Source organism: Ruegeria sp. BI12 (genome assembly GCF_056537985.1).
The window spans coordinates 1-55,093 of record NZ_JBQFSL010000001.1; the positions used below are offsets into that span (position 1 = coordinate 1).

Below are 55,093 nucleotides of genomic sequence, written 5' to 3' on the forward strand. Positions count from 1 at the left end.
ACCAGTAAACCGCGTCGACAACGCTTACGGCGACAGAAACCTAATATGCACATGCCCACCAATGGACGCATACGAAGAAGCCGCCGAGTAAAAACCAAAACAACCCCCGCCCACCACTGGGCGGGGGCTTTTCTTACGGGGTAAACCCCTCGGGCACCCCAAATGGCGGAGTTTCCACACTTGTCCCTGTAAGCGATTGCAGAAAGGCGACGAGGCTGTGGATTTCCTCATCGGAAAGTTCTACCAGCGCAATGTCGATTTTGGCGCGCTGACGCTTCATTTCGAACTTGTCATCCCACACCACAAAATCCGCATGCTGAAGCCAGGGCACGTCAGGCAAATCTGCCATGTCCCGGTTCCACTGCGACAGGCTTATTTCGGGGTTGAGGTGATGGCGGATCATGCTTTCCAGATCGGGAAACGCTCCGTTATGGCCGTATGGCGCAGTCAGGGCGATGTTGCGCAGCATCGGCGTGCGAAACCTGTAGGCATCTTCCAACCGGTCACTTTCACCCATACGGCCAACGTCCCGGACGTAAGGGTCCCATTGTCGTGTCCTGCCCGGTCCGAAAGGCGGCAGAGCAAGTGCGTGAAACTTCTGATCCGACATGAGAGTTCCGGAATGGCAGGCAGAGCATTGCGCCTTTCCGTAAAACAGGCTCATGCCGTTCTGTTGGTCCTGTGAGAGGGCGGAATTTTCTCCGGCCAGATACTGGTCAAACGGGCTGTCAGTGCTGCGCCATTCCACCGCCATGAAAGCTGCAAGCGCGTTGGCGATCTGGGTGATCGAGATGTCCTCGGTCGTTTCGATTTCATCAAACGCTGCGACGATGACCGGGCCGTAATCCGGATCGGTGCGCACCCGTTTGGCGAGGATCGGCCAGCCTTTGTCGATCCGGTCATGCACAGCACCTGTGACCTGGTTCTCGGCCACGTTACCCGCCATTTCGAACTGCGAAGTCAGCGGAAAAAGCGCCTGCGCGGCCAGCAGTGAATTCAAACCTTCGGGCAACCATTCCTGTGCAGGCGAGTTGAAGCCATTGCCATAAACGTCCGAAATACTCAGGCGGCCATCGTGGAACAGGGTGTGAATGTCCTTCGCCCCAAGATTCCAGAGGCCCGGAGAATTTCGGGGGATACGTTTTCGGATCTTGTCGGCTCCGGTGCCCGGTGTGCGCTCAGGTCCCAAGCCCTGACCGCCTTCGCCGATGCCCAGCGACAATCCATCGGACGTTCCGAAATCGGGGTGATGGCAATGGGCGCACGCGATGTTCTGATTGCCGGACAGGATCGGGTCGTAAAACAGTTGATGACCGATGGCGGCCTGTTTCATATCAAAGGACAGGAAATCGTCATCTGTCAGCGGTCGTGGAAGTTCTTGCGCGATTGCCGTCCCGGCCCAGAGGAAAGCAGCCACCCCATGCGTCAGTATGTTTTTGCCCTTTGTCTTTTTGCCACCCCGGCGCTGGCCGAGTTGGAACAGGCCCGCGATATGATGGAGTCCGGGGAGTTCGCGGCTGCGCGCGAGGAACTTTGGCCTGCCGCGCGTTCTGGCAACGCCGAGGCCGAGGAACTGATCGGCGTGATGTATGGTCTCGGACTTGGAGTTGAGCAGGACTATGAAAGAGCGTTTGAGTGGTATCTGCGCGCCTCGATGAAGGGTCATCCCGGGGCGCAATCCGGCGTCGGCTGGTATTATGAACTGGGCCTTGGCATGCCCGCGCCTGATTTGGTGCGGGCTTACATGTGGTACACGCTCAGCGCCATTGGCGGCGATCCCGACGCGGCGATCAGCCTTGAGGAGGTGGTCAAGAAAATGTCGCCGGAGCAGATTGAAAGGGCGCATGTTCTGGTCAACGACTACAAGGGGTGGATGTACCCGTTTCGGTGAGGGCCGGGCCTTCAGGCCCGACCCACAATTGATTAGTTCAGGTCCGCATCGCGCGACGCATTGATCTCGCCTTCTGCGATCGAAACGGCTTCGGTCAGCGCGGCAAAAATCTCATCACCGCGAGCCACGTTGGACTGGAACCATTCGTAAACAGGTGTAGCCGCGTCTTTGAACGCGGCTTTCTGATCGGGTGTCGGGACGTAGAGGTCACCGCCGCCCGCAACGAAATCTTCATAAGCCTGGATCGACTTGCGCTTGGGCGAGGCAAAAGTGGCCTGCTGCAGGGCATAGAAACCGTCGACGACCACGCGGCGCAGATCTTCGGGCATCTCCTGGAACTTGGCGTTATTCATCCACCACAGCGCACCCATATAGGCGTGGCCGTCCAATGTGACGTATTGCAGACCCGCATCCGGGAATTTCATGCCCATGATATCGGTGATGCCGTTCTTGGATCCTTCAACAACGCCGGTTTGGAAGCTTGTGAACAGCTCGGGCCACGGGATCGGGGTCGGCGAAGCGCCCAGCGCCTTTACCAGTTCCTGCGGCAGGTCGGCGACCACGGTGCGGATCTTCAACCCTTCCATGTCGGCGGGTTCGGCAATGCGGCGTTGCGTGTTGGCAAAGTTGCGCCAGCCGCCAGTGTTGCCGATGGTCATCAGGCGGATCGCACCGCCGGAATCCTCCAACGCCATCTCGCGCATTGTGCGCGTGAAATCACCAGACAGAACACGCTCGGCCACACGGTCATCGGCCATCAGGTAAGGCAGGTCGAGGACCTGAACGTAAGGGAAGATGCCCGAAGCACCGCCTGAGGTAGAGATGTAAATGTCGATGGTGCCGTCCGCGACGCCCTGAAGGCATTCAGCGCCGTTTGAACACAGCTGTGTCCCGATAAACAGCTCGACTTCTATCGCTCCGTTCGAGGCAGCTTCGACAAAGTTCTTGAAAACGATCAGACCGTCATAGTCTTCATCGTTTTCATTAGAGTTTGCAGTCGCGCGCAGCGTGTAGTCAGCTGCAGTTGCCGCGATGGCGGACGCGGCAACCAGCGATGTCGCTAGGGCTGCTGTTTTGATAAATCTTCCGAGCATGCGTTTCCTCCCTGTGATACTCAGTCAGTTTGCAAATCCCGTTATGCGTGGGATCGTCATGGATAGTGCGGGGACATAGGTGATCAGAAAGATCACTATGATTTCGACGGCCAGGAATGGCAGGATTGCCTTGGCGATGGTTTCAACTTTTTCGCGCGACACGGCGGCGGCCACAAACAGGACCAACCCCATAGGCGGTGTCGCAAGGCCCACGGTCAGGTTGACGCTCATGATGATGGCAAAGTGGATCGGATCGACGCCAAGGCTGGTAAAGATCGGGGCCAGGATTGGGCCAAGGATGATGATCGCGGGACCTGCGTCCAGGAACATGCCCACGATGAACAGCAACAGGTTGATCAGGAACAGAAGGATCAGTGGGTTTTCCGAAAGGCTGAGGATCAATTGCGCCAGTTGTTCCGGCGCGTGGCTGAGGCTGACGACTGTCTTGAACGCCATCGCGGCACCCACCAGCAACAAAACGACGGCCGAGGTCAGACCTGCATTGCTGAGAATTTCAGGCACTTCTTTTATCGTCAGCGTGCGCAGGACAAAGAACCCGATGAGGAATGCGTAGCCGACAGCAACCGCCGCAGCTTCGGTCGGTGTGAAAATACCGCCCAGAATACCGCCCAGAATGATGACCGGTGTCAGCAGGGGGAAGAACGCTTTAAGGCTGGCCTGACGTCGCTCGCCCCAGGTGTATTTTCGGCTGGCGACCGGGAAGTCGTATTTGTCGGCCATGACCTTAATCATCAGCATCAGGCCAACACCCACCATGACGCCCGGCACGATCCCTGCAAGGAATAACGCTGCAACGCTTTCGCCCATAACATAGGCGTAGATGATCATGATCCCCGAAGGTGGGATGATCGGACCGATCACCGAACTGGCGGCTGTGATCGCAGCGGCGAAGCGGCGGGTGTAGCCCTGCTTTTCCATCGCCGGGATTAGCATCGACCCCAGCGCCGATGTATCGGCCACCGCTGAACCTGACAGTCCGGCAAACAGGATCGAACTCAGCACATTCACATGCGCCAAACCGCCCCGAAAGTGGCCCATCAGCGCCTGACTGAATTCAACCAGCCGCAGCGTGATGCCGCCCCGGTTCATCAGCTCTCCGGCCAGCATGAAGAAGGGGATCGCCATCAACGGAAAGCTATCCATGCCGTTATAGACATTGCGATAGAGCAGCGTGATGTCGTTGGTCTGACCGTTCAGCCATAGCAGAATGCCGGGCGCGGCCAGCAACGCGAAGAAGACCGGCAGGCCGATCAGCAGGAACACCAGAAATGTGGGTAGGAACCATATCAACATTTATTCGGCTCCCACGGGTGCATCGGCAATCTCTGGCAGCAGATGTCCGCCGCCCAACAGGGTTACGATGGCGCGCAAGATTAGCTCTATATTGACTGAGATCAGCAGGATGACGCCAACCAGCAGCGATGCCATCATCCAGCTGCGCGGGATGCGATACCACTCGTCAAATCCAAAGGACGTTGGCAGATACAGCGCCGCTGTCGCGAATTTGCCGCCAAACCCGGTCACCTCGGACCAACCGATATTGACGGCGACCAGCAGCACGGCCAGCGAAACCAAAAGAAGCAGGATATTCAGGGTCTGCCCGATCCCACGCGGCAACATAAGGGGCACCATGTCGATGGCGACGAACCCGCCACGCCGAAATGCCGTGGGGGCCATCAGGCCCGTCATCCACAACATACAGAACCGCGCAGCCTCATCCGGCCAAGGCAGCGCGTTGCCCAGAACGTATCTGAAAAACACCTGAATCAGGATCGCGATTACCATAAGCGCAATCGCAACGACACCAACCGCGCGGCCCAATCGCAGCACGGTTTCATTAACAAACGCGATCGGCGCAAGCACCGACGTCAATCCGCCCATGCGGATCCTCCCTTTTCAGCCGCGGGTTTCCACCGCGACAGTTATTCCGCGCTTACTGGTGCGCGAATTGGCCGAGCTTTCCGGCGTAGAAGGTCAATGCGTCTCCGTCCGCCATACTGGCACGCAGGACCTTTCCAATAACAATAACGTGGTCGCCAGCGTCGTGATAAGCGTGTTGCTCACATTCGAAACGGGCCAGGCAATCGGGCAGCAGCGGGGTTCCGTTTTCACAGCGCTCGTGGTCGATATCCTGAAGCGCAAACGCGTCTTTCGAACATCCAAAGCAAAGCTCGGCCTGTTCCGCTGAAAGGACGTGAACACTGAAATGTCGTGCTTCTTGGAAATAACGGAACCGGCGCGAGTTGCGATCGCCTGCCCACATGACAAGTGGTGGGTCCAGCGAAAGGGACGAAAAACTGTTGGCGGTGATGCAGACCGGCCCGTCTGTGCTGTCGCAGGTGACAACGGTGACACCGGTGGCAAAACGACCAAAAGCGTCGCGCAAGGTTCGGGTATCGTCCCGGTGGGGAACGAATGTGCGGGTCATGTCCTTTGAGATTGCATTCATCATGGTACCTCATGCCCCAGTGCCGCCTCATAAAGGCGGTACCAGCTCTCGCGATCCAAATTGACTTTCAGCGCGTCAGAGATGCGCTTGATCCGGTCTAGATTGTTGGTGCCCAAGACCGGAAGAATGCCTGCAGGGTGGGCCAAAAGAAACGCCACCGCTACAGCGGCGCGATCCACGCCGAATTCCTCGGCGATTTCGTCCGCTACAACCCCGACCGGAGGGTTTCCAGCCATCAGCAACCCGCCACCCAAGGGCGACCACGCCATCACCGGCTGGCCATGCTGCTGATGAAACGCCAGATCACCGTTGGTAAAGGGGCCGATTTCGCCCAGAGAAATCTCGATCTGGTTGGTCGCCAATTGGGTTTTCATCGCCGATTGCAGCAGGCTCCAGTCCCATGGACGGAAATTGGACACGCCAACCGCTCCGACCTTGCCGCCGGCGACAACTTCGTCTAGCGCGGCACCTGTTTCGTGATGATCCATGAATGGATCGGGGCGGTGAATCAGCAGCAGATCGATATGATCGATGGCCATTTCGGACAGCGAAGTGTCAACCGATTTCAGTATATGTGCGCGCGACGTGTCATAGTATTTGCACTTGGCGTCCGCATACCGACCCATCGGCGCGACGATGTCACATTTGGTGACGATTTCCATCTGCTGGCGCAGGCCTGGATTTGCGCGCAAGGCGTTGCCGAGAACAGCCTCGGCCGCGTAGCCGCCATAGATATCGGCCTGATCAAAGGTGGTGATGCCCTGATCCAGGCACGCCTGAATCTTGGCTTCGACATGACCCGTCGAAGTGTCGTCGTCGTCGCCCAGCCGCCACATGCCGTAGACAATGCGGCTCATGTCCAGCGAGTCAGATAGTTTCACACGTTGCATCAGCGACGAACTCCGTTGCCCAGCGGCGTGGCCGGGGTATTTGCAGGGACCCTTCCGTAGGCTTCGGGAAGGGAACAGGTTTTCAGATTAGGCATAACACGGCTGCCAAAATGGCGAGCTTCGTCCATGTGCGGGTATCCCGAGAAGATGAAGGCGCGGATGCCCATCTTCTGATACTCTTCGATCTTGGACATGACCTGATCGGTCGATCCGACCAGAGCGGCGCCGCACCCGGACCGCGCGCGGCCAACGCCGGTCCAAAGGCCGGGTTCGACATAGCCATACTCATCCGCAAGATCGCGGTTCTTGGCCTGATGCGCGACGCCCAATGATGTCGAATCCAAAGCACGCTCACGGATGGCGCGACCGTATTCGTCATCCAGTTTCGAGACGATGTAGTCGGCGTATTCCTGCGCTTCGGCCTCGGTATCGCGGACGATCATGTGCACGCGCAGGCCGTAATCGAGTGTGCGATTGTAGTTCTCCGCAACCGCGTGGACGGCTTTCATCCGTTCGGCCAGCTGATCCTTGGTTTCGGGCCACATCAGGTAGACGTCGCAATGCTCGCCACACAGATCCAGAGCGGATGGGGAATAACCACCAAAGTACAGCAGTGGGCCGCCGGTCTGATATGGCTTCGCCGGGTCGGTCGTCAGCCCAGAGAAGTTATACACTTCGCCCGCATGATTGATCTCATCCTGCGTCCATGCCTGTTTCAGTATCTCCACCACTTCGCGCGAGCGCTGATAACGATAGGCGCTGTCGGCTTTCTCTCCGGGGAAATCGGATGAGATGATGTTGACCGTCAAACGCCCCTGCAGCATGTGATCCAGTGTCGCGATGGTGCGGGCCAGCATGATGGGTTGCATCTCACCGCAGCGCACAGCGGCCAGCATGTTGATCTTTTCGGTGATCGGCGCGCATCCCGCGACAAAGCTCAATGTGTCCTGACCCACCTGATAGGACGAAGGGCAGAGGATGTTTCGGAACCCTTGCGCCTCGGCCTCTTTCACGATGCCCGAGCAGTGGTCCCAGCTGGATCGTAGATCGCCATCAGGTATTCCAAGAAACTGGTAATCGTCGGAACACAACGCCGCAAACCACGAAACCTCGGCCGCATTCAGATCGGGTGAGGTGATGGGGACGATGGTCATCTGATTCGCTCTCCACGTGGCTGTGACTTTCCTCTTGCGTAGCAATCACATTGATGTAGATCAATGGTGTATCAATTTTTCCCGCGACCGAGTGAAGCGCCCAAAGATGTCGTCAGCCAACCGAAACCCGAACGCCCTGCCGGTTTATGTTCAGATTGCCGAGCTTTTGATCCGCGACATCGCTGCCGGTCGCCTGATCGATGGCGAGCGCTTGCCGCCCGAACGAGACCTTGCTGCGGAATTGAAAGTTTCAGTCGGTACTCTGCGAAAATCGCTCGCCGAGCTTGAGAAAAAGGGGATGCTGGAGCGTATTCAGGGTTCGGGCAATTATGTACGCGAGACCGGAACGCAAAACAGCGTCTATGCAATGTTCCGACTGGAGCTGCCTGAAGGCGGTGGGTTGCCGCGGGCGGATATCCTGTCAGTTGACCATCTGAAAAAGCCCGCAGATTTGCCGCGATTTGGTGCCTCGGACATGGGCTCGCGGGTGCGTCGAATGCGCTACCTGAATGATACAATTATCGCAGTTGAAGAAATCTGGCTGGATGAGTCCGCTGGTTTGATTGATCGACAGCTGCTGTCTGACTCGCTTTATCGCTACTACCAGCACCAGTTGGGGTTCTGGATTACGCGTGCTGAAGACCGGGTTTCCCTCGGGATGTTGCCGGATTGGACGCCCACTGATTTCACCAGGCCAGCCGGAGAAACGGTTGGCTACATCGAACGGTTCAGCTGGTCGGAAAAACCCGAACCGGTTGAGTTTTCAAAAACATGGTTCGACCCGGATCGGGCCACCTATGTCCAACGACTGAAGTAAAAGGAACTGCGCATGACCCGGACCATTCACTACGGGCTGATCGGATGCGGTATGATGGGGCAGGAACACCTGCACAATATTGCCCTGCTGGACGACACGCGCGTTTCAGCGATTTTTGAACCTGACGCCGAGATGGCAAAGGCTGCGCAGGCGATTGCGCCTGATGCGGTGATGGTGTCTTCAGTCGAAGAATTGCTTGCGGTCGACGATCTGGACTGCGTTGTCATCGTTAGCCCCAACCACCTGCACGTGGATCAGATCGAAGAGATTGCCCGGACGCGCCCGTTGCCGTTGTTGGTAGAGAAACCTCTTTTCACAGATCCGGTGGATGCGTCGCGACTTGAGTCGATTCAGCGTGACTATCCGCACCCAATCTGGGTTGCGATGGAATACCGTTACATGCCGCCCATTGCTGCGCTGATTGCCGAGGCAGAGGTCACGGGCGGCGTAAAGATGCTGTCAATTCGCGAGCATCGGTTTCCGTTTCTGGAAAAGGTCGGGAATTGGAACCGGTTCAACCGGAATACAGGCGGAACATTTGTCGAGAAGTGCTGCCATTTCTTCGACCTGATGCGTCTGATCCTGCAATCCGACCCGGTTCGCGTCACAGCCAGCGGCGGGCAGGCGGTCAACCATCTGGATGAGGACTATGGGGGCGAGACGCCCGATATCCTCGACCATGGTTATGTCATCGTGGATTTCGCCTCGGGCGCGCGCGCGATGCTGGAACTTTGCATGTTCGCGGAAGGGTCCCGATATCAGGAGGAAATCTCGGCAGTGGGGCCGGATGCCAAGATTGAAGCCCTTGTGCCGGGGCCGGGACGGTTCTGGCCAGAACATCTGGGCGCACCGCCGGTGCCGCAGATCATTGTCAGCCCGCGTGATCCGAAAGGGCCAATTCCCAAAGATATCCCCGTCGATCCACGCCTGTTGGCTGCCGGGGATCACAACGGTTCGACCTTCTATCAGCATCAAGGGTTTTTGGCGGTTCTGCGGGGTGAACAGGCCCAGCCAGACGTCACCCTGAACGATGGTCTTTGGGCTGTTCGGATCGGTTTGGCAGCACAACAGGCATTGGAAACCGGAGAAGCTGTGCGCTTCTCATCTTGATGCTGATAGGAAACCCGCGTTCCAAATACGCACAAAGTCGGGTGTCGTTTTTGGCACCCGATGCGTCTTTTCCGCTTGCTGAGCGTCTTTCGAGGCAATAGCTCTGTTTGTGGGACACCCCTCCCCAACGAGGGGCGTGTATCTGGAAGGGTAATACACATGAGCATTGAACAACCGGCGACGCGGCCGGCAAATCCGCGTTTTTCTTCGGGCCCTTGCGCCAAACCCCCCACATTTGATCTGACCAAACTGGCCGATGCCGCGCTGGGTCGTTCGCACCGTGCAGCAGTAGGCAAGGACAAGCTGAAGGCAGCCATTGAAGGCACGCGCGAGGTTCTGGGCATTCCGGCAGATTACAAGATCGGCATCGTTCCCGCTTCGGATACCGGCGCGGTTGAAATGGCCCTGTGGTCGCTATTGGGCGAACGCAAGGTCGAGATGTTGGCCTGGGAAAGCTTTGGGTCCGGTTGGGTGACAGACGTCGTTAAACAACTGAAGATCGACGCAGAGGTTAAGACGGCAGACTACGGACAGTTAGTTGATCTGGCCTCGATTGATTTCAACAATGATGTTGTCTTTACGTGGAACGGCACGACCTCGGGCGTTCGCGTTCCCAATGGCGACTGGATCGCTGATGACCGTCAGGGTTTGACGATTTGTGACGCCACCTCTGCAGCTTTCGCGATGGACCTGCCGTGGGACAAGCTGGATGTGACCACGTTCAGCTGGCAGAAAGTTCTGGGTGGTGAGGCGGCTCACGGCATGCTGATCCTGTCGCCCCGCGCTGTAGAGCGGTTGGAGAGCTACACCCCAGCATGGCCGCTGCCTAAAATTTTCCGCCTGACCAAGGGCGGCAAGCTGATCGATGGCATCTTTACCGGTGCAACGATCAATACGCCGTCCATGTTGGCGGTCGAAGATTACCTTTTCGCGTTGGACTGGGCGCGCTCGGTTGGCGGCCTGCAGGGCCTCATCGCCCGTGCGGATGCCAATGCTGGTACGGTGCACGCCTTCTGCGACCAGAACAACTGGATCGCCAATTTGGCCGAGGATGCGGCGACGCAATCCAACACCTCGGTCTGCCTGAAATTCACGGATCCCCGCATTCAGGATGGTGCAACATTCGCCAAAGCGGTGGCCAAACGGCTGGAGGCCGAGAACATCGCTCTGGATATCGGAGCCTATCGAGACGCGCCTGCGGGCCTGCGCATCTGGTGCGGCGGAACCGTCGAAACCTCGGATATCGAGGCGATGCTGCCCTGGCTGGCATGGGCCTTCGAGGCCGAGATCGCGGCGCAATCTGAGGCCGCCTGATTCATTCCAATCTTCGCCGGGCCACCCCAGGCCCGGACGCCCCATTAGATTCAAGGACCACAAACATGGCCCCCAAAGTACTCGTATCCGACAAACTTAGCGAAACCGCCGTTCAGATTTTCCGCGACCGCGGCATCGACGTGGATTTCTTGCCTGATCTGGGCAAGGACAAAGACAAGTTAGCCGAAGTGATAGGCCAATATGACGGTCTTGCCATCCGCTCGGCCACCAAGGTCACACCGACGCTGCTGGAGAAAGCCGACAATCTGAAAGTCATTGGGCGTGCCGGGATCGGCACTGACAATGTCGACAAAGAAGCCGCGTCGAAAAAGGGTGTGATCGTGATGAACACGCCTTTTGGCAACATGATTACCACCGCCGAGCACGCGATTGCGATGATGTTCGCTGTTGCGCGGCAAATCCCCGAGGCCAGCACATCGACCCATGCGGGCAAATGGGAAAAGTCCAAGTTCATGGGCATCGAACTGACCAACAAGACCCTCGGCGTTATTGGCGCAGGTAACATTGGCGGTATCGTGTGTGAACGCGCGCTGGGTCTGAAAATGAAGGTCGTTGCCTACGATCCCTATCTGAGTGAAGAGAAAGCCGCCAAGATGGGTGTGGAAAAGGTCGAGCTGGACGAGCTGCTGTCTCGTGCCGATTTCATCACACTGCACGTGCCGCTGACCGACCAGACGCGCAACATCCTGAGCCGAGAGAACCTGGCCAAAACCAAGCCCGGCGTGCGCATCGTCAACTGCGCCCGTGGTGGTCTGGTCGACGAAGAGGCACTGTCCGAAATGCTGCAAACCGGTCAAGTTGCCGGTGCCGCCTTTGACGTGTTCAGCGTGGAACCGGCCAAGGACAACCCGCTGTTTAACCTTCCGAACGTGGTCTGCACGCCTCACCTTGGTGCGGCGACGACCGAAGCGCAGGAAAACGTCGCTTTGCAGGTGGCCGAGCAGATCTCGAACTACCTGCTGACCGGTGCGGTGGAAAACGCGTTGAACATGCCCAGCGTCACCGCCGAAGAGGCCAAGGTCATGGGGCCGTGGATCAAGCTGGCAGGCCATCTGGGCAGCTTTATCGGCCAGATGACCGATGAGCCGGTCAAGGCGATTAACATCCTTTACGATGGTGTCGCGGCCGAGATGAATCTGGCGGCCCTGAACTGTGCTGTCGTCGCGGGGATCATGAAAAAGTTCAACCCGGAAGTGAACATGGTTTCGGCCCCGGTTGTTGCCAAGGAACGCGGCATTCAGATCTCGACCACCAATCAGGACAAGTCCGGCGTCTTTGATGGATACATCAAAGTGACTGTGGTGACCGACAAACGGGAACGCTCTATCGGCGGTACCGTGTTCAGTGACGGCAAGCCACGATTCATCCAGATCAAGGGTATCAACATCGACGCTGAAGTCGGGGCACATATGCTTTACACGACCAACGAAGACGTTCCCGGCATCATTGGTGCGTTGGGTCAGACAATGGGTGAGAACGACGTGAATATTGCCAACTTTACGCTGGGCCGTGCCGAGGCCGGTGGTGAGGCAATCGCGCTTCTTTATGTGGATGAACCGGTACCGGCTGAAGCGCGGGCCAAATTGGCGGAAACCGGGTTGTTCACCCAGATCAAGCCGCTGGAGTTTGATGTGGCCTGAGTTTTGGTTCGAAAATTGTGACCTTGGCGATGCCCGTGCAAAAATGTGCGGGCATTGTCTTTTTTCTGCAACCGAGTTGCTGCACATAGTGTCTGACACATTCAAAGAGGCCCCGTTTTGAGCATACCGATCTACGCCGTTGGCGACATTCATGGTCAGTTACACATGCTGCAAACTGCACTTGCCCGGATTGAAGCAGATGGCGGTCCCGATGCGCGGGTCGTGTTTTTAGGCGATTATGTGGATCGCGGCCCGAACAGCCGCCAAGTGCTGGACCTGCTGATTGAAGGACGCCGTGCAGGGCGGAACTGGGTCATGGTCAAAGGGAACCACGATCGCATGATGGCCCGCTTTGTTCAGCATTGCGAGATTGCGGATAGTCGTTTGCCGATCACTTTGAACTGGTTGGACCCCCGTTTGGGCGGTCGGGAAACGCTGGCCTCTTACGGCGTTGAGGTAACCGACAATGATCGGATTTACCAGGTCAATAAATGGGCGCGTGATGCGGTGCCACAGGCCCATTTAGACTTTGTGAACGACCTGCCGTTGTATCATCGGGAGGACGAATTGCTGTTCGTACACGCGGGCGTTCGACCCGGTCTACCGTTAGAGGAGCAGGCTGAAGACGACCTTGTCTGGATACGTCAGGAGTTCCTGCAAGATGCACGTGCGTACCCCTGGCTGGTTGTGCATGGGCATACTCCGGTGAACCGGGCCGAGCACTGCGGAAATCGCGTCAATCTGGACGCCGGGGCAGGCTATGGTCGGCCGCTGGCCACCGCTGTGTTCGAAGGGCGTCAGTGCTGGCTGCTGACAGACGCTGGTCGGATGCTATTAGAGCCTAATCCGCGGTAAACATGTCCTTGTAACGTTCGCGCAGGGCGTTCTTTTGCACTTTTCCCATCGTGTTTCTGGGCAGCTCATCCAGTACGATCAGCCTTCGGGGATGCTTGAACCGCGCCAGTTCGCTTTGAACGTTGGCCAAAATGGCACCTAAGTCCGGTGCTTGGCCCTGCTCTGCAACGAGAATACCCAGAACGGTTTCGCCGAAATCGGGATGAGGCACACCAATCACGGCGCTTTCCAGTACGCCCGGCTGGTCGTCCAGAACCAGCTCAACCTCTTTGGGGTAGATGTTGAACCCGCCAGAGATGATTAGGTCTTTGCCGCGACCCACGATGTGCACGTAGCCGTCCTCGTCTATGCGCCCAAGATCACCGGTGACAAAAAACCCGTCCTCGCGCAATTCCGCGGCGGTTTTTTCCGGCATTTGCCAATAACCTTCGAAAACATTGGGTCCGCGCACTTCGATCATGCCAATCTCGCCCTGCGAGAGGGGTTCGCCGGATTCGGGATCTGTCACCTTCAGTTCGACACCCGGCAGCGGAAATCCGACCGTTCCTGCGCGACGCTCGCCGTCATAGGGGTTCGACGTGTTCATATTGGTTTCCGTCATGCCATAGCGTTCAAGGATACGGTGGCCGGTCCGATCCTGAAACTGTTCATGCGTCTCGGCCAGCAACGGGGCCGAACCCGAGATAAACAGCCGCATGTGTCGCGCCAAGTCGCCGGTAAAACGCTTATCCCTAAGCAGACGTGTATAAAAGGTTGGAACCCCCATCATCGAGGTCGCATCCGGCATCAGCCGTAAGATGTCATCCAGATCAAATTTCGGAAGGAAGATCATCGACCCGCCAGAGGCCAGAATAATGTTGGTGGCCACAAACAGCCCGTGCGTATGAAAGATCGGCAAGGCATGCAGCAGCACGTCCTCTTGCGTAAATCGCCATTCCTGCACGAGTGTCTCGGCATTGGACAACAGGTTGGCCTGCGTCAGCATCGCGCCTTTTGAGCGCCCTGTCGTTCCGGAAGTATACAGGAACGCGGCAAGATCATCCTCGGTCCGCTTGACCGGTTCGAATGCAGGCAGCATACCCAAAGCCCGACGCATAAGGCTACCTGAACCGTCGGCGTTAAGCGTCTCTAACCTTGCGTTTTGGGCTTCGGCGATAGGTGTCAGTTCCACTTCGCTGGCGGCATCGCAAACCACCAGCGCCGCGCCGCTGTTTTCGATGAAATAGCTGAGTTCGCCGGATTTGTAGGCGGTATTCAACGGCAAAAAGATCAGTCCGGTTAGAGCGCAAGCGGCATAGAGCGCCAGCGCTTCTGGCGACTTTTCCACCTGAACGGCAACCCGGTCACCGGGCTCAAGCTCAAATCCGTTCAATGCGTTTGCAATCCGCGAGGCCATGTCCAGAAAAGCCGCGTGGGTAATCGTTTGGCCGCCGGGCAGATGAAGGAATGGCGTATCCTTGCCCGCGTGGATGCCAAACAGTCGATCATAGAGCGGGTTACCCATCGCAATTTCCCTTCGCGCAGGACCAGAATGTGCTGAATCTGGCTTGGATTAGAGACACGGTAAAGCAGAAATCGCGGTCGGGCTTAGAACTGAGTGGTCATGCGATACCCGGCGGCAAAGTACATCTTCGCGAAAGTGACCGGTTGGCCCTCAAGCCACGTGATCCGTTCACCGGTAAACACCGGTTCACCAACAGGAAGGTCCAGGAACCCGGCCACTGATTCATCAGCGCGGCTGGCCAGGAAACTCAGCTCGACATTGGTAAAAGGAACGGTTTGTATCAACCACTCATTCGGACCAATTGAGGCGAAGTCTGCATTCAAGACCTGCGGGACCGAGGCCACGACGATCCATCGATCTTCGAATTGAAACGGAGTATTGCCGTTAAAGTGCATGCAACGCACGTGCATCACGTCCTGGTTTGTTTTCAGGGCAAGCCGCGCGCATAGCCAATCGGGTGCTTGCCCGGAATCAGATGAGACCAACGCATAGCGATAGGTGCCGCCCAGAGCCTCAACCTCATCCCGAACCATTGGAATCGTGAATCGGGCCTGCCTTTGTGGTGAACTTAGAACCCGAGTGCCAGCTTTGCGGCGGCGTTCCAGAAATCCTTCATCGGCCAGTTCCCTCAAGGCACGGTTCACGGTCGTTCTGGTGCAAGAGAATTCGACGGCAAGGTCCTGTTCATTGGGCAGCAGAGAATCCGGCTGCCACTCACCCGACCGAATGCGTGCCAACACGGTTTCCTTGATGTCCCTGTAGCTGGTGGTTTCGTTCGATTGGGTCATGGTGCTTTTCGTTTTCTGAGTAGGTTCGTTTAGACGTCGGCCAACAGATCGGCAATCGCCGACCTGTACGCGGGAACGATCCGATCTCGTTCGATGTGGCGGCCCTGTCGCACCATGTGACGGCCCGCCGACCACAGTTCTGTCACCAGCCCATCAGGTGCTGCAAAACACAGGCCATCCAGCACCTGTTCGTCAGTCAGCGCGCAAATTGTAGGATGAGATCGGTCAATTGCCATTAGATCGGCCCACTTGCCGACGGCAATTTCTCCGGCATTGCGGCCCAGAGCTTGCGCGCCGCCTTGGGCGGCGCCTCTATACAAAGCCTGACCAACCGATCCTTCACCTTTCACCAAAACAGTGCGTGCATGGTCACGCAATCGCTGGGAATATTCCAGCGTCCGTAGTTCTTCAGGCAGAGATATCCTGATGTTAGAGTCTGATCCCACGCCGAAACGGCCACCTGAGTCAATGTAAACCGCACCGTTGAAGATACCGTCGCCCAAGTTCGCTTCGGTAATCGGGCACAGTCCGGCAACGGCACCGGATTGAGCAAGGGCGCGTGTTTCCACATCGGTCATGTGAGTCGCATGAATAAGACACCAGCGGTAATCTACATCGACATTGTCCAATAGCCAGGCGACCGGCCGCTGCCCCAGCGCAGCCTCGACATCGGCCACTTCCTTAAGCTGTTCCGCAATATGAATGTGGACGGGGCCGTCAGAAACTACATTTAGGACTTCGGGTAAATCCGTAGGCGATGTCGCCCGCAAAGAATGCGGGGCGATGCCGATCATGGAATCCGTTTGAGGCAGCGTTTTTCGGCATTCCTCGACCAGAACCAGAAACTGATCGACGGAATTGCCAAAGCGTAACTGACCACCTGCTAATGGCTGCTGGTCGACACCGCCGTAGGTGTAGAGCACCGGTAGGTGCGTTAACCCGATCCCGGTCTGAGTGGCCGCGGCAAAAATGCGCTGGCTCAGTTCCGACACTTGGTCGTAAGACGCCCCGCCCGGCTGGTGATGGACATAGTGAAACTCACCGACCGAGGCATACCCGGCCTCTTGCATCTCCAGATAGACCAAGGCGGCAATCGCTTCGACCTGATCGGGTGTAAGCTTGTCCAGAAACCGATACATCAGAGTGCGCCAGGTCCAAAAGCTTTCGCGCCCCGCAGCGCGGACTTCGGTCATACCAGCCATAGCACGCTGAAAGGCGTGGCTGTGGAGGTTCCCCAAGGCAGGCAGCAAGACATCCACCCGCGTGTCCGCGGATTGTGCGGACGCCCCAGTTTCCAAGCTTTGGATATGACCGCGCGCGATCTCTACCCGCAGATTTCTGACCCAACTAGAGCCTAACAAAGCGGTTTTGGCATGGATCGTCATTGTGGTTCCATTTTGTGTAGACTTTAAACTTTTATACGTATACGAAAAAATCAACAGCAAGGGGAGCCCAAAAGAATCGTCATGGCCAAAAATTCTGTCCTTTTGAGCACACGCGTGGCGACTATGGCCGATGGTGCCGAGCCTTATGGGATGATTCAGAACGCGGCGCTTGCCCTCGATGGTGAGACAATTGCCTGGACCGGGCCTCGGAGCGCGTTGCCGGCCGGTTACGCTGACTGGCCGACCGTGGATTACGGCGACCGGCTGATTACACCGGCGCTAATCGACGCTCATACCCATGTCGTCTTTGGTGGCAACAGGGCGGTCGAATTCGAAATGCGCCTGAACGGAGCGTCGTATGAAGAGATAGCACGCGCGGGCGGTGGAATTCTGTCGACCGTAACGGGAACGCGTGAAGCCAGCGAAGATGCGCTTTTGCAGGACGCTCTGACACGTGTGGATGCCCTGTTGGGCGAAGGCGTGTCGTGCATCGAGGTCAAGTCAGGCTATGGGTTGGACACCGACACGGAACTCAAGATGTTGCGCGTCGCACGGCGGATCGGAGAAGTTCGTCCGGTCCGTGTTAAAACCAGTTTTTTAGGCGCACATGCAGTGCCGCCCGAATTCAACGGGCGCGCTGATGCCTACATCCGGGATGTGTGCATTCCGACCCTGCGTTTGGCGCAAGAAGAAGGGCTTGTAGATGCCGTAGACGGGTTCTGCGAAGGGATCGCTTTTGACCCGCCTCAGATCGCGCAGGTCTTCGATGTTGCAAAAGAACTGAGCCTTCCGGTCAAGCTACACGCTGAGCAGCTTTCGAACCTTGGTGGGGCGGCTATGGCGGCTTCCTATGGGGCGTTGTCAGCGGATCATATTGAATATCTGGACGAGGCCGGCGTGACCGCTATGGCGCAGGCGGGCACAGTGGGCGTGCTGCTGCCGGGGGCATTCTATACGCTGCGTGAAACGCAGGTACCACCGGTTGAATTGCTGCGCCAGTATGGCGTGCCGATTGCATTGGCCACGGACTGTAACCCCGGCTCGTCCCCCATGACGTCGCTGCTGCTGACGATGAACATGGCCTGCACCTTGTTCCGCTTAACACCCGAAGAAGCACTGGCCGGTGTAACGCGCCATGCGGCGCAAGCTTTGGGCCTGTCCGAAACTGGCGCAATAGCAGAGGGGAAGCGCGCGGATCTGGCCGTTTGGGATGTCACGCATCCGGCCGAGCTGTCATATCGCATCGGTTTTAACCCGCTGCACACCCGCATTTTTGGAGGTTTGTGATGAAGTCCCTCAGGCTTGTTCCCGGTCGGGTCACGCTGTCGGATCTGGCCGAAGTGTACTGGTCACAGTCCACGGTATCGCTGGATGATGGGTGCCGGCCGAAGGTTGAGGCCGCAGCCAAACGCATTCTCGAGGCTGCGAACGGAGAAGACCCGGTTTATGGCGTCAATACCGGGTTCGGCAAACTGGCAAGCCACAAGATCGCGGCCAAGGATACATCCACCCTGCAGCGCAACCTGATCCTCAGCCATTGTTGTGGGGTCGGACCAGCCGTGTCACGGCGCGTCACCCGTCTGATGATGACGCTAAAGCTGTTGTCCTTCGGACGTGGGGCGTCGGGTGTGCGGTGGGAGCTTATCGAGCTACTGCATCAGATGCTGGCCAAAGGCGTGACCCCGGTTATTCCAGCGCAAGGTTCGGTCGGGGCCTCGGGCGATCTCGCCCCGCTGGCGCATATGACGGCAGTGGTCATCGGTGAAGGTGAGGCGGAGGTTGATGGCATTGTCCTTCCGGGCAAAAAAGCGCTGATATCCGCCGGATTAGAGCCTATTCAATTAGGCCCAAAAGAGGGGTTGGCGTTTATCAACGGCACGCAGTTCTCGACAGCTTTTGCGCTGGCTGGTTTGTTCGAAGCGTGGCGCGCCGCGCAGAGCGCTCTGGTTATCTCGTCTCTCTCGACCGATGCGATCATGGGGTCCACTGCGCCCCTGCAGCCCGAAATTCACACCCTGCGCGGACATCGCGGCCAGACCGAAGCCGCCAGCGCCATGCGCACTGCTTTGACAGGGTCCGAGATCCGCGAAAGCCACAGGGACGGGGACACGCGCGTTCAGGATCCATATTGCATTCGCTGCCAGCCACAGGTCACCGGCGCGGCAATGGATGTTATGCGCCAAGCCGCCGCCACGCTTGAGATTGAGGCGAACGCGGCCACCGACAACCCTCTGGTGCTGACCGAGGCGGATGCCATCGTATCGGGCGGGAACTTCCACGCCGAACCTGTAGGTTTTGCCGCCGACATGATCGCGCTGGCCCTGTCCGAGGTTGGCGCGATCGCGCAGCGGCGTATTGCCTTGATGGTCGATCCGGCGCTCAGCTTTGATCTGCCGCCGTTCCTGACGCCAGATCCCGGGCTAAACTCGGGCCTGATGATTGCCGAAGTTACGACTGCTGCTTTGATGAGCGAGAACAAGCATCTTGCCAATCCTTGCGTGACAGACAGCACTCCAACCTCTGCCAATCAGGAAGATCACGTGTCGATGGCCGCGCACGGCGCGCGGCGATTGACACGGATGGTCGAGAACCTGAACTACATTCTGGGTGTTGAACTGCTTTGCGCAGCGCAGGGGGTAGAATTCCGTGCTCCACTGGTAACCAGTGAACCGTTGCAGCGTGTCATTGACCGTTTGCGTACAGAGATTCCGACCTTGGCCGAAGACCGCTATCTGGCACCTGATCTCGAGGCGTCCAAGCAGCTGGTTGCCACGGGTGACGTTCTTGAGGCTGTGGGTACCCCCATGCCGGGGTTGTTCTGATGCAGGTGGTCAGCGTTCACAGAGGGGACGGACCTATTGTGCTGGGTCAGCCGCACGGAGGTACATATGTGCCGGACGAAATCGCGGCCCGCCTGAATAGCAACGGGCACGGATTGGCAGATACGGATTGGCATATAAACAGGCTCTACGAAGGGATAATTGGCGATTTTACGGTCGTTCAGTCCCACGTCCATCGCTATGTCGTTGATGCCAACCGCGATCCGGACGGGGCCTCATTATACCCCGGGCAGAATACGACGACGCTTGTGCCTTTAACCGATTTTGACGGCCATCCGATCTGGATTGATGCGCAAGCGCCGTCAGAGGGTGAAGTCGAAGAGAGGCGGCGCAAATATCATGACCCGTATCACGCAGCACTTTTAGAAGAACTGTACCGCGTGCGAGAACGGCACGGCGTGGCGATCCTGTTCGATTGCCATTCAATCCGATCGCAGATTCCGTTTCTGTTTGAAGGTGAATTGCCGGTTTTCAACACTGGAACCAATGACGGTTTGACTTGCAACACGGCCATTGAGCAAGCCGTGCACGATGTAGCAACCAAGGCAGAAGGGTTCACCTCGGTCCTGAATGGCCGGTTTCGTGGGGGCTGGACCACACGTCACTATGGTCGCCCGGCGGATGGTATCCATGCCATCCAGATGGAAATCGCGCAGCGGGCTTACATGGACGAAACGCCCCCATGGGCATGGAACGAGGACCGCGCTGCCAGGCTTCGCCCGCATTTGACGACCATGCTGACCCGCCTCAACGATCTTGCCCTTTCGGGCGAATTGACCAAACAAGGAGCCCAGAAATGAGCGATCCGCGCAAAAACACCCGCGACATCTATCCACCGACCGGCCCCGAACTGAACGCCAAAAGCTGGGTGACCGAAGCACCGCTGCGGATGCTGATGAATAATCTGCACCCTGATGTGGCCGAGAACCCGCACGAGCTGGTGGTCTATGGCGGCATTGGTCGGGCAGCGCGGACGTGGCAGGATTTCGACACTATTGTTGACGGTTTGAAGGATCTGGAGGAAGACGAAACCCTAATCGTCCAGTCCGGCAAACCCGTGGCGATCATCCGCACGCATGAGGATGCGCCGAGGGTGCTTATTGCGAATTCAAACCTCGTCCCGCACTGGGCTACGTGGGATCACTTCAACGAGCTCGATAAGAAGGGTCTGATGATGTACGGCCAGATGACGGCTGGTTCGTGGATCTACATTGGAACACAAGGCATCGTTCAGGGTACGTATGAAACTTTTGCCGAAGCCGGGCGTCAGCACTATGGCGGTGACCTGACCGGCAAATGGATCCTGACCGGGGGGCTGGGCGGCATGGGCGGTGCGCAACCGCTGGCCGCTGTCTTTGCCGGTGCCAGCTGTCTGGCGGTCGAATGCAACCCGGACAGCATCGATTTCCGTCTGCGGACAAAATACCTGGATGAAAAGGCTGAAACGCTGGATGAAGCGCTCGAGATGATCGACCGCTGGACGAAGGCGGGCGAGGCAAAGTCCGTCGGCCTGTTGGGCAACGCGGCAGAGGTATTCCCCGAGATATACCGCCGGATGGCAGCCGGTGGCATGCGTCCGGATATCGTCACGGATCAGACCAGTGCGCATGACCCGATCAACGGTTATCTACCGCTGGGTTGGACCATGGGCGAATGGCGCGAAAAGCGTGAAACAGACCCTAAAGCAGTGGAAAAGGCTTCTCGTGCCTCGATGAAACAGCACGTGGCCGCGATGGTGGATTTCTGGAATGCGGGTGTGCCGACGCTCGATTACGGCAACAATATCCGGCAGGTGGCACAGGATGAAGGGCTTGAGAACGCGTTTGCTTTCCCTGGTTTTGTGCCTGCTTACATCCGCCCGCTTTTCTGCAAGGGCATAGGTCCGTTTCGCTGGTGTGCCCTGTCGGGTGATCCTGAGGACATCTACAAGACAGACGCCAAGATGAAGGAACTGTTCCCTGAAAATGAGCACCTGCATCGCTGGATCGACATGGCACAGGAACGGATCGCGTTTCAGGGTCTGCCCGCACGAATCTGCTGGATCGGGCTTGGTGATCGGCATCGCGCTGGGCTGGCCTTTAACGAAATGGTTGCCAATGGCGAGTTGAAAGCGCCGGTTGTGATCGGTCGCGACCATTTGGATTCGGGGTCGGTTGCAAGCCCTAACCGAGAGACTGAGGCGATGCTGGACGGCTCGGACGCGGTTAGTGATTGGCCTTTGTTAAATGCTCTGATCAACACGGCCAGTGGCGCTACGTGGGTATCGCTGCACCACGGCGGTGGCGTCGGTATGGGCTTCAGCCAGCACGCGGGTGTGGTGATCTGTGCTGATGGCACCGAAGATGCCGCCCGGCGGTTGGAGCGGGTTCTTTGGAATGACCCGGCCTCGGGCGTCTGGCGCCATGCGGATGCAGGGTACGACCTTGCCAAGGATTGCGCGCGGGCCCATGGGCTGCGCCTGCCGGGTATTTTGGGCTAGTTCGAAACTGTCTCTGGCGAAAATGCTGCACCTGCGATATTCGCAGGTGAGCTTGCCGGAGATCAAACATGTACGTTGCCACCCTGTTGACCAACCCCAACGCGCCGACGCTGGAGTTGTCCCTGGTCGAGTCATTGCGGAATGCATGGGGAGGCGGCGAGATCGTTTGGCTTAGCCCAGATGAAGCAGCGGAATTCACCCTATTCGAAATGCCGGGGAACCGCTGGGAAGTCTGGGCGGACCTGCAACAAATGGGCGTCGATCTGGTGGTCCAACCGGCAGAAGGACGTCGCAAAAGGATGCTGTTGGCCGATATGGACAGCACCATGATCCAACAGGAATGTATCGACGAACTGGCGGATGAAGCCGGCGTAGGCGATCGCGTCAAGGATATCACCGCACGCGCCATGAATGGTGAGTTGGATTTCGAAGGCGCGCTGACCGAACGGGTTGGTCTGTTGAAAGGTCTTGATGAAGCAGTGATCGGCAAGGTTCTGAACGAGCGCATCACATTGATGCCGGGCGGCAAGGACCTGGTTGGTACGATGCGTCACAACAAAAGCTATGCCGCGTTGGTTTCAGGTGGGTTCACCGCGTTCACGGCTAGGGTGGCCGAAGTGCTGGGCTTCGACGAAAACCGTGCCAATACACTGTTGGCCCAAGATGGAAAGCTGACAGGCGATGTGCTGCGGCCCATTTTGGGGCGCCAGGCCAAGGTTGATGCGCTGGAACAAATCACCAACCGTTTGGGCTTGCGCGAAGACGAAGTCATTGCCGTTGGCGACGGGGCAAACGATCTGGGGATGCTACACAGGGCGGGAACGGGCGTTGCACTTCATGCCAAACCCACTGTTGCCGAGCAATGCGAGGTTCGGGTCAACCATGGTGACCTGACGGCATTGCTGTACGTTCAGGGCTACAACCGGTCGGAATTTGTGACTGGCTAAAGGTCTTTCCATTATTTAACTCATGTGTTAAATAATGGTTATGAACACTCTGATTAACGCTTTTTCCGCTTTGTCCGATTCCACTCGGTTCTCGATTGTTGAGCAACTGATGCAGGACGGAGAGCTGCCCGCTGGCGACCTCGTCGAAGGGCGCGGAATGTCGGGTGCTGCAATCTCGCGCCACCTGAAAGTGCTGCGCGAGGCCGGGCTGGTGCAACAGCGTGTCCAAGGCACCCAGAGGATGTATTCCATCCAACCTGACGGGCTGCGGGCAATCGCCGAATGGACCATCTCAAAACGTCAATTCTGGGAAAACAGCCTCGATCGCTTGGGCGACCTCATTGAAAGGGAAAACTCATGGCCGACCTGAAACTGGAACGTGAGTTCCCGACCACCCCGGAAAACCTGTTTGCCTGGGTCAGCGATGGCGCAAAGCTGTTGCAGTGGTGGGGGCCGGAAGGGGTCCATGTACCCGAACATGACCTGAACCTCTCACGCACTGGTCCCTGGTATTCTGTGATGAAGAACGCGGAAGGTCAGACATTTAAAGTCTCGGGCCACGTAACCCATGTTGATCCGCCCAATTCGGTTGGGTTCACCTGGGCCTGGCATGACGATCAGGACCGGCGCGGGCCGGAAAGTCACGTGACGTTTTCGGTTGTTGCGACCGAAAACGGGGCGCGGCTAGTGCTGGATCACCGCGAACTGGCAGATGCCGAGGCCGCAGCAAACCACAACATGGGCTGGACATCGTCGCTGGCCAAGCTTGAGGCGCAGTTTGGATAAGTTTTCATTAGGGAGGAAATAAGATGCCACAATATTTGTTTGTCTATCACGGCGGAACCACACCAACCGACCCTGCCGAAGTTGAAGCAACTATGGCCGCCTGGGGCGCATGGTTTCAAGGCATGGGTGAGGCGCTGGACATTCCCGGCAACCCGGTTGGTCAATCCTATACGGTCAGCAACGGAAGCGTCGTCGACAATGGCGGCGCAAACCCGGCATCCGGTTTTACGGTCGTAAAGGCCGATAGCATTGATGCCGCGACCGAAATGGCCAAAGGGTGTCCGATGGTAGTCAACGGCTCAGGCTCGGTCGAAGTGGCCGAGGTGCATGAAATCGAAATGTAACCTTAGCCGGGAAACCCCGGCGCAGGTCTGATTACGCCGCATTCCAGCCCGCGACGGCTGTATTGCGTGGCGTTCATGAATTTGCGGGTGGCCGGGTGATCGGCCTCCAGCACACCAAGGCTGACCAGAATCGCGGCAATTGCGCATTCGCTGGCGCGGGTTGTGCCATCGGTGATCTTTAGCGCGACGCCCATTCGCTTTTCTGGAATGATGGCGATGAACACCGCCTCGGCCCCGGTTTTGATTGCGGCGCGGCCGTCCATGGCGCGCATTAACTCGGTGCAGGCGCGGCTTTCGCCCGCCACCAGTTCCGGGTGCTTGATCATTGCAGCCGTCAGTTGCTGTGCCGCGTCGCTGGTGCGGTCCGACCGATCTGCGGCCGAGGCGAACCACGCCATTGATCGTGCCAGCCCTACCAGCGAAGTGGCAAAATTCGGAGCCGAACATCCATCGATTCCATAAGCCGGGCTGGCTTCCCCTGTCGTCTCTTCAAGCGCGGTCAGGCAAGCCTGTTGTACTGGGTGGTCGATTTCAAGGTATTCCGGACCGGCACCCATGTGCTGCGCGACCGTCAGAAACCCGCAATGCTTACCCGAGCAATTGTTGTGGATCTGGCAAGGTGTGTCATCGGCCAGAATCAACCCGTCACGCGCGGCCATGTCCTGCGGTTCCTGCGGGCCGCAGCGCAGATCATGCTCGGTCAAGCCCAGGTGATCCAGCCAGGCTGAAACCCGGTCGGTATGGATATGCGCACCACTATGCGAGGCGCAGGCGAGCGCCAGATGTTCGGTGTTCAGGCCAAATTTGGCGGCTGCGCCTGACGTGATCAGCGGCAGGCCCTGGATCATTTTCGCGGACGATCGGGGATAGATTATCGCATCCGGATTACCCCAACTGCGAACGATCTGGCCGCTGTCGTCGCAAATCACCGCGTGGCCCAGATGCAGGCTTTCCAGCAGAGGCCCGCGCCACAGTTCTGTCATTGGTACCGGCTGCGTCATCTGGCCCCTCCATTATATGCGCAAAATTCTGCCAATCGCCCTTTCGCCTGTGGCGAAACCTGCGTTAGTGTGTGTATGTCGACAATCATCGGAATACGCAACTTACAGACGAACCGACAGAGTTCGAATGCGGTCTCGATGGGTATGAGGTATTAGGTCGAGCTAGGAGGCTGGACAGATGGGATCAAAACTCGTCAGCGCAATTGCGGGTCTGTGCGTGGCAGGAATGGCCACAACGGCAATCGCGCAGCAGGCGTCAAGCACCAACCGCGTGGCAGCAAAGACGGATTGGAGCGTCTTCGTCGAAGACGACCCCACCGAATGCTGGAGCGTTTCGGCCCCCAAGGAAACCGTCAATACACGTGGTGGACGTGTGGTTTCGGTGCGCCGCAGCGATATCCTGTTGTTCGTGTTCTACCGGCCCAATGCGGAAGTTAAGGGTCAGGTGACCTTTACCGGTGGTTATCCTTTTGCGGCAGGATCGACCGTTACTCTCGAAATCGACGGAAGCGAGTTCGCCCTGATCACCGAAGGCGAATGGGCCTGGCCGGCAACCGAAGGAGAAGACCTGAAGGTCGTCGCAGCCATGAAGCGCGGCACCGAGGCCGTTCTGACCGCGCGGTCTGAGCGTGGAACCCAGACTAAAGACACGTTCTCGCTGTTGGGTTTTACCGCTGCGATCGAAGATGCCGAAAAACGCTGTACCAATTAAGAAACCAAACACCTGTACGCAGCCCCGTCTCTTGGCGGGGCTTTTTCGTGCAAAATCGTGTGTGTGCATCTGATCTTGACGCGACGTCCGTCACCCAAATTGATCCGCATCAAGGCAAGCGACCCGTTCTTCTGAACTAATCGGTTCAGGTTCAAGAAAGGAGCGTACTCATGCTGAACAAATCTCTGGCCGCCGTGTTGATGATCGCCGCTGTGTTTCTGAGTGCATGTGAAAAAAGCAACGAAACATATCCGGTGTCCGGCGAGCAATGCGGCCCGAAAGACCCTGTGCAAACTTTGGACGCCGATGATTGCGATATCCTGCCTGCGGGTGTCTGACACATTCAATTGATGGAAATCCCCGTAACCGACATGCGGGTGGTTCGGTCGCATCGGCTTGGCCTTTGCGACCGACTTGCGATTGGGCCACCAGTGCAACGCGTGCTACAGTTTCCAAATGCAAGAGATCACATATGGAAACGGATAATGCGTTACATCTTGATAACAGTGCTTTTCTCATCCGCTGCAATGGCGGACCCCAGTCTGGAGTGCTCAGACGCAGGATCTCAGGTTGAAATCGGGTCTTGCGTTGGAAAAATGGAGGAACGTGTAAACATGGCGCTGGACGCAAGCTACGGCTTCGCCATGCAGTCCGCAGCCGAGTTGGATGAGGTCACAGGCCGCGTGGTTGCACAACCGGCACTTGAGACAGCGCAAGAGGCGTGGAACAGATATCGCGATGCGCAATGTGAAGCAGCGGGCGCCTCATACGGTGGGGGTTCTGGTACCGGTATTGCGATTTCATCCTGTCGCGTCGATCTGGGGCGGGCCCGCGTGGACGAATTGCTGCGTATGGCAAATTAAACGATACGAATTCTTTTGATCTTTGCGTTTGATCCTATATAGAGGCGCATCCCAAGCCAGAATCCGTTGAGATAGCCAAATGTCGCCCAAAGCGCCGATCACTCAAGACGTCATGACCATCCCCCGCAAACTGCCCGAGGGGAAGATCAACCTTGTCGGGTTGACCCGTGATCAGTTGCGCGATGCTCTGATCGAACAGGGCACGCCGGAGAAGCAAGCCAAGATGCGGACCGGACAGATCTGGCAATGGATCTATCAATGGGGCGTGCGCGACTTTGCTGAGATGACCAATCTGGCGAAAGCCTATCGCGCGCAATTGGCTGAGCATTTCACCATCGAAATCCCCGAGGTAGTGACCCGGCAGGTGTCTGAGGACGGCACCCGCAAATACCTTTGCCGCATCGCTGGCGGCCATGAGGTCGAGGTTGTGTATATCCCCGAGGAAGATCGCGGGACACTGTGCATCTCATCTCAGGTGGGATGTACCCTGACATGTTCCTTCTGCCACACCGGCACGCAAAAACTGGTGCGCAACCTGACCGCTGCCGAGATCGTCGGTCAGGTCATGATGGCCCGCGATGATCTGGAAGAATGGCCGGTTCCCGGCGCGCCTAAGGATGAAACCCGCCTGCTGTCGAACATCGTTCTGATGGGTATGGGTGAGCCGCTGTATAACTTCGAAAACGTCCGTGATGCGATGAAGATTGCGATGGATCCCGAAGGGATTTCCCTGTCGCGCCGTCGGATCACCCTGTCGACGTCAGGTGTAGTGCCAGAAATTGCACGTACGGCCGAGGAAATCGGTTGCCTGCTGGCGATCTCGTTCCACGCGACCACGAATGAAACCCGCGACGTTCTGGTGCCCATCAACAAGCGTTGGAACATTGAGGAGCTACTGCAGGCACTGGCCAGCTATCCCAAAGCGTCGAACTCTGAACGTATCACCTTTGAATACGTGATGCTGGATGGTGTGAATGACAGCGACGAAGATGCGCATCGCCTGATCGACCACATCAAGCGCCACAATATTCCTGCCAAGATCAACCTGATCCCGTTCAACGAATGGCCCGGCGCGCCCTACAAGCGCAGTTCAAACAATCGCATTCGGGCCTTTGCGAATATCATTTATCAGGCGGGCTATGCCTCTCCCATTCGCAAAACACGGGGCGAGGATATTATGGCGGCTTGTGGTCAATTGAAATCGGCCACGGAACGGGCGCGCAAGTCGCGAAAACAGATCGCAGCCGAAGCGGGATTGCAGAGCTGACGCGATCAGCTTTCGCACGCGGCGCGCCAGGAAATTAATTTTCTGGCCGCTGTTATTTGTATGCACAATTTGATATGTTTTAAGGGCTGAAACCGGGTGCCTCTGCCTCACGCTTGCGCACAAAGCAGTGAGGGTCGCCTTCCGGTTGTGGCGCGTTTGTTCACGGCCGCTATCATTTTTAACGTAACTCGCGGCGTTCAGGCGAACCTTTTGAATCAGGTGGGCCAATTAAATGTTTTTACGATTTAGACGACTGTTTCCAACATCCCTTACGGCTTTGTTTTTGTTGGGTCTTGCTGTGCAAGGCGCCAGTGCGCAATCCGGTGGAGAGGATGCTCACATTGCCATTGAAAACCCTGCCGAACTGTCCAAGGAAGAGGCGTTCAGCATCTACAAGTCCCTGCAGCGTCGGATGGAACGTGGTTATGCCGCCGCGCAGCTGGATCTGCTGATGAACTATCAGGCTTGGCCACTATTCAATGATGCGCCTTACATCTCTGCAACTCATGGTCAGCGTTATGTAAACAGCTATGCCAACCGCATGGCGCACAATTATAGCACACTGGCCGAAGGGGAAAAGTTGCCGATGGGGTCGGTACTGGCCAAAGACAGCGTTACGGTCACGGATGAAGGTAATGTCCACCCCGGCGCGCTGTTCGTGATGGAAAAACTGGCCGAAGGCGCCAGTCCGGAAACGGCGGACTGGCGCTATATTATGGTGATGCCGGACGGGTCATTGTTTGGTGACACGATGGGTGCACGTTCGGACGCTGTCGGCTACTGCCATGAGTGCCACGAAGCGGTGGCCGACCGGGATTACACTTTCTTCGTTCCAGACGAATATGTTGTCGGCAACTAGGCGCGATTCACTTGTGACCGAAGCGTGCGGTGCCAATCACCTCGATTAATGTCTGGCGCACTGGTTCCGGTTGCGATTCCACCGCATTCAGAACCTCGCGTAACTCGGCCCGCAGGCCGTGCATCTGGTCGATCAGTGAGATCATCATCGACAGCGCATCAGGCTCCATCTCGTATTGCTCGTGCAACTCGCACGCCAGTTCCAAACGCGCCACGTCGAGGGTGTGATAGACAAGCCCGTCTTTGGTTTGTTCCGGGATGACGATCTCAGCTGCCAAATATTCTGTGAGGCGGGATGAGGTCAGGCGGGTGACAGTCGCGATCAGTTGCTCTTCGGTCAGGGTGCGGGTCATGACGGCATTCCTTTCCGCGGATCATAGCTGTGGCTTTCGCGCCAACTCTCCATGAATTGCTTCAACTCGTCATCAATCTGATCGGGCATGGATACAGTTAGTTCGATCAACTGATCGCCGCGATCGGACGAGCCGCGCTTCTTTACCCCCTTGCCGCGAAGGCGCAACGTCCTACCGCTGCTGGTGCCTGCGGGGACACTGACATTGACGCCGCCATCAATAGTGGGGGCGGGTACCTTGCCGCCCAGAATGGCCTCATCAATTGTGATAGGCAGAGTGATATGAATGTCATCCCCCTGACGATCAAAGACCGGGTGTTTCGCCACTGATACAGTGACCAAAGCATCGCCGGGCGGGCCTTCGCCAAAACCCGGATCGCCTTTGCCGCGCAGGCGGATGGTTTGTCCATTGGTGATGCCCGCAGGAATCTTTACTTCGATCCGGTCACCATCTGGCAGCGTCAGCTTTTGGCTGGCGCCAAACACCGCGTCCAGAAAACTGATCTGCAGATTGTAAGCGCGATTGTGGCCCGGCGCGTGAAATTCGTGCGTGCGCTGCTGGTATCCTCCGCGGCCCCGCATGAATTCGGCAAAGATGTCTGACATGTCATCCGGGTCTGCTGCGCGCCCACGATAAGGGTTCCCGGCGGCCTCGGCATATTCGCGATAATACTGCTGCTGGGGACGTTCCTGACCCGAGGCATCAATCTCGCCACTATCGTATCGCGCGCGTGTGTCCGGATCTTTCAGCAGGTCATAGGCCGAAGCGGCGGCCTTGAACTTTGCCTCAGCCTCGTCATCCCCGGGTTTCAGGTCCGGGTGGCACTCTTTGGCGATGCGCCGATAAGCCTTCTTGATTTCGGCGGCGCTGGCGTCTTTGGCAACACCAAGAACGGTATAGGGATCGTCGCTCATCACATCTCTCGTCGATGGGGGTGGGTCTGATCTTTATGAATGTGTTTTATCATGCGATTTCAATGACCCAAAAGGAAGTGGCTTTTGAAACCGCTCGCAAATTCCTTCGGGTCTGTTAACATCTGCATGTTTCTAACTGATCATTCACGGAGAACCCCATGACGCGCAGAATCAAATCCGCACTGGCCCTGTTGGCCGGGAATGCCATCGGGTTGTTGCTTGCGACGCTGTTGTTGTCGGGGTTTGCGATCAAACCAATTTCATTCATCGTCGTGGTGATCGTGTTCACCCTTGTGCAGGTGGTGGCCGAGCCGCTGATCCTGAAACTGGGTGAGAAAAAAGCCCCCGCGATCAAAGGTGGGATTGCTTTAATCGTAACGTTTGTCGGTCTGTTGGTGACGGATTTGATTACGGCAGGGCTGACAGTTGGCGGCGTTGCCAACCTGTTAGCGGCGACCCTGCTCGTTTGGCTGGGCGCGCTGATCGCCAGCGTTCTGCTGCCGATCTACGTGTTCACCGAATTGCGCGAGCCAAAGAAGTAATCACAGCGCGTTCAGGCTGCTCTCAATCGCCTGCCACAATTCCTCTACGGGTTCGCAACCTACCGACAGGCGGATGAACGCAGGGTCGACATCGTCGCCCCAGCGCGCGCGCCGCTCGGCTGAACTGTGGACACCGCCGAACGATGTGGCAGGCCGCAACAGCGGGCAGGTGTTGATGAAAGCTTCGGCCTTTTCCTCAGTCTCCAACGTGATGGACAACAGGAACCCGAACCGCGACGTTTGTGCCTTAGCCAAAGCATGTGAGGGGTCGCCGGACAGGCCGGGGTAGCGAATTTCTTTGATGGCATTGTGCCGTGCCAACCGCTCGGCCAACACCTGCGCGGATGAACACATCCGGTCGAACCGTACGTCCAGTGTTTCCATCCCGCGGTGCAGCAACCACGCCTCATGTGGGCCGGGAATCGCACCCGAGATGCGCCGCCATTCCTCAACCCGCTCCATAACTTCAGTGTTTCGACTGGCGACGTGCCCCATCAGCAGGTCGGAATGCCCGCCCATGGCCTTGGTGTCCGAAGCGACCACCACGTCGATCCCCAAATCCAGCGGGCGTTGGCCCAACGGGGTCATGGTCGTGTTGTCGGCAATGGTGATCCCTCCGGCCGCACGTACGGCAGAGGCGATGGCGGGCAGGTCCATCATGTCCAACCCGGGGTTCGAAGGGCTTTCCAGAAAGACCACATCGAAGTTGTCAAACCCGCCGTCAGCGAATTCTGTCGTTGGGCGTTCAGTGACCGAAACGCCCAGATTGGACAGAAAGCGGTCGGCCAACAGCCGCGTGACGTAGTACCCGTCCGAGGGGATCAGGATACGCGATCCGGCCTTGATCGTTGCGAATAACGCGGCCGAAATCGCCGCCATACCGGACGGAAAGGTCAGACAGGGCGCGGCTTCCAGATGGGACAGGACATGTTCCAGATGCTCCCATGTCGGGTTATCCACGCGGCCATATGTTGGCAGGCCATCCGGTGCGCTGGGCAGGTGGTACATGCTGCTTTGCGTCAGAGGCAGCGCTACAGGATCACCCTTGTCCAACGCATTGCCACGCAGATGCAGCATCTCTCCGGTCTTGGGGGTCTTCATGGTCTAGCGTCCCGGAATTTCGTCACGGGGTGGGGCGGGCTCCCAGTTTTCAATGATTTCGACCGCCTCTTGCGCGGTGTCGACAAAGCGGAACAGGTCCAGATCCTCCTCCGAGATGGTGCCTGCGTCAGCCAGAGCCTCCCAATTAATGACCTTTTCCCAGAATTCGCGGCCGAACAGCAAAAAAGGCACACGCTCCATCCGGCCGGTTTGAATCAGGGTCAGGGATTCGAACAGCTCGTCCATAGTGCCGAACCCGCCGGGGAAGATGGTGATGGCGCGGGCACGCATCAGGAAATGCATCTTGCGGATGGCGAAGTAGTGGAAGTTGAAGCTGAGGTCAGGCGTCACATACAGGTTCGGTGCCTGCTCGTGCGGTAGCACGATGTTCAGGCCGATGGAGCAGCCGCCAGCATCCTGTGCGCCACGATTTCCTGCCTCCATCACCCCGGGCCCGCCGCCTGTTACGATCACGTTCTCGCGGCAGCCGGTTTCATTGGACTTCTCGGTCATCAGCCGGGCAAATTCCCGCGCCTCGTCGTAATACTCAGACAAGTCCGCAAGAGTCTGAGTACGCGCAGTGTGTTTCTGCGAAGGTTCAGGGATACGCGCGCCACCGAACATGACGATGGTCGAGGTGATCTCACGCTCGGTCATGATCATCTCAGGCTTCAGCAATTCCAGCTGCAGGCGCACGGGGCGCAGCTCATCCCGGCACAGGAAATCATCGTCCGCAAAGGCAAGGCGATAAGCGGGTGAACGCGTCTGCGGCGTGTCCGGCACCTCCCTCGCGGTCGAGCGATCGGTCTGCGCGTCGCGGAAAGGGCTGAGGCGGTCTTCTCTCATTGGTGATAGTTCCCTGCTTGCGTGTTCCTAAAACAGCTATAGGGTTCGCGGGCAGAGTGCCAGTCACGGAAGAACAAGAATGAATTGGAAGAGTGAAATTTCAGCCGCAGCCAACCGGATCGATGGCTATGCGCAGGTGACACCGGTGATTGAAAGCCGGGTACCTGGGTTGGATCATCCGGTCGAAATGAAGCTCGAGCATATGCAGCACACGGGCAGCTTCAAGGTACGCGGGGCGTTTAACACGCTGCTCAGTATGGATGTGCCAACGGCTGGCGTTGTGGCCGCTTCAGGCGGCAATCATGGCGCGGCGGCAGCGTATGCGGCGCAAACGCTGGGCTATCCGGCCAAGATTTTCGTGCCGGACCTTGCCGGACCTTCAAAAATTGCCCTGATCGAACAGACAGGTGCAGATTTGACAGTGGTAAAGGGCGAATATGCCAACGCCCTGAGTGAGGCCAAGGCGCATGAGTCCACCACCGGTGCGATGCAAATCCACGCCTATGATGCACCCGCAACGGTGGCCGGACAGGGGACGTGCTTTGCGGAATGGGAGGCGCAGGGACTACAGGCCGACACCGTACTGATTGCCGTGGGAGGCGGCGGCCTGATCGCCGGGGCCTTGGGTTGGTTTGACGGTGCGCGCAAGGTCGTGGCGGTAGAGCCGGAAACCTCCTGCGCGCTGAATGCTGCGCTGCGGGCAGGTGAGCCGGTGGATGTTTCTGTATCCGGGATTGCCGCCAATGCGCTGGGCGCGCGTCGGATCGGAGGGATTTGTTTCGATCTTGCGAAGGGAATGACGTCTGTTCTTGTGTCAGACGCTGCGATTGCCAGTGCGCAAAAGTTGCTTTGGCAAACCCATCGCATATTGGTCGAACCGGCCGGGGCGACTGCGTTGGCGGCCTTGACCTCGGGTGCATATAAGCCTGAACCGGACGAACGCGTGGCTGTTCTGATTTGTGGTGGAAATATAGCCCCGGACCCGTTGATGGAGTAAATTATCGCCTTGTGGAAGGTGGTTAGTGATTTTATAGATAATCTATGACCACGACGATCGCTGACACAATCTACCAAAACCTGAGCCAAAAGATTATCACTGGCGAACTGCAGGCCGGTGAAAAACTGCGTCAGGATCACATCGCGCGGGCCTTTGAAACCAGCCATGTTCCGGTGCGCGAGGCTTTGCTGCGCTTGCAAGCGCACGGGTTGGCCCAAAGTGAGCCGCGCCGCGGTATGCGTGTTTCGGCGCTGGACCCGGCAGAAGTGCGCGAAGTGGTCGAAATGCGCGTCGCGCTGGAATCGCTGGCATTGCAGCATTCTGTACAGAACATGACGCCCGCTGCGCTCAAAGTGGCGGATGACGCCCGGGTCGCCTGTGATGCCGCGCAAACAATGCCCGAGTGGGAGGCCTGCAATCGCGCTTTTCACCGTTCGATCCTGACGCCCTGTGGTTTGCCTCGTCTGCTGCATGCGATCGACGACCTGCATATTGCCGGCGCGCGTCACCTGTTTGCCCACTGGCGTCCCAAGTGGGTGCATCGGGCTGATAATGATCACGCGGCGATCGTTCAGGCGCTCAAGCGCAAGGACGCATCCACGGCAACAGCCATTCTGACACGTCATATCCGTCGCGCAAGCTGAACTCAGGCAAACCAAGCCGCAAATCATACCTTCTGCGTCGCATTGCACCACGAGGTGCAGTTGCGTATAGGCCAAACAAACGTGAACAGATTCTGCAGGGAGCCCTCCGATGTCCAACGCGCAACTGGAAACCGCTATCGAAGCCGCCTGGGAGGCGCGCGACACCATCACGCCCGCCACCACCGGCGAACAACGTGAAGCGATCGAAGACACGCTGAACGCGCTGGACAGCGGCTCGTTGCGGGTTGCTGAAAAGCTGGAGAGCGGTGATTGGCATGTGAACCAGTGGGCCAAGAAGGCTGTTCTGCTGGGCTTCCGCATCAAGGATATGGAAATCCAGACCGGTGGCCCGCAGGAAGGCGGCTGGTGGGACAAGGTGGACAGCAAGTTCGCCGGTTGGGGTAAAAACCAGTGGCGCGCCGCCGGTTTCCGCGCGGTTCCGAACTGTGTCGTCCGTAAATCGGCCTATGTCGCACCGGGCGTGGTTCTGATGCCGTCCTTCGTAAACCTCGGCGCATATGTCGACGAAGGCACCATGGTCGATACCTGGGCCACCGTTGGCTCCTGCGCGCAGATCGGAAAAAACGTGCACCTGTCGGGTGGCGTCGGTATCGGTGGTGTTCTGGAACCAATGCAGGCTGGCCCGACCATCATCGAAGACAACTGCTTTATCGGCGCACGCTCGGAAGTGGTCGAAGGCTGTATCGTCCGCGAAGGTTCGGTTCTGGGGATGGGTGTCTTCATCGGCAAGTCGACCAAGATCGTCGATCGCGAAACCGGTGAAGTTATGTATGGCGAAGTACCGCCCTATTCGGTGGTTGTCGCGGGTTCGATGCCGTCGAAGAACAACGTCAGCCTGTACTGCGCCGTGATCGTGAAGCGCGTCGATGAGAAAACGCGTTCGAAAACCGGGATCAACGAATTGCTGCGCGACTAAAGTAAGCGCAGATTTGAAACGGGGCTGTAGCGTATACCGCTGCAGCCCTTTTTTGTTTAGCCTTTGACCGGATAGCGATCAGGCTCCTCAAACACGTCGATCACCCGCGAACCCGCCTTGATTTTTCCGCCATGTTCGACACCAGACGGGATCGAGTAACTGTCGCCGGGGCGATAGGTCCTGGTTTCTCCGCCAATAGTTAGTTCAATCTCGCCTTCAACCACCGTGCCCCATTGCGCTTTGTGCGAATGCGGCGGCAGTTCGAAATCCTGCAGGAAGGTGAAGAACGCCACCAAACCCGCATCTGATCGGATGACCGCGGTTTGAACGACGTCCTCGGGGAATGGCACGTCGAGGCTTGGGAAATCTGTGATGAAATCAGGATAGGTCATAGAAACGTCCTTTGGTGTGTTGGCGATAAAAAGCTACGCCACTATGGCCATCCATTCATCGCCTTGCAATTGGCTGGCTGCTTGACCACGGACAGGTGCGCGGCTATGGCCCCCTGCATGGAAAAGCAAAAGAAACCGTCCCGTCAGCAAGTCTATACATTGCTCGTTCAGATTGGCCGCAAAGAGGGCGACGGTCTGCCCGAAGGTGCGACCGGGGCGGCGCTTATGTGTTTTGCCAGCGGTGTGGACGAGGCCGAGGCCGTGCGCGAGACAGTGGCGATTTTGAAACAAGCTGACACTGCGCCTCTGGATGTCACTGGATACGGAACCCTGGCCGAGCGTGAAGCGCAAGGTCATGATATCGACCCTGACGAACGCGCCCTGATGCAACGGGCGCTGGACGAAAACGCCGTTATCGTGGCGCAAATGACCCCGTTTTTCGGGGATGAGGAGCCGGCTTAGTTCCGCACCCCGAACCACTTGCGGTAGATCTCGTCATAGGTGCCGTCTTCGCGCAGCGCGAGCAGAGCCTGGTTTACGTCCTCGACCAAAGGTGAGCCGGTCGGGAAGGCGATCCCGTAATTCTCGCGCAGGAAAATGCCGCCTGTCATGGATGCGATCCGGCGTCCCTCATGCGCTGCATAGTAAGACAGGATCGGCGCGTCAAAGACGACGGCGTCCAGTTCCTTGTCCTGGAATGCGGCCAGCATATCGTCCAGATTTTCATAACCGGTAAATTCGATCTCGCGCCGGTTCAGGAAATTTGCCGCGGTCGAGTTCGAGATCGTCCCCACCTGTTTGCCGTACAGATCATTGACCGAGTTCACGTTGCCGCTGATGGCATCCACGGTCATGACCGAGGTGATACGCGCGGTGAAGACCGATACGATGAATAGCGAAGACACAACCAGAACCACGCCCAGCAAACGCCCGAACGGCGTGCGTGGCATGCGTTCTTCGAACCCGCCATTGACCACGAGATTCAACGCCCACCAGAAAGACGGGAACCATGCTTCGTTCAGCTTGCGGTCGAAATAGGGCTGGGCACGACGTTCAAACCCCCACATCAGCATCCCGCCGCCAAGCAGGATCGCAAAGGCCAGACCGATGGCGATGAACAGTTCAACAGACAGCAATGCGTGTAGCAGCGATGGTCTTCGCGCCGCATCCGAGGGAACCATGATCTGCAGGCCGGCTTCAAAAATGGGCTGGCTAAAGTCCATCTGCGTTTCTCGCGCGGCCGTGATCGAGATGTTCGCGACCGCCAGATCCGCAGTTCCATCCTGCACGGCACTCAGCATATCGCCGAACGCTTCGACCCTGTCGACGGAGTAGTCCCAATTCAGCGCCTCGGCCAGGGCCTGCAACAGATCCATTGAAAAACCGGTTTGGGCTCCGTCCTCGGCATAGGAAAACGGGGGGCGGGTCACGGTCGTGACCGAAAGCGTCTGCGCCTGGCTTTGCTGTGCAAGAACGGCGAAAGTCAGGCAGACCCATACGAGAAGCGCGCGTGTCATCGTCAATTCACCTGTTTCGCGGGCCTCTAACGCAGATTTGAAAGGCACGGCAAGGTGGCCGCTAGGTAAACCGCCATGTTTTATTGGGGTGTCAATTCGAGAGATGCGCGAAAAAGCGTCCGGATTCCCGTGGTCAGGGGTTGGCAATTGGCCCAATTCGTTGAATCTGTGCACGATCCTGCGCATGAACGAACCAAAAGGGCCCAGAAATGACAGATCCGGTGAAATTGACGGCGGACCTGATCCGTTGCCCATCAGTCACACCTGAGGAAGGCGGCGCGCTTGTGTTGCTGGAGCAGGTATTGTCGGCGGCAGGGTTTGATTGCAACCGTGTGGACCGGGGTGATGTTAGCAATCTATATGCGCGGTGGGGGCCGAAAGCGCATCCGCGCAGCTTTGGATTCAACGGACATACCGATGTTGTCCCGGTCGGAGATGAGGCGGCCTGGACGATGCCCCCGTTCGGTGCAGAAATCCGCGAAGGCGTGATGTACGGGCGCGGGACCACTGACATGAAATCCGGCGTGGCAGCCTTTGCGGCTGCAGCTGTGGACTTTGTGCGCGAAACACCACCGGATGGGGCGATCATTCTTGCGATCACGGGCGACGAAGAGGGTGACGCCGTGGATGGCACAACGGCGCTGCTTGATTACATGTCTGAGGTCGGGGAGCGCATGTCCGCCTGTTTGGTGGGAGAGCCGACCTGTCCGAATACAATGGGCGAGATGATGAAGATCGGGCGGCGCGGATCGATGACCGCATGGTTTACCGTGACCGGGGTACAGGGACATTCGGCTTATCCGCATCGCGCCAAGAACCCTCTGCCTGCCATGGCGCGATTGATGCATCAATTGGCCAGCCACGAACTGGACCAGGGATCGGACCATTTCGATGCCTCAACCCTAGCTGTTGTGAACATTGACACAGGCAACGCAGCAACCAACGTTATCCCCGCGCAATGTACCGGGGCGGTGAACATTCGCTTTAACGATCTGCATTCTGGTGCCAGCCTCAGCGATTGGCTGAAGGCGGAAGCCAAGGCGGCGGCTGACGCCTACGATGTCGAGGTCGACGTCCGCATCAAGATCTCTGGTGAAAGCTTTCTCACTCCGCCGGGTCCTCTGTCTGATCTGGTCGCGAAATCGGTCGAAGCCGAAACCGGTGTTCAGCCCGAAATGTCGACAACGGGTGGTACCTCGGATGCGCGGTTTGTGAAAAACCACTGCCCGGTTGTTGAGTTTGGTCTCGTCGGCCGAACAATGCATCAGGTCGATGAATGCGTCGAGGTGGCGCAGATCGAACAGCTCAAGGCGATCTACACGCGTATCCTTCGGGACTATTTCGTCTGACCCATGCAACGAACATTGGTCATCATGGTGAAAGAACCCCGCCCGGGTCGGGTCAAGACACGGCTGGGGCGCGACATCGGCATGGTTGGTGCTGCATGGTGGTTCCGCCATCAGACACGCGCGCTGATCCGGCGTTTGCGAGACCCACGCTGGCAGATTGTGCTTGCCGTTGCCCCGGATCGCGAAGGTCTGACCAGCCGCATCTGGCCCGTTGACCTGCCTCGCGCGGCTCAAGGGCATGGCGATCTGGGCGATCGTATGGGGCGTATGCTACGCGGGATGCCACATGGGCCTGTTTGTCTGATCGGTGCGGATATTCCCGGGATCACATCGCAGCATGTCGCACGGGCCTTCAAGGAATTGGGGCGGTCGCAATTCGTTTTTGGCCCTGCGCCGGACGGGGGCTATTGGCTGGTAGGTGCCCAACGATACGGGGCGTTGCCGAACAGCTTGTTTCGTAATGTGCGCTGGTCTACCGAAACCGCCCTGGCCGACACTTTGGCCTCGGTTCCGGGGTGTCGTGTCGGATTGCTGGATCATCTGCGCGACGTTGATACGGTGGCCGACCTGAGCCCCTGAGCTTTTTGATCATGACGCCGTCGCATACCCGTGATAGGCCGGAAGTATGACTCGGATACCCACCAAGCAGGAGGTCCTCGATTGGATCTCGGCGAACCCCACCCTGACCTCGAAACGCGATATCGCCAAAGCCTTTGGTATCAAGGGCGCGGACCGGATCGATCTGAAACGCATTCTGAAAGAGCTAGAGGCCGAGGGGCATCTGGAAAAGCGCAAGCGCAGCTATCGCGACCCGGACCGCCTGCCACCGGTCAGCGTGCTGCAGGTGAAGGCTCCGAATGCGGATGGCGACCTGTTCGCGCGGCCTTTGGAATGGCATGGCGAAGGCGTCGAACCCATTGTTCTGATCATCACCCGCGCCAGCGATCCTGCTTTGGGTGAGGGCGACCGTATTCTGGCCCGCCTGACCGTGGTGCATGAGGAAGACCACAATTATGAGGCACGACTGATACGCCGTATCGGAACCAACCCGCGCAAGATCGTCGGCATCTTTCGCAAAGGGGCCGAAGGCGGGCGGATCGTGCCAATCGACAAAGCCGGGCAGACCGAATGGCTGGTTGCTGACGGTGCCGTACTGGGTGCGAAGGACGGCGAGTTGGTCGAAGCCGAACAGGCCGGCCCAAAGAACCGCATGGGTTTGCCGCGTGCGCGTATCGTGGAACGGCTGGGCGATCCGTCTGCACCCAAGGCCGTTTCGCTGATAGCCATCCACCAGCATGGCATTCCGGATGATTTCCCCGACAAGGTGATAGACGAAGCTGACAAGGCCAAACCCGTCGGGCTGAAAGGCCGCGAAGATCTGCGGGACATGCCGCTGCTGACCATCGACCCGTCAGACGCACGCGATCATGACGACGCTTGCTACGCGCATGCTGACGATGACCCCAAGAACCCAGGCGGGCATGCGATCTGGGTCGCCATTGCCGACGTCGCAGCCTATGTGCGGCCTGACACCGCGCTGGATCGTGAGGCGCGCAAGCGTGGCAACTCCAGTTATTTCCCTGACCGGGTTGTGCCGATGCTGCCAGATCGGTTGTCAGGCGATCTGTGTTCCCTGCACGAAGGTGTCCCGCGGGCCTGTATCGCGGTGCGGATGCAGATTGATGCGGATGGAAACAAGATCGGCCATCGTTTTGTGCGGGGGCTGATGCGCTCGGCCGCGTCGCTGCACTATGCCGAGGTACAAGACGCAATCGACGGCAATATCAACGACCGCACAGGGCCTTTGCTAGAGCCGGTGTTGAAGCCACTCTATTCCGCCTATGCCGCGCTTAAGAAAGCGCGGGCGGAACGGCAACCGCTGGAGCTGGATTTGCCCGAACGCAAGATCGTTCTCAGCGACGCGGGCGAGGTTCAAAGTGTGGCCTTCCGTGATCGCCTAGATGCGCACAAGCTGATCGAGGAGTTTATGATCCTCGCCAATGTCGCCGCTGCCGAGACCCTGATTGCCAAACGCCGCCCGTTGCTGTTCCGCGTGCACGAAGAACCCGCACCAGAGAAGCTGGAAAGCCTGCGAGAGACTGCTCAGGCTGCTGGGTTGAATTTGGCTAAGGGGCAGGTCCTGCAGACGCGACACCTGAATGCGCTGTTGAACGCGGCCGCCGGGACCGAGGATGCAGAGCTGATTAACCTGACCACCCTTAGGTCAATGGCGCAGGCCTATTACAACCCTGAGAATTTTGGCCATTTCGGGTTGGCATTGCGCAACTACGCGCATTTCACCTCTCCCATCCGCCGCTATGCCGATTTGATCGTACACCGTGCGCTGATCACGGCGCATGGCTGGGGTGACGACGGGTTGACCGAGGATGAAATCGCGCGCCTGGATGAAACGGCCACGCATATTTCGGATACCGAACGCCGCTCAATGATGGCCGAACGGGATACGACGGATCGCTACCTTGCCGCCTATCTGAGCGAGCGTGTGGGCAATGAATTCTCAGGCCGTATCAGTGGCATTGCCCGGTTTGGCGCATTTGTGAAGATGGATGAAACCGGTGCGGATGGGTTGGTCCCCGTCCGATCACTGGGGCGCGAGTTTTTCCATTTCGACCGCGAAGCGGGAACGCTGATGGGATCAGACACCGGTTTGATCATCGCCATCGGCCAGCGTGTCACTGTGCGCCTGACCGAAGCCACGCCGGTCACCGGAGGGCTAGAGCTGGAGCTGCTGTCTATAGATGATCAGGCCCTACCGAGGGGGCGGGGCGGACCCGCCAAGCGGGGTACACGGCGCAAGGCGGTCAGCACCAAGCGAAAGAAGGACAAGATCAAGCGCAAGGTCGAGCGCAAACGCCGTCAAAGGTGATAAGTTAGCGCCCGAGCAATCAGCCAGCCGTGGCGGGTTTCGTCGATCTGATCCGGGTCATCAAACAAGATGGCCCGATTGCCATCGATTCGATCTTCGCCCGGAAAGGCGGTGCTGAAATCGCCCATCAGCCGGCTCTGACAATGCACGAACAACGCAAAAGACGCCGATTTGTGACCGCCCAAGCGGATGGTTGATCCCTTTGGGGCAAGATAGGCAGGTTGCCCCCAACGCAGCGCTTCATTCAATGGCTGCGCTTTGGGCAATGTCCCGGCTGTTGAAAACACCAGTTCACGCAAAGCAATCACCCCCGAACGCGTATTTTCGGGGAATGCTTCAAAGGCGGCCTGAACGGCGGGATCGTTAAATGGTGTCATGCAGCGGTATCGCCTGTTCCATTCGGTCGATGTAATCATTGAGCAGCCTATCCTGTTTGATCCGCCGGGTCAGCGGGGTTTCCGCTGGTGTCGCGCGCATTGCGGCCAGCATCGGCCCAACGCTCATATCTGCCGAGGTCGGTTTGTCACCCAGAAGGTAGGGGGATTGCCACAGATAGGCGGATATCGCTTCAAGGTCCCGCTCTAGCCGATCCCGTCTCTCGACAGGTGAGAAACGGGCGACACCCTGGAATCCCAGGCCTTGAACAACCTTTTTCCGGATGGAGTTCGAAACAGGTGTGCGGATCAAAGCGGGAATGACCGAAAAGAAAGTGTCGCGCAGAATTGGCCAGACCTCGTCATTGGCCCATCTGTCCATCACGACCTGAAAATAGATATGTTCCTCGGCCATGCGGATCAGCGCCCGTGCCTGCGCCTTTTGTATGTCGCTGAGCCCATGGTCGAAGTCCGCGCCCTGCGCCTCAAGCCAATCGCGAATTAGGTCGCTGTCCGGGACAAGACGCTCGGGCGTACGCAGAACAGGAAGCTTTTGATGGGGCATTTTGCGGGGGTCCAGCATATCGGACCGCTGCCAGCGCTGGCCCGCGTGCTCCAGCATATATGCGGCTTTGACGCAGAAGGGGCTGGCGCTGAACAGGCCGAAAGCAGAAGGGTAGATCAAAAGGGTCAGCATCGGGGGCTCCATTATCAGGGATGCCCGAGGGATACCTTTGCCTGATGACAGTTTCTGTCATCAGGTTTAGATTAACCTGCATTATGTCCCGAACCGCCCGTCTGTTCCAATTGATGCAAGCCTTGCGCTCTGGCCCGTCGCCAAGAACGTCCCAACAACTGGCGCAGGATCTGGGCGTGTCGCCGCGCACCGTTCATCGCGATATTGAGTCGTTACGCGGGCTTGGGGCGGTGATCGACGGTGAGGCCGGTTTTGGCTTTACCCTGATCGAAGACGCAACACTGCCACCGCTTGGATTCACGGATGATGAGCTTGAAGCGCTAGTGTTGGGGCTGCGAGAGGTGCAGGCCATTGGCGACCCCGGTTTAGCGGATGCGGCAGGCAATGCGTTACGAAAACTTCAGGGACGCCTACCCCAGCGCCAGTCGCACCGCCTGACCCATGCCGTGTTGACAGCGACGCGATTTGATCGCCCGGCCAAGCCCACCATCACGGTCGGGGACTTGCGACAAGCCACGTGGGATGAGCGCACGATCGAGTTTGCCTACACGGACGCCAAGGGCGATGACACCCGTCGTAAGGTGAACCCGCTGAGTATCGTCTATATGGATCGCTCCAACGTTCTGATTTCCTGGTGCCATCTGAGGCAGGATTTCCGCGTCTTCCGGCTGGATCGGATCCGCGAAATGTCCGTGACAGATGAAAGCTTTAGGCCGAACCGTATCCCTTTGTTGCGCGAGGCCCTGGCCCAGATCCGCGCACAGCACAAAGCAAAAGATCGCGAAGGGTCAAGCTGAACGCTTTGGAAAATTCCAATTCTGCGGTATTCTGAGGTTGAGCAGAAACCAGGAAAATTCGGAATGCGTAAATGCATAGGTGGCGTTATGACCGCCGCATTATGGGCATCCATTGTGCAGGCGGAATCTATCAATACTCTGGGCGGGTCACAGGCCATACAGCTGGCGTCAGCTGGCGTGGCGATATCCATCCGGCCAGTTTTACGACCCTCAGCTAAGGAGTATCGGGTGTCGACCGAAGGAAACGCGCGGTTTCAGGCGTGGCTTGGAGCATTTCGTGAGCGGGCGTCCGAGCAGGGGATAAAAGCCTCTACGCTGGACCGGTCGCTGGCGGGGTTGACCTACGATAAAGACGTAATCCGGCGCGACCGCAATCAGGCAGAGTTTTCAAAGCCCATTTGGGAATACCTGGATTCCGCCGTTTCGGACACGCGGATCAGAAACGGCCAGACCGGGCTGGAACGTCACGGTGAAACGTTGGCCCGTATCGAAGCCAAATACGGTGTTGAAAAAGAGGTGGTAACGGCGATTTGGGGGCTTGAGACCTCGTTCGGGACCTATCGGGGCAGTGATCACACCATCCGATCACTGGCGACATTGGCTTTTGACGCAAGACGCGCGCAGTTTTTCGAAACCCAGTTGATAGCCGCATTACAGATCATTCAGGCGGGCGACGTCAGCCCTTCCAACATGACGGGCAGCTGGGCCGGGGCGATGGGGCATACCCAGTTCATGCCAACCTCATATCTGGACCATGCGGTCGATTTCGATGGTGACGGAAAGCGCGATATCTGGTCGGACGATCCGACTGATGCGCTGGCCTCAGCCGCCGCCTATCTGGCGCGGCATGGATGGACCACGGGGCAGCCGTGGGGGGTAGAAGTCACCTTGCCTGATGGGTTCGACTATTCCAAGGCGCGGCGCGATCACACTTTGATGCCTTCAGAGTGGATTGATCGTGGCGTCGTAGCTGCGAATGGCGCGCCAATTTCGGATCATGGACAAGCGGCGATCCTGCTACCGGCCGGAGGGACGGGCGTTGCGCTTATGATCTTCGACAACTTTAAAGTCATCGAGAAGTACAATGGAGCCGATGCCTATGTGATCGGTATCGGTCACCTCTCCGACCGTTTGGCGGGACAGGGTGCGTTCCAGACTGATTGGCCGCGCGGTGATCGCGTGTTGAGCTTTGCTGAAAAAAAGGAATTGCAAAGCCGACTGACTGAAGCTGGCTTCGATACCCAAGGCATCGACGGGCGCACAGGTCCGAACACAGTTAATGCCGTGCGGGCATACCAATTGGCACAAGGGTTATTGCCCGATGGATATGCGAGTTTAAATTTGTTGGAAGGGCTGCGGTGATAAACGCAGGGAGTGCGCCAGCCTATTGCGGGCTCTTACGTCGATGGCATTTTTCAGCCATCGGCTACGCAACCTCCCGACTACCGGCACTCACTACGATAGTCGGGAGGTGGACCCAGCAGTAGAGCGGGCCGCGACGCCAGTAGAGGTAATATAAACCAGCTCGCATTCGCATACTTGAATCTGAAATACATCAAATCAAGTGATATTTGTCGCGCGTTAAGTTCTATATTTCCACGCGGCACCAATTCACTTCAGCCAGTGCTCGAGTTTAGTGTATCAAAATGTAGTCAGGTATTGAGTTTACTTGAATGACGGGGATTTGGCCTAAAGAAGTAGATGGCAAAAGGGGCGCTCCTCAAAGCGCCCCTTTTCCGAAAATCTAAAGTCCAGGCTATGCAGCCGACTTCATCAGCCCCTGTTCAATGATCTCAGCCTGTGCTTCATCCAGTGATTTGTAGATCCGGACGAACATCTCGTCGATCTCTGCGGGTGTCAGGATCAGCGGCGGCGAAATGATCATACGGTCGCCCACGTGGCGCATGATCAGGTTGTTGGCAAAACACCGGTCGCGGCAGATGTAGCCGACCGTGCCGGGCTCGGACGCGAATTTGGCACGGCTGGCCTTGTCCGGCGTCAATGCGATTGATGCCATCATGCCGACGATCTTGGCCTCACCGACCAATGGATGATCGGCCAGGGCCTCCCATTTCTCTTTAAGATAGGGGGCGGCCACGTCGCGGACGTGGTCGACGATGCCTTCTTCTTCGAGGATGCGCAGGTTTTCTAATGCGACGGCCGCAGCGACCGGGTGGCCGGAATAGGTGTAGCCGTGATTGAACTCGGTACCGCCGATCACTTCGGCAATCTCGTCGGTAACTATGGAGCCGCCGATCGGCGCATAGCCTGAGCTGAGTCCCTTAGCGATGGTCATGATATCCGGTTTGATACCCACGGTTTCCGAACCGAACCAGTTGCCTGTACGACCAAAACCACAGATCACCTCGTCCGCGATCAGAAGGATATCGTATTTGTCGCAGATGCGCTGAACTTCGGGCCAATAGGTATCGGGTGCAATAATCACACCGCCCGCACCCTGCACGGGCTCTGCGATAAAGGCCGCGACACGGTTTTCGCCCAGTTCCTGTATTGCGTCTTCCAACTCGCGCGCGCGGGCCAGACCGAACTCTTCTGGCGTCATATCGCCACCTTCGGCCCACCAATTCGGCTGATTGATGTGGTGGATATTCGGGATTGGGATACCGCCCTGCGCATGCATCCCAGCCATACCGCCCAGCGACGCCGAACCGACGGAAGACCCGTGATAGGCGTTGTGGCGACTGATTATGATGTTCTTGTCCGGTTGGCCTTTCTCAGCCCAATAAGTGCGTACCAGACGGATGTTGGTGTCGTTCGCCTCGGACCCGCCTGCGGCGAAAAACACATGGTTCAGATCGCCCGGCGCCAGCTCTGCGATCTTGGCCGCTAGTGCGATGGCAGGAACATGGGTCGTTTTGAAAAATGTGTTGTAATAGGGCAGTTCACGCATCTGGCGCGCTGCCACCTCGGCCAGTTCATCGCGACCGTAACCGATATTGACGCACCAAAGACCCGCCATAGCGTCCAGAATCTCTTCGCCTTCGCTATCTGTCAGATAAACGCCCTTGGCCCGCGTGATGACGCGCGCGCCTTCCTTGCCCAATGATCCGTTGGCTGAAAACGGGTGTATATGATGTGCCGCATCCAGCGCCTGCAATTCGGCGGTCGGCATGTGATTGGTGATGGTCGACATCAGAGAATCTCCTGCAAAAGCGGTTACCCGTTACAATATGATCAAATTTTTTGCTGTCAATCGAATCGACCTGAATCAGGCGCGGATCAATGCGTCCGACATCAATTCCATGCCCTGCTCAATGTCCTGAGCGGTAGCTTCGGCTACTTTTTCTGCATCTTGCGCCCGCAAGCTTGCGATGATGTCCTTGTGGCGATCTGGCAGGCTATGTGTTCCGAATCTTCCGCAGACAACGCGCAGCGAAGGGCCAAACCGCAGCCAAAGTCGCTCGGCCAAATCGTTGAGAATCGGAGCATCCGCATGAGCGTACAGAGCTTCATGAAACCGGTGGTTCAAACGCAAGTACCCACCGACGTCCCCGTCTGTGATGGTCTGATCCAATCGTTGATCAAGCTTCTCAAGCTGGTCGATATCAGCAGGTTTCAAATTTGCAGTTGCCCGTCTGGAAAGCTCTGATTCTATTGATATTCTCGCAAAAATCATCTGTTCGACATCTGTGCCCGACAACAAAGGAACACTGACGCGCCGATTGCCTTGAAACACCAGCGCACCGTCAGAAATCAGCCGCCGGATTGCCTCGCGGACCGGGGTCATTCCAACCCCGAGTGATTCGGTCAAACCTTGTATCGTGACGGGTTGCCCTGGGACCAGATCACCGTACATGATCTGCGATCTCAGCGTTTGGTACACCTGTTCATGCGCCGGTCTTTTTCCCTCATCCACTTTCGAGTCAGATGCCTTATTTTTGATCAAATCCAAGTGGTTTACCCTGTTTCGCGTAGTGTCGACTTGCCAGACGCCTGGCCTCGTGAAACCATACGATGGATCGAGGGAAAACGCAAAACTTGATCAAATCAAAAAAAACGGGAAAATACCCGTACATTTGCAGGGAGAGAAATATGTCAATCAAAACGCTGACGATGACAGCGATTGTCGCGCTGGGGACTTCGGCGGCATTTGCCGAAGAGGTGCGCGTCTACAACTGGTCCGATTATATCGATGAGGACTTGCTGAAAAAATTCGAAGAAGAGACGGGGCTGACCCTGATCTACGACGTATTCGACAGCAACGAAGTTCTGGAAACTAAGATGCTGGCTGGTGGGTCAGGCTATGATGTGGTTGTGCCATCGGGCACGTTCCTTCAGCGCCAGATTCAGGCCGGTGCTTTTCAGGAACTGGATGAATCTAAACTCTCGAACTCAGGAAACCTTTGGGACGTAATTCAGGAACGCACCGCCGGTTATGACCCAGATAACGCTTACTCGATCAACTACATGTGGGGAACGACCGGCCTTGGCGTCAATGTTGGCAAGGTCAAGGAAGTTCTGGGTGACGATGTGGCACTGAACAGCATGGACCTGGTACTGAAGCCAGAGAACATGGAAAAGCTGGCCGAGTGCGGCGTGCATTTCCTTGATGCACCGTCCGAGATCATTCCGATGGTTCTGCAGTACATTGGTGAAGACCCGGACAGCCATGACAAAGACGTCATTGGAAAGGCCGAAGAAATTCTGGTGGGCGTGCGTCCACATATTCAGAAGTTCCACAGCTCGGAATACATTAACGCTCTGGCGAACGGAGATATTTGCGTCGCAGTGGGTTGGTCCGGCGACATCCTTCAAGCGCGGGATCGGGCAGCCGAGGCCGACAACGGCGTAGAGATCGAGTATCACGCGTTTGCCGAAGGCTCGCTGATGTGGTTCGACCAAATGGCTATTCCGGCAGATGCGCCGAACCCGGAAGGTGCGCACAAATTCCTGAATTTCATTCTGGACGCCAATAACATGGCTGCGGCCTCGAACTATGTTTATTACGCCAACGGCAACAAAGCTTCGCAAGAGTTCCTAGAAGAAGATGTGATCGGCGACCCGGCGATCTATCCGGACGATGCGACGATGCAAAACCTCTACATCACAACGCCTTATCCGGCGAAAACACAGCGTGTAGTTACGCGCATGTGGACCAAAGTCAAGTCGGGCACCTGAGCCGATAAATCTGAGCAAGGCGGATTGCCCGCCTTGCCCTTTCAATCAGACTGTCGAACGGGGGCCGCCTTGAACACTAACGTCTTTGCGCCGTGGGATGATCCACAGGCGAAGCCATTGATCCAGTTTCAGAATGTAACCAAGCGTTTTGGTGGGTTCACGGCCATCGACAACCTGTCACTGGATATCTTTGAAAAAGAATTCTTCGCTCTGTTGGGGCCATCTGGATGTGGCAAGACGACCATGATGCGTATGCTTGCAGGGTTTGAAACCCCAACTGAGGGACATATTTTGCTGGGCGGGCAGGACATCGACCCAATCCCACCGAACAAACGGGCGGTGAACATGATGTTCCAGTCCTACGCGTTGTTTCCTCACTTAAGCATCTGGGAAAATATCGCCTTCGGTCTGCGCCGGGATAATATGCCCAAGCGGGATCTTGAGGACCGCGTGGAAGAGATGCTGCGCCTGACCCGGCTGGAGCAATTCGCCCGCCGCAAACCACATCAGATTTCGGGTGGCCAACGGCAGCGGGTGGCCCTGGCACGGTCTCTGGCCAAGGCGCCAAAGCTGCTGTTGCTGGACGAACCCTTGGGTGCGCTGGACAAAAAGCTGCGGCAGGATACCCAGTTCGAGCTGATGGACATTCAGGAAAAGACCGGCACCACCTTTGTCATCGTGACCCACGATCAGGAAGAGGCGATGACCGTCGCCAGTCGCGTTGCCGTCATGGATCAGGGCAAGCTGATGCAGGTGTCGACGCCGGACAAGATTTATGAAAACCCGAACTCGGTTTACGTCGCGGACTTTATTGGTGATGTGAACATCATCGAAGGCCGGGCGACCGCGAATGGGAACGAAACCTATCAGGTCGACTGGGCCGAAGGACAATCACCGCTGACCGCAACCTCGCCGGCTGAATTCTCGACCGGTCAAAGCTGCCATCTGGCGATCCGCCCTGAGAAAGTGACGATTTCGGCGGACCGACCGGCCGATGCGATTAATGCGGTTCAGGGCAAGGTGCATGACATCGCCTATCTCGGCAACCTGTCCACCTATTATGTCGAATTGCCAAATGGCACGATCATCAAGGCGCAATCCGCCAACACGCGCCGAATCTCGCGCCGGTCCTTTACCTGGGAAGACCCCGTCTGGCTGTCATGGACGGCAACGGCTGCGGTTCTGTTGGCGAACTGATGCGCCGCGCTGTTCTGATAGCCGTCCCTTATGTCTGGCTGCTGGCTCTGTTTCTGGTGCCGTTCTTCATCGTGTTGAAAATTTCGCTGTCGGATGTCGAACTGGCCATTCCGCCCTATACGCCGACACTGGACCTGTCGCAGGGTTGGGCAGGGATAACGGATTTCTTCAGTCAGCTGGATTTCGAGAACTTTGTCTGGCTGACAGAAGACGACCTTTATTGGAAAGCTTACCTGTCCAGCGTCAAGATCGCGTTGATTGCGACTGTTCTGACGTTGCTGGTGGGGTATCCGATTGCTTACGGCATGGCGCGAGCGCCAACTGAATGGCGTCCCACACTGATGATGCTGGTAATCCTGCCATTCTGGACCTCGTTCCTGATTCGCGTTTACGCGTGGATGGGCATCCTCAGCAATGAAGGTTACCTGAACCAGATTCTGCTGTGGTTGGGAATCATTTCGACGCCGCTGACCATTTTGAATACCAACACTGCTGTCTATATCGGAATCGTCTACACCTATTTGCCCTTCATGATCCTGCCGATCTATTCGTCGTTGGAACGCATGGATGAATCTCTGATCGAAGCAGCCGAAGATCTGGGCTGTTCCCGACTTCAGGCGTTCTGGCTTGTGACAATACCGCTGTCGCGTCCCGGCATCATAGCGGGCTGTTTTTTGGTTATGATCCCGGTGATTGGTGAGTTTGTTATCCCGTCTTTGCTGGGCGGGTCTGGTACGCTGATGATTGGCAAGGTGTTGTGGGAAGAGTTCTTCTCGAACCGCGATTGGCCGGTTGCCAGCGCCGTTGCGGTGGTTCTGCTGCTGATCCTTGTGGTCCCCATCGTGCTGTTTCAGCGAAACCAGCAGAAACAGACGGAGGCCGAGCAATGAACAGGCTAAGTTGGTTCAACGCGGTGTCTTTGACACTGGGATTTGCCTTCCTCTACATCCCGATGGTCATCCTGATTATCTACAGCTTCAACGAAAGCAAGCTAGTCACAGTCTGGGCCGGGTTCTCGACCAAATGGTATGGTGAGCTTGCCCAGAACGAGGCGTTTTTGAACGCGGCTTGGGTGACGATCCGTGTTGCGGTGTTCTCATCCACTTTGGCCACGATCCTTGGCACGGCAGCTGCTTATGTTCTGGTTCGTGGCGGGCGGTTTTTCGGCAGGACACTGTTTTCCGGTATGATCTACGCGCCGCTTGTGATGCCCGAAGTGATCACCGGCCTGTCGCTACTTCTGCTGTTTATCGGTATCGGACTTGATCGGGGCATTTTGACCATCGTTCTAGCCCACACGACCTTTTCGATGTGCTTTGTGTCGGTCGTCGTTTCCTCACGCCTTGTGACCTTTGACAAATCGCTGGAGGAGGCCGCTTTGGATCTGGGATGTTCGCCCGCGCAGGCGTTCCGTCTTGTGACGCTGCCAATCATTGCCCCGGCGGTGATTTCGGGGTGGCTGCTGGCCTTTACCCTGTCGCTGGACGATCTGGTCATTGCGTCATTTACCTCGGGCCCGTCGGCCACGACCTTGCCGATCAAGATATTCTCGGCCGTCCGTCTGGGCGTCAGCCCTGAGATCAACGCATTGTCCACAATCATGATCGCAGTTGTCACCGTTGGCGTCATCACCGCCTCGCTGGTTACGAAACGCGCAATGGTCCGGCAAAAGCAGGATGAACTCGCCGCTGCGCGCACCGAATGAAACGTCTGTTTCCAGACTATACCTATGGACCAGGGCCACGACAGAACTGTTGGTGGGATCAGACGATTTCGGCCCCCGATTGGCCGATCCTCGCAGGTAATCTGAATGTCGACGTCGCGGTCGTCGGTGGCGGCTTTACCGGTCTTTCGGCGGCACTGCACTTGGCTGAGGCGGGCGCGAAAGTTGCCGTTCTTGAGGCTGCGACACCGGGTTGGGGGGCTTCGGGGCGCAATGGCGGATTTTGTTGTCTCGGCGGGTCCAAGCTGAGCCACGGGTCAATGGTCCGAAGGTTTGGCGCCGAAGCTACGCGGTCCTACGAACAGGCGGAATCAGACGCGGTTCAGCTTGTCGCGGATTTGCTGGACCAGCATCGGATCGACGCAGATACCCATTCGAACGGCGAAACCCAACTGGCACATTCCGCACGCGCGATGGAAAAGCTGCGCCGTAAGGCAGAGGCTTCAGGCGTCCTGCATGAACCTGATGACCTGCAGGGTCTGGGTCTGGGCGGCGCCTTTCATGGTGCCTATACAAATCCGGTCGGATTTGCCCTTAACCCACGAAAGTACCTGTTTGGCCTGGCAAGTGCTGCCAAAGGGCTGGGGGCGGGCTTGTTTCAGAAATCCCCGGTTGAAAGCATCAGGAAAACACCCGGCGGGTTCGACGTTGAAACCGGATCAGGTCATGTCCGTGCAAAAAATGTAATGATATGTACCAATGGGTATTCCAGCGAGGATATGCCCTCCTGGTTGTCGGGGCGATACATGCCCACGCAATCCACGGTTTTGGTGACCCGGCCGTTATCCGATTCCGAGCTGCAAGCGCAGGGCTGGACCTCGGAACAGATGGGGTATGACACGCGAAATCTGCTGCACTATTTCCGCCTGATGCCTGACCGGAGGTTCCTGTTCGGCATGCGTGGGGGCCTGCGATCGTCGCCTCGGGCCGAGGCCGCCATTCGCCGGGCAGCGCTACATGACTTCCAAGGCATGTTTCCTGAATGGAAAGATGTGGATGTGACCCATATGTGGTCCGGAATGGTGTGCCTGTCGCGCAAGTTGACGCCTTATGTCGGGCCGGTTCCCGATCAACCCGGAATGTTTGCCGCGTTTGCCTATCACGGGAACGGTGTCGCCATGGGCACATATTGTGGGCGCGCAATTGCTGGTTTGGTTTTGGACAAACAGTCCGAACTGCCCGTGCCAATTGCTCAGCCACCAAGGCGGTTTCCTCTTGGTTACTGGCGGCGCGCTCTGATGCCGCCGTCCTATGCGGCAATGGCGATTATTGATCGGTTGTCGCTCTAAAGCGCGGCTATTTCCAGTTCGAGCGTTTGGGTGTAATCAGTGGCCCCGTTTTCGATGCGCCACAGGCAATAGGCCGCCATGCGCCAAGCATACCAAGGGCGCAATTTACGGTACCGCGCGACCGTTTCGGCATGACCGTAAGCGGCAAGAAACCGTTCTTCTTCGGCCACGCTCAGAGGTGCACCGCGGTAAAGCCGCTGCATGGCTGGGGACAGGAACATCGCGATGTCCTCGCACGGATCGCCCAAGGCAGGGCACTGCCAGTCGATAAGCGTCATACCGGTTGGCGCGACAAGGATGTTTCCGGCCACTGTATCGCCATGAATCAGGCACGTGTGTGTGGTCGCAGGCACATGGCCCGTTGGACGATGCTGCGCGAGCCGTGCACGTGTGTTAGAGGCGCACGCACTGAGAATACGCTGGGCGTGTTCAGCCAGATCACCGCTGCCATTGCACCCTTGCGGTGCTTGAACTGAAACATCAAGCTTGTGAAGTTTATGCAGCAATCCGGCCACAACCTCTGGATCGTTTTTCCACGGCGATCCCGGAGCGTGATCATAAAATACCCAATGGCCTGTATCATGTGCTCCGGTTGCACGCAGGCGTGGAACAAATCCGGTTGGTTCGAGGGCACGCAAGCATTGCGCTTCTAGTTCGGGGTCGTTGCGAAACAGCGGATTGCGCGGTGTCGCGCGGTACAGCTTCAACACTTTGTCGCCGCTGCCGCCCAGCACTTTCCAGACCTGATTTGTGCGGCCGCCATACAACGTCTGAAACTCTGCATCGGGCCGAACAAGGTCTTGCGCGCGCAGATCGTCGACCAGATCTGAAGGGGGGAGGGTTGGGCCAGACAGGAGCTTCACCAGTGCAGTTAGCGAGTCGAATTTGCAAAGGTTTGAACTGTCCTGCCCGACAGATCAAGTTCCGGCTCTGACCCCGGTAACTGTCGTGGCGGTCACAACCTGCCCGCTTTCGAGCGTCAGCGTGACTTGATTGTCCACAACTTGAGCTTCAACGACCTCGTCGTAAACCTCTGCCTGCTGTGTCGAAAGCAGTACGTCGCCATCGTAACTTTCCAGCGTAGCTGAGTAAGTACCCGCCGCCAGCGGCTGCCCATCGCTTCGTTGACCTGCCCAAACTGTATTCTGGCCGGTTGTCGACACTGAGATGCGGTCGACAACGGCTCCTTCGCCGTCGCGGATAACCATGACCGCTTTGTCAGCCTCAGGTGCGGGCGTGGCAAACAGGGCCACAGGTTCGCCCTCGTATTGGAAAGCCGAGGGTGCCCGCACGTCCATGCCGATCCATTTGCCGAGCTTGTCCAGATTTGCACCACCCAGAGCCTGACCAAGTGTTGCTAACAGATCATTCGTCTGTACCTGCTGTTCAACCATCGAAAACTGCGCCAATTGCGATGCGTATTCCGACGCATCTAACGGTTTCAACGGGTCCTGATTCTGGGCCTGAACGGTAAGCATTTTCAGGAACGTCTCAAAGTCTGACGCCAGGCCAGTTTTTTTCGGCGCGTTTGCATTTCCTGTCGGGGTAGATGGTTGGGCGTTTGGTTGGGTTGGGGTAATCAAAGTCACAACCTCATGTCGATGCGGCCAACGGGGCCGGTTTTGGGAATGGGAGACGCATTTGAAGCGGTTTCGCTAAGCTGTGTTGTGTCAGCAGACGTTCGTTCCTGATCGTCGGCATCGTGCTGCTCGGTGTCTGATGAAGTCCCGAGGTCAAATGACAGATCGCCAAGACCAAAATTCCGGAACTCTTCCTCCAACACCGACAAATGGCGCCGCATCATTTCAAGGGTTTCCGGGCGTTCGGCGGAAATTGTCAGATGCAACCCGTCATCGCGACCGTTTAGCATGATTGAAACACGCCCCAGTTTTTCGGGGTTCAGCGCAATTTCAACCGCGCCGGACTTCGGCTGAGCATTGATGGCGGCGGAAATTTGGCCGGCAATGGCGCGCGCTGTCTCAGCTCGGGCGGTTTGTGCCATGAGCTGCACGGGCAACGCTGCGTCCCGACCAGCCGAAACAGGCGAATCTGTCCTTAGGACGTGATTGTCCTCCACCTCAAGAAACGCGGTCGCATCAACCTGAGCACGGGGTTTTTCCGGCGCGAACAACTGCAACTGAGCAATGCTCGGCATTCGTGCCGGATTAGTGGTTCGCTGCGCCGCAGGATTGGACAGCGGCGGTTGTTGTGTTTCATGTCGGGTCGGCGCCAGATGAAGGGGCAGGTCCGCAACTTCCTTCGAGGGCGTAGCGGCAAATGGCAATGCAGAATTCGCGGCGACAGCCTTTGTCGGCGCTGCTTCTGGCAGTGCCTCTGGACGCAAATCGGCGCGGTTTTGAATACTTGT

Annotated in this window: 58 protein-coding genes (1 of these 58 cut by a window edge); 34 read left to right on the plus strand and 24 right to left on the minus strand. The window is 57.5% G+C overall.

The window, feature by feature from the left end:
- Window positions 1-133 precede the first annotated feature (133 nt).
- The gene (locus ACR0AK_RS00005) at window positions 134-1,417 is read right to left on the minus strand and encodes a cytochrome-c peroxidase (RefSeq protein ID WP_480791964.1); all 1,284 of its coding nucleotides are present in this window, start codon (window positions 1,415-1,417) and stop codon (window positions 134-136) included.
- Between the two features lie 3 nt (window positions 1,418-1,420).
- Here ACR0AK_RS00005 and ACR0AK_RS00010 point away from each other — a divergent pair, with 3 nt between their 5' ends.
- Window positions 1,421-1,891, plus strand: coding sequence for a tetratricopeptide repeat protein (locus ACR0AK_RS00010; protein WP_480791965.1), 471 nt, complete (start codon window positions 1,421-1,423; stop codon window positions 1,889-1,891).
- 32 nt (window positions 1,892-1,923) lie between these two features.
- Here ACR0AK_RS00010 and ACR0AK_RS00015 read toward each other — a convergent pair whose 3' ends face one another.
- From ACR0AK_RS00015 to ACR0AK_RS00040, 6 genes are read right to left on the minus strand one after another with little or no spacing between them, the layout of a single operon-like run.
- A complete protein-coding gene (locus ACR0AK_RS00015) occupies window positions 1,924-2,985 on the minus strand; it encodes a TRAP transporter substrate-binding protein (RefSeq protein ID WP_170417451.1) in 1,062 nt (353 codons plus the stop codon).
- Between the two features lie 24 nt (window positions 2,986-3,009).
- The gene (locus ACR0AK_RS00020) at window positions 3,010-4,299 is read right to left on the minus strand and encodes a TRAP transporter large permease (protein WP_170563753.1); all 1,290 of its coding nucleotides are present in this window, start codon (window positions 4,297-4,299) and stop codon (window positions 3,010-3,012) included.
- Window positions 4,300-4,887 (minus strand): TRAP transporter small permease, encoded by a 588-nt coding sequence (locus ACR0AK_RS00025; protein ID WP_170417447.1) that lies wholly within the window; start codon window positions 4,885-4,887, stop codon window positions 4,300-4,302. It lies immediately after the preceding gene.
- Between the two features lie 52 nt (window positions 4,888-4,939).
- Window positions 4,940-5,455 (minus strand): flavin reductase family protein, encoded by a 516-nt coding sequence (locus tag ACR0AK_RS00030; RefSeq protein WP_058272664.1) that lies wholly within the window; start codon window positions 5,453-5,455, stop codon window positions 4,940-4,942.
- The gene (locus tag ACR0AK_RS00035) at window positions 5,455-6,345 is read right to left on the minus strand and encodes an aldo/keto reductase (protein ID WP_480791966.1); all 891 of its coding nucleotides are present in this window, start codon (window positions 6,343-6,345) and stop codon (window positions 5,455-5,457) included. Before ACR0AK_RS00035 ends, ACR0AK_RS00030 begins: the two co-directional genes overlap by 1 nt.
- Window positions 6,345-7,499, minus strand: a complete 1,155-nt coding sequence (locus ACR0AK_RS00040; RefSeq protein ID WP_480791967.1) for an LLM class flavin-dependent oxidoreductase — start codon at window positions 7,497-7,499, stop codon at window positions 6,345-6,347. Before ACR0AK_RS00040 ends, ACR0AK_RS00035 begins: the two co-directional genes overlap by 1 nt.
- A 106-nt stretch (window positions 7,500-7,605) precedes the next feature.
- Between ACR0AK_RS00040 and ACR0AK_RS00045 the strand changes: the two genes are divergently transcribed.
- The 5 genes from ACR0AK_RS00045 to ACR0AK_RS00065 all read left to right on the plus strand — a co-directional run bounded on the left by ACR0AK_RS00045 (window position 7,606) and on the right by ACR0AK_RS00065 (window position 13,256).
- The gene (locus tag ACR0AK_RS00045) at window positions 7,606-8,316 is read left to right on the plus strand and encodes a GntR family transcriptional regulator (RefSeq protein WP_480791968.1); all 711 of its coding nucleotides are present in this window, start codon (window positions 7,606-7,608) and stop codon (window positions 8,314-8,316) included.
- A gap of 12 nt (window positions 8,317-8,328) precedes the next feature.
- A complete protein-coding gene (locus ACR0AK_RS00050) occupies window positions 8,329-9,426 on the plus strand; it encodes a Gfo/Idh/MocA family protein (protein WP_480791969.1) in 1,098 nt (365 codons plus the stop codon).
- 159 nt (window positions 9,427-9,585) lie between these two features.
- On the plus strand, window positions 9,586-10,740 hold the full coding sequence (locus ACR0AK_RS00055; RefSeq protein ID WP_480791970.1) for a phosphoserine transaminase: 1,155 nt from the start codon (window positions 9,586-9,588) through the stop codon (window positions 10,738-10,740).
- Window positions 10,741-10,805: 65 nt separating this feature from the next.
- Window positions 10,806-12,401 carry a phosphoglycerate dehydrogenase gene (gene serA, locus ACR0AK_RS00060; protein ID WP_480791971.1) on the plus strand — a complete coding sequence of 532 codons (1,596 nt, stop codon included), beginning with the start codon at window positions 10,806-10,808 and terminating at the stop codon, window positions 12,399-12,401.
- Window positions 12,402-12,518: 117 nt separating this feature from the next.
- Window positions 12,519-13,256 carry a metallophosphoesterase family protein gene (locus ACR0AK_RS00065; RefSeq protein WP_480791972.1) on the plus strand — a complete coding sequence of 246 codons (738 nt, stop codon included), beginning with the start codon at window positions 12,519-12,521 and terminating at the stop codon, window positions 13,254-13,256.
- On the opposite strand, the gene ACR0AK_RS00070 is transcribed toward ACR0AK_RS00065, so the two are convergent.
- The 3 genes from ACR0AK_RS00070 to ACR0AK_RS00080 all read right to left on the minus strand — a co-directional run bounded on the left by ACR0AK_RS00070 (window position 13,243) and on the right by ACR0AK_RS00080 (window position 16,933).
- Window positions 13,243-14,760, minus strand: coding sequence for a malonate--CoA ligase (locus ACR0AK_RS00070; RefSeq protein ID WP_480791973.1), 1,518 nt, complete (start codon window positions 14,758-14,760; stop codon window positions 13,243-13,245). The two genes, ACR0AK_RS00065 and ACR0AK_RS00070, sit on opposite strands and share 14 nt — an antisense overlap.
- An 83-nt stretch (window positions 14,761-14,843) precedes the next feature.
- Entirely contained in the window at window positions 14,844-15,548 is a 705-nt protein-coding gene (locus ACR0AK_RS00075; protein WP_480791974.1) for a GntR family transcriptional regulator, read from the minus strand.
- Between the two features lie 29 nt (window positions 15,549-15,577).
- Window positions 15,578-16,933 (minus strand): formimidoylglutamate deiminase, encoded by a 1,356-nt coding sequence (locus tag ACR0AK_RS00080; protein ID WP_480791975.1) that lies wholly within the window; start codon window positions 16,931-16,933, stop codon window positions 15,578-15,580.
- An 81-nt stretch (window positions 16,934-17,014) separates the two neighbouring features.
- Between ACR0AK_RS00080 and hutI the strand changes: the two genes are divergently transcribed.
- From hutI to ACR0AK_RS00120, 8 genes are all read left to right on the plus strand, one after another.
- Window positions 17,015-18,220 carry an imidazolonepropionase gene (gene hutI, locus ACR0AK_RS00085; protein WP_480791976.1) on the plus strand — a complete coding sequence of 402 codons (1,206 nt, stop codon included), beginning with the start codon at window positions 17,015-17,017 and terminating at the stop codon, window positions 18,218-18,220.
- Entirely contained in the window at window positions 18,220-19,755 is a 1,536-nt protein-coding gene (hutH, locus tag ACR0AK_RS00090) for a histidine ammonia-lyase (RefSeq protein WP_480791977.1), read from the plus strand. The genes hutI and hutH overlap by 1 nt, the downstream gene beginning before the upstream one ends.
- Window positions 19,755-20,573 (plus strand): N-formylglutamate deformylase, encoded by an 819-nt coding sequence (gene hutG, locus ACR0AK_RS00095; protein WP_480791978.1) that lies wholly within the window; start codon window positions 19,755-19,757, stop codon window positions 20,571-20,573. Before hutH ends, hutG begins: the two co-directional genes overlap by 1 nt.
- The gene (gene hutU / locus ACR0AK_RS00100) at window positions 20,570-22,252 is read left to right on the plus strand and encodes a urocanate hydratase (RefSeq protein WP_480791979.1); all 1,683 of its coding nucleotides are present in this window, start codon (window positions 20,570-20,572) and stop codon (window positions 22,250-22,252) included. The genes hutG and hutU overlap by 4 nt, the downstream gene beginning before the upstream one ends.
- 68 nt (window positions 22,253-22,320) lie before the next feature.
- Window positions 22,321-23,199, plus strand: a complete 879-nt coding sequence (gene serB, locus ACR0AK_RS00105) for a phosphoserine phosphatase SerB (protein WP_480791980.1) — start codon at window positions 22,321-22,323, stop codon at window positions 23,197-23,199.
- Between the two features lie 40 nt (window positions 23,200-23,239).
- Window positions 23,240-23,569, plus strand: a complete 330-nt coding sequence (locus ACR0AK_RS00110) for an ArsR/SmtB family transcription factor (protein WP_170563705.1) — start codon at window positions 23,240-23,242, stop codon at window positions 23,567-23,569.
- Entirely contained in the window at window positions 23,557-23,985 is a 429-nt protein-coding gene (locus ACR0AK_RS00115) for an SRPBCC family protein (protein WP_170563702.1), read from the plus strand. The genes ACR0AK_RS00110 and ACR0AK_RS00115 overlap by 13 nt, the downstream gene beginning before the upstream one ends.
- Window positions 23,986-24,008: 23 nt before the next feature.
- Window positions 24,009-24,329, plus strand: a complete 321-nt coding sequence (locus tag ACR0AK_RS00120; protein WP_282120369.1) for a YciI family protein — start codon at window positions 24,009-24,011, stop codon at window positions 24,327-24,329.
- 2 nt (window positions 24,330-24,331) lie between these two features.
- Here ACR0AK_RS00120 and ACR0AK_RS00125 read toward each other — a convergent pair whose 3' ends face one another.
- Window positions 24,332-25,330, minus strand: coding sequence for an asparaginase (locus ACR0AK_RS00125; RefSeq protein ID WP_480791981.1), 999 nt, complete (start codon window positions 25,328-25,330; stop codon window positions 24,332-24,334).
- A gap of 178 nt (window positions 25,331-25,508) precedes the next feature.
- On the opposite strand from ACR0AK_RS00125, the gene ACR0AK_RS00130 reads away from it, so the two are divergent.
- From ACR0AK_RS00130 to ACR0AK_RS00150, 5 genes are all read left to right on the plus strand, one after another.
- The gene (locus ACR0AK_RS00130) at window positions 25,509-26,042 is read left to right on the plus strand and encodes an invasion associated locus B family protein (RefSeq protein ID WP_170563693.1); all 534 of its coding nucleotides are present in this window, start codon (window positions 25,509-25,511) and stop codon (window positions 26,040-26,042) included.
- Window positions 26,043-26,212: 170 nt separating this feature from the next.
- Window positions 26,213-26,380: a hypothetical protein gene (locus ACR0AK_RS00135; protein WP_170563690.1), complete on the plus strand. Its 168-nt coding sequence runs from the start codon at window positions 26,213-26,215 to the stop codon at window positions 26,378-26,380.
- 147 nt (window positions 26,381-26,527) lie between these two features.
- On the plus strand, window positions 26,528-26,905 hold the full coding sequence (locus tag ACR0AK_RS00140; protein WP_480791982.1) for a lysozyme inhibitor LprI family protein: 378 nt from the start codon (window positions 26,528-26,530) through the stop codon (window positions 26,903-26,905).
- 79 nt (window positions 26,906-26,984) lie between these two features.
- Window positions 26,985-28,172 carry a dual-specificity RNA methyltransferase RlmN gene (gene rlmN, locus ACR0AK_RS00145; RefSeq protein ID WP_170563684.1) on the plus strand — a complete coding sequence of 396 codons (1,188 nt, stop codon included), beginning with the start codon at window positions 26,985-26,987 and terminating at the stop codon, window positions 28,170-28,172.
- A 232-nt stretch (window positions 28,173-28,404) separates the two neighbouring features.
- Window positions 28,405-29,031 (plus strand): cytochrome P460 family protein, encoded by a 627-nt coding sequence (locus tag ACR0AK_RS00150; protein ID WP_480791983.1) that lies wholly within the window; start codon window positions 28,405-28,407, stop codon window positions 29,029-29,031.
- Window positions 29,032-29,038: 7 nt separating this feature from the next.
- On the opposite strand, the gene ACR0AK_RS00155 is transcribed toward ACR0AK_RS00150, so the two are convergent.
- Window positions 29,039-29,383, minus strand: a complete 345-nt coding sequence (locus ACR0AK_RS00155; protein ID WP_480791984.1) for a chaperone modulator CbpM — start codon at window positions 29,381-29,383, stop codon at window positions 29,039-29,041.
- Window positions 29,380-30,297 carry a DnaJ C-terminal domain-containing protein gene (locus ACR0AK_RS00160; protein ID WP_480791985.1) on the minus strand — a complete coding sequence of 306 codons (918 nt, stop codon included), beginning with the start codon at window positions 30,295-30,297 and terminating at the stop codon, window positions 29,380-29,382. Before ACR0AK_RS00160 ends, ACR0AK_RS00155 begins: the two co-directional genes overlap by 4 nt.
- A 158-nt stretch (window positions 30,298-30,455) precedes the next feature.
- Here ACR0AK_RS00160 and ACR0AK_RS00165 point away from each other — a divergent pair, with 158 nt between their 5' ends.
- Window positions 30,456-30,839, plus strand: a complete 384-nt coding sequence (locus ACR0AK_RS00165; RefSeq protein ID WP_170563672.1) for a hypothetical protein — start codon at window positions 30,456-30,458, stop codon at window positions 30,837-30,839.
- On the opposite strand, the gene ACR0AK_RS00170 is transcribed toward ACR0AK_RS00165, so the two are convergent.
- Together ACR0AK_RS00170 and ACR0AK_RS00175 are read right to left on the minus strand one after the other, a co-directional pair.
- Window positions 30,840-31,940 carry a cystathionine gamma-lyase gene (locus tag ACR0AK_RS00170; RefSeq protein ID WP_480791986.1) on the minus strand — a complete coding sequence of 367 codons (1,101 nt, stop codon included), beginning with the start codon at window positions 31,938-31,940 and terminating at the stop codon, window positions 30,840-30,842.
- 3 nt (window positions 31,941-31,943) lie between these two features.
- Window positions 31,944-32,786 (minus strand): LOG family protein, encoded by an 843-nt coding sequence (locus ACR0AK_RS00175; RefSeq protein ID WP_480791987.1) that lies wholly within the window; start codon window positions 32,784-32,786, stop codon window positions 31,944-31,946.
- A gap of 79 nt (window positions 32,787-32,865) precedes the next feature.
- Here ACR0AK_RS00175 and ACR0AK_RS00180 point away from each other — a divergent pair, with 79 nt between their 5' ends.
- The 3 genes from ACR0AK_RS00180 to dapD all read left to right on the plus strand — a co-directional run bounded on the left by ACR0AK_RS00180 (window position 32,866) and on the right by dapD (window position 35,364).
- Window positions 32,866-33,783 (plus strand): threonine/serine dehydratase, encoded by a 918-nt coding sequence (locus ACR0AK_RS00180; RefSeq protein ID WP_480791988.1) that lies wholly within the window; start codon window positions 32,866-32,868, stop codon window positions 33,781-33,783.
- A 44-nt stretch (window positions 33,784-33,827) separates the two neighbouring features.
- On the plus strand, window positions 33,828-34,427 hold the full coding sequence (locus tag ACR0AK_RS00185) for a GntR family transcriptional regulator (RefSeq protein ID WP_480791989.1): 600 nt from the start codon (window positions 33,828-33,830) through the stop codon (window positions 34,425-34,427).
- Window positions 34,428-34,536: 109 nt separating this feature from the next.
- On the plus strand, window positions 34,537-35,364 hold the full coding sequence (gene dapD / locus ACR0AK_RS00190) for a 2,3,4,5-tetrahydropyridine-2,6-dicarboxylate N-succinyltransferase (RefSeq protein ID WP_480791990.1): 828 nt from the start codon (window positions 34,537-34,539) through the stop codon (window positions 35,362-35,364).
- A 56-nt stretch (window positions 35,365-35,420) separates the two neighbouring features.
- Here the strand turns inward: dapD and ACR0AK_RS00195 are convergent, their stop codons facing one another.
- Window positions 35,421-35,756 (minus strand): cupin domain-containing protein, encoded by a 336-nt coding sequence (locus ACR0AK_RS00195; protein WP_170417346.1) that lies wholly within the window; start codon window positions 35,754-35,756, stop codon window positions 35,421-35,423.
- A 117-nt stretch (window positions 35,757-35,873) separates the two neighbouring features.
- Here ACR0AK_RS00195 and ACR0AK_RS00200 point away from each other — a divergent pair, with 117 nt between their 5' ends.
- Window positions 35,874-36,218 carry a hypothetical protein gene (locus ACR0AK_RS00200; protein WP_058272663.1) on the plus strand — a complete coding sequence of 115 codons (345 nt, stop codon included), beginning with the start codon at window positions 35,874-35,876 and terminating at the stop codon, window positions 36,216-36,218.
- Here the strand turns inward: ACR0AK_RS00200 and ACR0AK_RS00205 are convergent.
- On the minus strand, window positions 36,215-37,273 hold the full coding sequence (locus ACR0AK_RS00205; RefSeq protein ID WP_480791991.1) for a transporter substrate-binding domain-containing protein: 1,059 nt from the start codon (window positions 37,271-37,273) through the stop codon (window positions 36,215-36,217). The genes ACR0AK_RS00200 and ACR0AK_RS00205 overlap by 4 nt on opposite strands.
- Before the next feature lie 209 nt (window positions 37,274-37,482).
- Between ACR0AK_RS00205 and dapE the strand changes: the two genes are divergently transcribed.
- The 3 genes from dapE to rnr are packed head-to-tail and all read left to right on the plus strand — an operon-like array spanning window position 37,483 to window position 41,509.
- Window positions 37,483-38,622, plus strand: coding sequence for a succinyl-diaminopimelate desuccinylase (gene dapE / locus ACR0AK_RS00210; RefSeq protein WP_480791992.1), 1,140 nt, complete (start codon window positions 37,483-37,485; stop codon window positions 38,620-38,622).
- 3 nt (window positions 38,623-38,625) lie between these two features.
- Complete coding sequence (locus ACR0AK_RS00215) at window positions 38,626-39,201, plus strand: TIGR04282 family arsenosugar biosynthesis glycosyltransferase (protein ID WP_480791993.1); 576 nt, start codon at window positions 38,626-38,628, stop codon at window positions 39,199-39,201.
- A gap of 46 nt (window positions 39,202-39,247) precedes the next feature.
- Window positions 39,248-41,509 (plus strand): ribonuclease R, encoded by a 2,262-nt coding sequence (rnr, locus tag ACR0AK_RS00220; RefSeq protein WP_480791994.1) that lies wholly within the window; start codon window positions 39,248-39,250, stop codon window positions 41,507-41,509.
- Here rnr and ACR0AK_RS00225 read toward each other — a convergent pair.
- Both ACR0AK_RS00225 and ACR0AK_RS00230 read right to left on the minus strand, forming a co-directional pair.
- A complete protein-coding gene (locus tag ACR0AK_RS00225) occupies window positions 41,500-41,886 on the minus strand; it encodes a DUF1801 domain-containing protein (RefSeq protein WP_480791995.1) in 387 nt (128 codons plus the stop codon). The two genes, rnr and ACR0AK_RS00225, sit on opposite strands and share 10 nt — an antisense overlap.
- Window positions 41,873-42,580 (minus strand): glutathione S-transferase family protein, encoded by a 708-nt coding sequence (locus ACR0AK_RS00230; protein ID WP_480791996.1) that lies wholly within the window; start codon window positions 42,578-42,580, stop codon window positions 41,873-41,875. Before ACR0AK_RS00230 ends, ACR0AK_RS00225 begins: the two co-directional genes overlap by 14 nt.
- Before the next feature lie 83 nt (window positions 42,581-42,663).
- Here ACR0AK_RS00230 and ACR0AK_RS00235 point away from each other — a divergent pair, with 83 nt between their 5' ends.
- On the plus strand, window positions 42,664-43,377 hold the full coding sequence (locus ACR0AK_RS00235) for a helix-turn-helix transcriptional regulator (protein WP_170563635.1): 714 nt from the start codon (window positions 42,664-42,666) through the stop codon (window positions 43,375-43,377).
- A gap of 63 nt (window positions 43,378-43,440) precedes the next feature.
- Window positions 43,441-44,739, plus strand: a complete 1,299-nt coding sequence (locus tag ACR0AK_RS00240) for a lytic murein transglycosylase (RefSeq protein ID WP_480791997.1) — start codon at window positions 43,441-43,443, stop codon at window positions 44,737-44,739.
- Window positions 44,740-45,133: 394 nt separating this feature from the next.
- Here ACR0AK_RS00240 and ACR0AK_RS00245 read toward each other — a convergent pair whose 3' ends face one another.
- Together ACR0AK_RS00245 and ACR0AK_RS00250 are read right to left on the minus strand one after the other, a co-directional pair.
- Entirely contained in the window at window positions 45,134-46,531 is a 1,398-nt protein-coding gene (locus ACR0AK_RS00245) for an aspartate aminotransferase family protein (RefSeq protein WP_170563630.1), read from the minus strand.
- A gap of 75 nt (window positions 46,532-46,606) precedes the next feature.
- Window positions 46,607-47,290, minus strand: a complete 684-nt coding sequence (locus ACR0AK_RS00250; protein ID WP_170563627.1) for a GntR family transcriptional regulator — start codon at window positions 47,288-47,290, stop codon at window positions 46,607-46,609.
- A 140-nt stretch (window positions 47,291-47,430) separates the two neighbouring features.
- On the opposite strand from ACR0AK_RS00250, the gene ACR0AK_RS00255 reads away from it, so the two are divergent.
- The 5 genes from ACR0AK_RS00255 (at window position 47,431) to ACR0AK_RS00275 (ending at window position 52,725) form a co-directional block, all read left to right on the plus strand.
- Window positions 47,431-48,516: a polyamine ABC transporter substrate-binding protein gene (locus ACR0AK_RS00255; RefSeq protein WP_170563624.1), complete on the plus strand. Its 1,086-nt coding sequence runs from the start codon at window positions 47,431-47,433 to the stop codon at window positions 48,514-48,516.
- 69 nt (window positions 48,517-48,585) lie between these two features.
- Complete coding sequence (locus ACR0AK_RS00260; protein ID WP_170563621.1) at window positions 48,586-49,713, plus strand: ABC transporter ATP-binding protein; 1,128 nt, start codon at window positions 48,586-48,588, stop codon at window positions 49,711-49,713.
- The gene (locus tag ACR0AK_RS00265; RefSeq protein ID WP_170563792.1) at window positions 49,713-50,603 is read left to right on the plus strand and encodes an ABC transporter permease subunit; all 891 of its coding nucleotides are present in this window, start codon (window positions 49,713-49,715) and stop codon (window positions 50,601-50,603) included. Before ACR0AK_RS00260 ends, ACR0AK_RS00265 begins: the two co-directional genes overlap by 1 nt.
- A complete protein-coding gene (locus tag ACR0AK_RS00270) occupies window positions 50,600-51,418 on the plus strand; it encodes an ABC transporter permease (protein ID WP_170563618.1) in 819 nt (272 codons plus the stop codon). Before ACR0AK_RS00265 ends, ACR0AK_RS00270 begins: the two co-directional genes overlap by 4 nt.
- On the plus strand, window positions 51,415-52,725 hold the full coding sequence (locus ACR0AK_RS00275) for an NAD(P)/FAD-dependent oxidoreductase (protein WP_480791998.1): 1,311 nt from the start codon (window positions 51,415-51,417) through the stop codon (window positions 52,723-52,725). The genes ACR0AK_RS00270 and ACR0AK_RS00275 overlap by 4 nt, the downstream gene beginning before the upstream one ends.
- Here the strand turns inward: ACR0AK_RS00275 and ACR0AK_RS00280 are convergent.
- The 3 genes in view from ACR0AK_RS00280 to ACR0AK_RS00290 are tightly spaced (at most 54 nt apart) and all read right to left on the minus strand, a layout consistent with a single transcriptional unit that may run on beyond the window.
- Window positions 52,722-53,588, minus strand: coding sequence for a phosphotransferase family protein (locus ACR0AK_RS00280; protein ID WP_480791999.1), 867 nt, complete (start codon window positions 53,586-53,588; stop codon window positions 52,722-52,724). The genes ACR0AK_RS00275 and ACR0AK_RS00280 overlap by 4 nt on opposite strands.
- A 54-nt stretch (window positions 53,589-53,642) precedes the next feature.
- Window positions 53,643-54,314, minus strand: a complete 672-nt coding sequence (locus ACR0AK_RS00285) for a flagellar hook capping FlgD N-terminal domain-containing protein (RefSeq protein WP_480792000.1) — start codon at window positions 54,312-54,314, stop codon at window positions 53,643-53,645.
- On the minus strand, window positions 54,311-55,093 hold the 3' portion of the coding sequence (locus ACR0AK_RS00290; protein ID WP_480792001.1) for a flagellar hook-length control protein FliK. It continues 423 nt past the right edge of the window; the window shows 783 of its 1,206 coding nt (coding positions 424-1,206); its start codon lies beyond the right edge, outside the window — the gene reads right to left on this strand; its stop codon occupies window positions 54,311-54,313. Before ACR0AK_RS00290 ends, ACR0AK_RS00285 begins: the two co-directional genes overlap by 4 nt.

What these genes read in the sequence shown, in the direction of transcription:
- ACR0AK_RS00110 (WP_170563705.1), top strand. Translation starts at nt 23,240, where the DNA reads ATGAACACTCTGATTAACGCTTTTTCCGCTTTGTCCGATTCCACTCGG.
- ACR0AK_RS00160 (WP_480791985.1), bottom strand. Translation starts at nt 30,297, where the DNA reads ATGAGCGACGATCCCTATACCGTTCTTGGTGTTGCCAAAGACGCCAGC.
- ACR0AK_RS00140 (WP_480791982.1), top strand. Translation starts at nt 26,528, where the DNA reads ATGCGTTACATCTTGATAACAGTGCTTTTCTCATCCGCTGCAATGGCG.
- ACR0AK_RS00135 (WP_170563690.1), top strand. Translation starts at nt 26,213, where the DNA reads ATGCTGAACAAATCTCTGGCCGCCGTGTTGATGATCGCCGCTGTGTTT.
- serB (WP_480791980.1), top strand. Translation starts at nt 22,321, where the DNA reads ATGTACGTTGCCACCCTGTTGACCAACCCCAACGCGCCGACGCTGGAG.
- ACR0AK_RS00270 (WP_170563618.1), top strand. Translation starts at nt 50,600, where the DNA reads ATGAACAGGCTAAGTTGGTTCAACGCGGTGTCTTTGACACTGGGATTT.
- ACR0AK_RS00175 (WP_480791987.1), bottom strand. Translation starts at nt 32,786, where the DNA reads ATGAGAGAAGACCGCCTCAGCCCTTTCCGCGACGCGCAGACCGATCGC.
- ACR0AK_RS00130 (WP_170563693.1), top strand. Translation starts at nt 25,509, where the DNA reads ATGGGATCAAAACTCGTCAGCGCAATTGCGGGTCTGTGCGTGGCAGGA.
- ACR0AK_RS00035 (WP_480791966.1), bottom strand. Translation starts at nt 6,345, where the DNA reads ATGCAACGTGTGAAACTATCTGACTCGCTGGACATGAGCCGCATTGTC.
- ACR0AK_RS00070 (WP_480791973.1), bottom strand. Translation starts at nt 14,760, where the DNA reads ATGGGTAACCCGCTCTATGATCGACTGTTTGGCATCCACGCGGGCAAG.
- ACR0AK_RS00275 (WP_480791998.1), top strand. Translation starts at nt 51,415, where the DNA reads ATGAAACGTCTGTTTCCAGACTATACCTATGGACCAGGGCCACGACAG.
- ACR0AK_RS00040 (WP_480791967.1), bottom strand. Translation starts at nt 7,499, where the DNA reads ATGACCATCGTCCCCATCACCTCACCCGATCTGAATGCGGCCGAGGTT.
- dapE (WP_480791992.1), top strand. Translation starts at nt 37,483, where the DNA reads ATGACAGATCCGGTGAAATTGACGGCGGACCTGATCCGTTGCCCATCA.
- ACR0AK_RS00240 (WP_480791997.1), top strand. Translation starts at nt 43,441, where the DNA reads ATGCGTAAATGCATAGGTGGCGTTATGACCGCCGCATTATGGGCATCC.
- hutG (WP_480791978.1), top strand. Translation starts at nt 19,755, where the DNA reads ATGCAGGTGGTCAGCGTTCACAGAGGGGACGGACCTATTGTGCTGGGT.
- ACR0AK_RS00025 (WP_170417447.1), bottom strand. Translation starts at nt 4,887, where the DNA reads ATGGGCGGATTGACGTCGGTGCTTGCGCCGATCGCGTTTGTTAATGAA.
- serA (WP_480791971.1), top strand. Translation starts at nt 10,806, where the DNA reads ATGGCCCCCAAAGTACTCGTATCCGACAAACTTAGCGAAACCGCCGTT.
- ACR0AK_RS00150 (WP_480791983.1), top strand. Translation starts at nt 28,405, where the DNA reads ATGTTTTTACGATTTAGACGACTGTTTCCAACATCCCTTACGGCTTTG.
- ACR0AK_RS00020 (WP_170563753.1), bottom strand. Translation starts at nt 4,299, where the DNA reads ATGTTGATATGGTTCCTACCCACATTTCTGGTGTTCCTGCTGATCGGC.
- ACR0AK_RS00080 (WP_480791975.1), bottom strand. Translation starts at nt 16,933, where the DNA reads ATGACGATCCATGCCAAAACCGCTTTGTTAGGCTCTAGTTGGGTCAGA.
- ACR0AK_RS00015 (WP_170417451.1), bottom strand. Translation starts at nt 2,985, where the DNA reads ATGCTCGGAAGATTTATCAAAACAGCAGCCCTAGCGACATCGCTGGTT.
- ACR0AK_RS00030 (WP_058272664.1), bottom strand. Translation starts at nt 5,455, where the DNA reads ATGAATGCAATCTCAAAGGACATGACCCGCACATTCGTTCCCCACCGG.
- ACR0AK_RS00125 (WP_480791981.1), bottom strand. Translation starts at nt 25,330, where the DNA reads ATGACGCAGCCGGTACCAATGACAGAACTGTGGCGCGGGCCTCTGCTG.
- ACR0AK_RS00155 (WP_480791984.1), bottom strand. Translation starts at nt 29,383, where the DNA reads ATGACCCGCACCCTGACCGAAGAGCAACTGATCGCGACTGTCACCCGC.
- ACR0AK_RS00245 (WP_170563630.1), bottom strand. Translation starts at nt 46,531, where the DNA reads ATGTCGACCATCACCAATCACATGCCGACCGCCGAATTGCAGGCGCTG.
- ACR0AK_RS00075 (WP_480791974.1), bottom strand. Translation starts at nt 15,548, where the DNA reads ATGACCCAATCGAACGAAACCACCAGCTACAGGGACATCAAGGAAACC.
- ACR0AK_RS00055 (WP_480791970.1), top strand. Translation starts at nt 9,586, where the DNA reads ATGAGCATTGAACAACCGGCGACGCGGCCGGCAAATCCGCGTTTTTCT.
- ACR0AK_RS00205 (WP_480791991.1), bottom strand. Translation starts at nt 37,273, where the DNA reads ATGACACGCGCGCTTCTCGTATGGGTCTGCCTGACTTTCGCCGTTCTT.
- ACR0AK_RS00225 (WP_480791995.1), bottom strand. Translation starts at nt 41,886, where the DNA reads ATGACACCATTTAACGATCCCGCCGTTCAGGCCGCCTTTGAAGCATTC.
- hutI (WP_480791976.1), top strand. Translation starts at nt 17,015, where the DNA reads ATGGCCAAAAATTCTGTCCTTTTGAGCACACGCGTGGCGACTATGGCC.
- ACR0AK_RS00010 (WP_480791965.1), top strand. Translation starts at nt 1,421, where the DNA reads ATGCGTCAGTATGTTTTTGCCCTTTGTCTTTTTGCCACCCCGGCGCTG.
- ACR0AK_RS00045 (WP_480791968.1), top strand. Translation starts at nt 7,606, where the DNA reads ATGTCGTCAGCCAACCGAAACCCGAACGCCCTGCCGGTTTATGTTCAG.
- hutU (WP_480791979.1), top strand. Translation starts at nt 20,570, where the DNA reads ATGAGCGATCCGCGCAAAAACACCCGCGACATCTATCCACCGACCGGC.
- ACR0AK_RS00170 (WP_480791986.1), bottom strand. Translation starts at nt 31,940, where the DNA reads ATGAAGACCCCCAAGACCGGAGAGATGCTGCATCTGCGTGGCAATGCG.
- ACR0AK_RS00180 (WP_480791988.1), top strand. Translation starts at nt 32,866, where the DNA reads ATGAATTGGAAGAGTGAAATTTCAGCCGCAGCCAACCGGATCGATGGC.
- hutH (WP_480791977.1), top strand. Translation starts at nt 18,220, where the DNA reads ATGAAGTCCCTCAGGCTTGTTCCCGGTCGGGTCACGCTGTCGGATCTG.
- ACR0AK_RS00230 (WP_480791996.1), bottom strand. Translation starts at nt 42,580, where the DNA reads ATGCTGACCCTTTTGATCTACCCTTCTGCTTTCGGCCTGTTCAGCGCC.
- ACR0AK_RS00200 (WP_058272663.1), top strand. Translation starts at nt 35,874, where the DNA reads ATGGAAAAGCAAAAGAAACCGTCCCGTCAGCAAGTCTATACATTGCTC.
- dapD (WP_480791990.1), top strand. Translation starts at nt 34,537, where the DNA reads ATGTCCAACGCGCAACTGGAAACCGCTATCGAAGCCGCCTGGGAGGCG.
- ACR0AK_RS00195 (WP_170417346.1), bottom strand. Translation starts at nt 35,756, where the DNA reads ATGACCTATCCTGATTTCATCACAGATTTCCCAAGCCTCGACGTGCCA.
- ACR0AK_RS00215 (WP_480791993.1), top strand. Translation starts at nt 38,626, where the DNA reads ATGCAACGAACATTGGTCATCATGGTGAAAGAACCCCGCCCGGGTCGG.
- ACR0AK_RS00115 (WP_170563702.1), top strand. Translation starts at nt 23,557, where the DNA reads ATGGCCGACCTGAAACTGGAACGTGAGTTCCCGACCACCCCGGAAAAC.
- rlmN (WP_170563684.1), top strand. Translation starts at nt 26,985, where the DNA reads ATGTCGCCCAAAGCGCCGATCACTCAAGACGTCATGACCATCCCCCGC.
- rnr (WP_480791994.1), top strand. Translation starts at nt 39,248, where the DNA reads ATGACTCGGATACCCACCAAGCAGGAGGTCCTCGATTGGATCTCGGCG.
- ACR0AK_RS00120 (WP_282120369.1), top strand. Translation starts at nt 24,009, where the DNA reads ATGCCACAATATTTGTTTGTCTATCACGGCGGAACCACACCAACCGAC.
- ACR0AK_RS00265 (WP_170563792.1), top strand. Translation starts at nt 49,713, where the DNA reads ATGCGCCGCGCTGTTCTGATAGCCGTCCCTTATGTCTGGCTGCTGGCT.
- ACR0AK_RS00235 (WP_170563635.1), top strand. Translation starts at nt 42,664, where the DNA reads ATGTCCCGAACCGCCCGTCTGTTCCAATTGATGCAAGCCTTGCGCTCT.
- ACR0AK_RS00255 (WP_170563624.1), top strand. Translation starts at nt 47,431, where the DNA reads ATGTCAATCAAAACGCTGACGATGACAGCGATTGTCGCGCTGGGGACT.
- ACR0AK_RS00185 (WP_480791989.1), top strand. Translation starts at nt 33,828, where the DNA reads ATGACCACGACGATCGCTGACACAATCTACCAAAACCTGAGCCAAAAG.
- ACR0AK_RS00165 (WP_170563672.1), top strand. Translation starts at nt 30,456, where the DNA reads ATGACGCGCAGAATCAAATCCGCACTGGCCCTGTTGGCCGGGAATGCC.
- ACR0AK_RS00050 (WP_480791969.1), top strand. Translation starts at nt 8,329, where the DNA reads ATGACCCGGACCATTCACTACGGGCTGATCGGATGCGGTATGATGGGG.